The sequence below is a fragment of the Rhodococcus sp. DMU2021 genome (genome assembly GCF_019641445.1).
Lineage (GTDB): Bacteria > Actinomycetota > Actinomycetes > Mycobacteriales > Mycobacteriaceae > Rhodococcus > Rhodococcus pyridinivorans.
In genome coordinates this window covers 112,028-166,581 of record NZ_JAIFKB010000004.1, presented here as the reverse complement: position 1 = coordinate 166,581, position 54,554 = coordinate 112,028, and the positions used below count along the sequence as shown (strand labels likewise).

60 protein-coding genes and 3 pseudogenes (2 of these 63 running past the window's edge) are annotated in these 54,554 nt (G+C 67.5%); 28 read left to right on the top strand and 35 right to left on the bottom strand.

Translation table 11 applies throughout. The annotated features are described in order from the left end of the window. Nucleotides 1–214, bottom strand: the 5' end (the start) of a protein-coding gene (locus tag K3M35_RS09165; RefSeq protein ID WP_006550883.1) for an NAD-dependent epimerase/dehydratase family protein. 734 nt of this gene lie to the left of the window's left edge; the window shows 214 of its 948 coding nt (coding positions 1–214); it begins with the start codon at nt 212–214; its stop codon lies off the left edge, out of view. Nucleotides 215–380: 166 nt separating this feature from the next. On the opposite strand from K3M35_RS09165, the gene K3M35_RS09160 reads away from it, so the two are divergent. Together K3M35_RS09160 and K3M35_RS09155 are read left to right on the top strand one after the other, a co-directional pair. Further along, nucleotides 381–1,049: a TetR/AcrR family transcriptional regulator gene (locus K3M35_RS09160; RefSeq protein ID WP_039584422.1), complete on the top strand. Its 669-nt coding sequence runs from the start codon at nt 381–383 to the stop codon at nt 1,047–1,049. Nucleotides 1,050–1,062: 13 nt separating this feature from the next. After that, the gene (locus K3M35_RS09155) at nt 1,063–1,680 is read left to right on the top strand and encodes a YqgE/AlgH family protein (RefSeq protein ID WP_220666309.1); all 618 of its coding nucleotides are present in this window, start codon (nt 1,063–1,065) and stop codon (nt 1,678–1,680) included. A 25-nt stretch (nt 1,681–1,705) separates the two neighbouring features. Here the strand turns inward: K3M35_RS09155 and K3M35_RS09150 are convergent, their stop codons facing one another. Continuing rightward, nucleotides 1,706–2,659 (bottom strand): DUF1648 domain-containing protein, encoded by a 954-nt coding sequence (locus K3M35_RS09150; protein ID WP_006550880.1) that lies wholly within the window; start codon nt 2,657–2,659, stop codon nt 1,706–1,708. Between the two features lie 5 nt (nt 2,660–2,664). Beyond that, nucleotides 2,665–3,825, bottom strand: a complete 1,161-nt coding sequence (locus K3M35_RS09145; protein WP_037217368.1) for a LuxR family transcriptional regulator — start codon at nt 3,823–3,825, stop codon at nt 2,665–2,667. Nucleotides 3,826–3,926: 101 nt separating this feature from the next. Between K3M35_RS09145 and K3M35_RS09140 the strand changes: the two genes are divergently transcribed. Beyond that, nucleotides 3,927–4,580, top strand: a complete 654-nt coding sequence (locus K3M35_RS09140; protein WP_033098061.1) for a hemerythrin domain-containing protein — start codon at nt 3,927–3,929, stop codon at nt 4,578–4,580. Nucleotides 4,581–4,601: 21 nt separating this feature from the next. Here K3M35_RS09140 and K3M35_RS09135 read toward each other — a convergent pair whose 3' ends face one another. After that, the gene (locus K3M35_RS09135; RefSeq protein WP_016691037.1) at nt 4,602–5,006 is read right to left on the bottom strand and encodes an SdpI family protein; all 405 of its coding nucleotides are present in this window, start codon (nt 5,004–5,006) and stop codon (nt 4,602–4,604) included. A gap of 96 nt (nt 5,007–5,102) precedes the next feature. Here K3M35_RS09135 and leuS point away from each other — a divergent pair, with 96 nt between their 5' ends. Further along, nucleotides 5,103–7,970, top strand: a complete 2,868-nt coding sequence (leuS, locus tag K3M35_RS09130; protein ID WP_064061394.1) for a leucine--tRNA ligase — start codon at nt 5,103–5,105, stop codon at nt 7,968–7,970. A 68-nt stretch (nt 7,971–8,038) separates the two neighbouring features. On the opposite strand, the gene K3M35_RS09125 is transcribed toward leuS, so the two are convergent. The 3 genes from K3M35_RS09125 to K3M35_RS09115 all read right to left on the bottom strand — a co-directional run bounded on the left by K3M35_RS09125 (nt 8,039) and on the right by K3M35_RS09115 (nt 10,271). Further along, nucleotides 8,039–8,698: a hypothetical protein gene (locus K3M35_RS09125; RefSeq protein ID WP_019290499.1), complete on the bottom strand. Its 660-nt coding sequence runs from the start codon at nt 8,696–8,698 to the stop codon at nt 8,039–8,041. Between the two features lie 59 nt (nt 8,699–8,757). After that, nucleotides 8,758–9,378, bottom strand: coding sequence for a CsbD family protein (locus K3M35_RS09120; protein ID WP_220666308.1), 621 nt, complete (start codon nt 9,376–9,378; stop codon nt 8,758–8,760). 65 nt (nt 9,379–9,443) lie between these two features. Further along, nucleotides 9,444–10,271 (bottom strand): alpha/beta hydrolase, encoded by an 828-nt coding sequence (locus K3M35_RS09115; RefSeq protein ID WP_019290501.1) that lies wholly within the window; start codon nt 10,269–10,271, stop codon nt 9,444–9,446. Between the two features lie 144 nt (nt 10,272–10,415). Between K3M35_RS09115 and K3M35_RS09110 the strand changes: the two genes are divergently transcribed. The 3 genes and pseudogenes from K3M35_RS09110 (at nt 10,416) to K3M35_RS09100 (ending at nt 12,683) form a co-directional block, all read left to right on the top strand. Further along, the gene (locus K3M35_RS09110; RefSeq protein WP_006550872.1) at nt 10,416–10,799 is read left to right on the top strand and encodes a nuclear transport factor 2 family protein; all 384 of its coding nucleotides are present in this window, start codon (nt 10,416–10,418) and stop codon (nt 10,797–10,799) included. Further along, nucleotides 10,799–11,679: pseudogene (locus K3M35_RS09105) on the top strand (alpha/beta fold hydrolase). The gene K3M35_RS09110 and the pseudogene K3M35_RS09105 overlap by 1 nt, the downstream one beginning before the upstream one ends. Continuing rightward, nucleotides 11,634–12,683: a DUF6777 domain-containing protein gene (locus K3M35_RS09100; protein WP_217579363.1), complete on the top strand. Its 1,050-nt coding sequence runs from the start codon at nt 11,634–11,636 to the stop codon at nt 12,681–12,683. Before K3M35_RS09105 ends, K3M35_RS09100 begins: the two are co-directional and overlap by 46 nt. 21 nt (nt 12,684–12,704) lie before the next feature. Here K3M35_RS09100 and K3M35_RS09095 read toward each other — a convergent pair whose 3' ends face one another. Both K3M35_RS09095 and K3M35_RS09090 read right to left on the bottom strand, forming a co-directional pair. Further along, nucleotides 12,705–13,376 carry an SDR family oxidoreductase gene (locus K3M35_RS09095; RefSeq protein ID WP_217579364.1) on the bottom strand — a complete coding sequence of 224 codons (672 nt, stop codon included), beginning with the start codon at nt 13,374–13,376 and terminating at the stop codon, nt 12,705–12,707. Nucleotides 13,377–13,386: 10 nt separating this feature from the next. Beyond that, the gene (locus K3M35_RS09090; protein ID WP_006550869.1) at nt 13,387–14,091 is read right to left on the bottom strand and encodes a vancomycin high temperature exclusion protein; all 705 of its coding nucleotides are present in this window, start codon (nt 14,089–14,091) and stop codon (nt 13,387–13,389) included. Nucleotides 14,092–14,131: 40 nt separating this feature from the next. On the opposite strand from K3M35_RS09090, the gene K3M35_RS09085 reads away from it, so the two are divergent. Together K3M35_RS09085 and K3M35_RS09080 are read left to right on the top strand one after the other, a co-directional pair. Continuing rightward, the gene (locus K3M35_RS09085; RefSeq protein ID WP_019290504.1) at nt 14,132–15,142 is read left to right on the top strand and encodes a PHP domain-containing protein; all 1,011 of its coding nucleotides are present in this window, start codon (nt 14,132–14,134) and stop codon (nt 15,140–15,142) included. A 3-nt stretch (nt 15,143–15,145) separates the two neighbouring features. Then, nucleotides 15,146–16,588, top strand: coding sequence for an NAD(P)/FAD-dependent oxidoreductase (locus K3M35_RS09080; protein ID WP_217579365.1), 1,443 nt, complete (start codon nt 15,146–15,148; stop codon nt 16,586–16,588). 4 nt (nt 16,589–16,592) lie between these two features. On the opposite strand, the gene K3M35_RS09075 is transcribed toward K3M35_RS09080, so the two are convergent. Continuing rightward, on the bottom strand, nt 16,593–17,213 hold the full coding sequence (locus K3M35_RS09075; protein ID WP_064060754.1) for a trans-aconitate 2-methyltransferase: 621 nt from the start codon (nt 17,211–17,213) through the stop codon (nt 16,593–16,595). A gap of 86 nt (nt 17,214–17,299) precedes the next feature. On the opposite strand from K3M35_RS09075, the gene K3M35_RS09070 reads away from it, so the two are divergent. Beyond that, on the top strand, nt 17,300–17,590 hold the full coding sequence (locus K3M35_RS09070; protein ID WP_217579366.1) for a putative quinol monooxygenase: 291 nt from the start codon (nt 17,300–17,302) through the stop codon (nt 17,588–17,590). Nucleotides 17,591–17,637: 47 nt separating this feature from the next. Here K3M35_RS09070 and K3M35_RS09065 read toward each other — a convergent pair whose 3' ends face one another. The 3 genes and pseudogenes from K3M35_RS09065 to K3M35_RS09055 all read right to left on the bottom strand — a co-directional run. Next, nucleotides 17,638–18,618, bottom strand: a complete 981-nt coding sequence (locus K3M35_RS09065) for a pirin family protein (protein WP_217580264.1) — start codon at nt 18,616–18,618, stop codon at nt 17,638–17,640. A 59-nt stretch (nt 18,619–18,677) separates the two neighbouring features. Then, complete coding sequence (locus K3M35_RS09060; protein ID WP_217579367.1) at nt 18,678–19,577, bottom strand: spermidine synthase; 900 nt, start codon at nt 19,575–19,577, stop codon at nt 18,678–18,680. A 41-nt stretch (nt 19,578–19,618) separates the two neighbouring features. Further along, nucleotides 19,619–19,813, bottom strand: a pseudogene (locus tag K3M35_RS09055) (MFS transporter); the annotation flags it as partial. A 71-nt stretch (nt 19,814–19,884) separates the two neighbouring features. Here K3M35_RS09055 and K3M35_RS09050 point away from each other — a divergent pair. Both K3M35_RS09050 and K3M35_RS09045 read left to right on the top strand, forming a co-directional pair. Continuing rightward, nucleotides 19,885–20,607 (top strand): annotated as a pseudogene (locus tag K3M35_RS09050) (LLM class flavin-dependent oxidoreductase); the annotation flags it as partial. A 120-nt stretch (nt 20,608–20,727) separates the two neighbouring features. Further along, nucleotides 20,728–22,065, top strand: coding sequence for an amylo-alpha-1,6-glucosidase (locus tag K3M35_RS09045; protein ID WP_064852694.1), 1,338 nt, complete (start codon nt 20,728–20,730; stop codon nt 22,063–22,065). A gap of 49 nt (nt 22,066–22,114) precedes the next feature. Here the strand turns inward: K3M35_RS09045 and K3M35_RS09040 are convergent, their stop codons facing one another. The 4 genes from K3M35_RS09040 to K3M35_RS09025 form a co-directional block, all read right to left on the bottom strand. Beyond that, nucleotides 22,115–24,193, bottom strand: a complete 2,079-nt coding sequence (locus tag K3M35_RS09040; RefSeq protein WP_217579369.1) for a PhoX family phosphatase — start codon at nt 24,191–24,193, stop codon at nt 22,115–22,117. 111 nt (nt 24,194–24,304) lie between these two features. After that, nucleotides 24,305–25,555, bottom strand: coding sequence for an alpha/beta fold hydrolase (locus tag K3M35_RS09035; protein WP_064060749.1), 1,251 nt, complete (start codon nt 25,553–25,555; stop codon nt 24,305–24,307). Between the two features lie 60 nt (nt 25,556–25,615). Next, on the bottom strand, nt 25,616–26,410 hold the full coding sequence (locus tag K3M35_RS09030; RefSeq protein WP_019290512.1) for an LLM class F420-dependent oxidoreductase: 795 nt from the start codon (nt 26,408–26,410) through the stop codon (nt 25,616–25,618). Nucleotides 26,411–26,876: 466 nt separating this feature from the next. Then, a complete protein-coding gene (locus K3M35_RS09025) occupies nt 26,877–27,146 on the bottom strand; it encodes a pirin-like C-terminal cupin domain-containing protein (RefSeq protein ID WP_019290514.1) in 270 nt (89 codons plus the stop codon). 95 nt (nt 27,147–27,241) lie between these two features. Here K3M35_RS09025 and K3M35_RS09020 point away from each other — a divergent pair, with 95 nt between their 5' ends. Further along, the gene (locus tag K3M35_RS09020; protein WP_060652490.1) at nt 27,242–27,490 is read left to right on the top strand and encodes a type II toxin-antitoxin system Phd/YefM family antitoxin; all 249 of its coding nucleotides are present in this window, start codon (nt 27,242–27,244) and stop codon (nt 27,488–27,490) included. Then, complete coding sequence (locus K3M35_RS09015; protein ID WP_024102500.1) at nt 27,487–27,741, top strand: Txe/YoeB family addiction module toxin; 255 nt, start codon at nt 27,487–27,489, stop codon at nt 27,739–27,741. Before K3M35_RS09020 ends, K3M35_RS09015 begins: the two co-directional genes overlap by 4 nt. Here K3M35_RS09015 and K3M35_RS09010 read toward each other — a convergent pair. From K3M35_RS09010 to K3M35_RS09000, 3 genes are all read right to left on the bottom strand, one after another. Then, on the bottom strand, nt 27,735–28,058 hold the full coding sequence (locus K3M35_RS09010) for a hypothetical protein (RefSeq protein ID WP_217579370.1): 324 nt from the start codon (nt 28,056–28,058) through the stop codon (nt 27,735–27,737). The two genes, K3M35_RS09015 and K3M35_RS09010, sit on opposite strands and share 7 nt — an antisense overlap. A gap of 260 nt (nt 28,059–28,318) precedes the next feature. Continuing rightward, a complete protein-coding gene (locus K3M35_RS09005) occupies nt 28,319–28,630 on the bottom strand; it encodes a plasmid pRiA4b ORF-3 family protein (RefSeq protein WP_064060746.1) in 312 nt (103 codons plus the stop codon). Continuing rightward, nucleotides 28,627–29,124 (bottom strand): hypothetical protein, encoded by a 498-nt coding sequence (locus K3M35_RS09000; RefSeq protein WP_064060745.1) that lies wholly within the window; start codon nt 29,122–29,124, stop codon nt 28,627–28,629. The genes K3M35_RS09005 and K3M35_RS09000 overlap by 4 nt, the downstream gene beginning before the upstream one ends. A gap of 156 nt (nt 29,125–29,280) precedes the next feature. On the opposite strand from K3M35_RS09000, the gene K3M35_RS08995 reads away from it, so the two are divergent. Beyond that, nucleotides 29,281–30,237: an ERCC4 domain-containing protein gene (locus tag K3M35_RS08995; protein WP_019290518.1), complete on the top strand. Its 957-nt coding sequence runs from the start codon at nt 29,281–29,283 to the stop codon at nt 30,235–30,237. A gap of 313 nt (nt 30,238–30,550) precedes the next feature. After that, nucleotides 30,551–30,793 carry a transposase gene (locus K3M35_RS26855; RefSeq protein ID WP_081263412.1) on the top strand — a complete coding sequence of 81 codons (243 nt, stop codon included), beginning with the start codon at nt 30,551–30,553 and terminating at the stop codon, nt 30,791–30,793. A 376-nt stretch (nt 30,794–31,169) separates the two neighbouring features. Here K3M35_RS26855 and K3M35_RS08985 read toward each other — a convergent pair whose 3' ends face one another. Beyond that, on the bottom strand, nt 31,170–31,796 hold the full coding sequence (locus K3M35_RS08985; RefSeq protein ID WP_006550849.1) for a TetR/AcrR family transcriptional regulator: 627 nt from the start codon (nt 31,794–31,796) through the stop codon (nt 31,170–31,172). Nucleotides 31,797–31,898: 102 nt separating this feature from the next. On the opposite strand from K3M35_RS08985, the gene K3M35_RS08980 reads away from it, so the two are divergent. After that, nucleotides 31,899–33,068 carry an acyl-CoA dehydrogenase family protein gene (locus K3M35_RS08980; protein WP_019290521.1) on the top strand — a complete coding sequence of 390 codons (1,170 nt, stop codon included), beginning with the start codon at nt 31,899–31,901 and terminating at the stop codon, nt 33,066–33,068. Between the two features lie 10 nt (nt 33,069–33,078). Continuing rightward, nucleotides 33,079–34,215, top strand: a complete 1,137-nt coding sequence (locus tag K3M35_RS08975) for an acyl-CoA dehydrogenase family protein (protein WP_006550847.1) — start codon at nt 33,079–33,081, stop codon at nt 34,213–34,215. Between the two features lie 10 nt (nt 34,216–34,225). On the opposite strand, the gene K3M35_RS08970 is transcribed toward K3M35_RS08975, so the two are convergent. The 12 genes from K3M35_RS08970 to K3M35_RS08915 form a co-directional block, all read right to left on the bottom strand. Then, nucleotides 34,226–34,519 carry a gas vesicle protein K gene (locus K3M35_RS08970; RefSeq protein WP_064060744.1) on the bottom strand — a complete coding sequence of 98 codons (294 nt, stop codon included), beginning with the start codon at nt 34,517–34,519 and terminating at the stop codon, nt 34,226–34,228. Continuing rightward, nucleotides 34,516–34,743, bottom strand: a complete 228-nt coding sequence (locus K3M35_RS08965; RefSeq protein WP_064060743.1) for a gas vesicle protein — start codon at nt 34,741–34,743, stop codon at nt 34,516–34,518. The genes K3M35_RS08970 and K3M35_RS08965 overlap by 4 nt, the downstream gene beginning before the upstream one ends. Then, nucleotides 34,740–35,528, bottom strand: coding sequence for a GvpL/GvpF family gas vesicle protein (locus tag K3M35_RS08960; RefSeq protein WP_006550844.1), 789 nt, complete (start codon nt 35,526–35,528; stop codon nt 34,740–34,742). Before K3M35_RS08960 ends, K3M35_RS08965 begins: the two co-directional genes overlap by 4 nt. Further along, nucleotides 35,521–35,919 carry a gas vesicle protein GvpJ gene (gene gvpJ, locus K3M35_RS08955; protein ID WP_033098478.1) on the bottom strand — a complete coding sequence of 133 codons (399 nt, stop codon included), beginning with the start codon at nt 35,917–35,919 and terminating at the stop codon, nt 35,521–35,523. Before gvpJ (K3M35_RS08955) ends, K3M35_RS08960 begins: the two co-directional genes overlap by 8 nt. Continuing rightward, complete coding sequence (gvpO, locus tag K3M35_RS08950; RefSeq protein ID WP_019290524.1) at nt 35,916–36,212, bottom strand: gas vesicle protein GvpO; 297 nt, start codon at nt 36,210–36,212, stop codon at nt 35,916–35,918. Before gvpO ends, gvpJ (K3M35_RS08955) begins: the two co-directional genes overlap by 4 nt. A 4-nt stretch (nt 36,213–36,216) precedes the next feature. After that, complete coding sequence (locus K3M35_RS08945; protein ID WP_019290525.1) at nt 36,217–36,471, bottom strand: gas vesicle protein GvpG; 255 nt, start codon at nt 36,469–36,471, stop codon at nt 36,217–36,219. 2 nt (nt 36,472–36,473) lie between these two features. Further along, on the bottom strand, nt 36,474–37,286 hold the full coding sequence (locus K3M35_RS08940) for a GvpL/GvpF family gas vesicle protein (RefSeq protein ID WP_033098477.1): 813 nt from the start codon (nt 37,284–37,286) through the stop codon (nt 36,474–36,476). Beyond that, nucleotides 37,286–37,696 carry a gas vesicle protein GvpJ gene (gene gvpJ / locus K3M35_RS08935; protein WP_217579371.1) on the bottom strand — a complete coding sequence of 137 codons (411 nt, stop codon included), beginning with the start codon at nt 37,694–37,696 and terminating at the stop codon, nt 37,286–37,288. The genes K3M35_RS08940 and gvpJ (K3M35_RS08935) overlap by 1 nt, the downstream gene beginning before the upstream one ends. Then, nucleotides 37,693–38,961 (bottom strand): SRPBCC family protein, encoded by a 1,269-nt coding sequence (locus K3M35_RS08930; RefSeq protein WP_217579372.1) that lies wholly within the window; start codon nt 38,959–38,961, stop codon nt 37,693–37,695. The genes gvpJ (K3M35_RS08935) and K3M35_RS08930 overlap by 4 nt, the downstream gene beginning before the upstream one ends. Nucleotides 38,962–38,966: 5 nt before the next feature. Then, nucleotides 38,967–39,662: a hypothetical protein gene (locus tag K3M35_RS08925; RefSeq protein WP_217579373.1), complete on the bottom strand. Its 696-nt coding sequence runs from the start codon at nt 39,660–39,662 to the stop codon at nt 38,967–38,969. 297 nt (nt 39,663–39,959) lie between these two features. Next, on the bottom strand, nt 39,960–40,487 hold the full coding sequence (locus K3M35_RS08920; RefSeq protein ID WP_217579374.1) for a TIGR04338 family metallohydrolase: 528 nt from the start codon (nt 40,485–40,487) through the stop codon (nt 39,960–39,962). Beyond that, complete coding sequence (locus tag K3M35_RS08915; protein ID WP_037217436.1) at nt 40,484–41,293, bottom strand: DUF2786 domain-containing protein; 810 nt, start codon at nt 41,291–41,293, stop codon at nt 40,484–40,486. Before K3M35_RS08915 ends, K3M35_RS08920 begins: the two co-directional genes overlap by 4 nt. 97 nt (nt 41,294–41,390) lie before the next feature. On the opposite strand from K3M35_RS08915, the gene K3M35_RS08910 reads away from it, so the two are divergent. The 7 genes from K3M35_RS08910 (at nt 41,391) to K3M35_RS08880 (ending at nt 49,863) form a co-directional block, all read left to right on the top strand. Further along, nucleotides 41,391–42,845, top strand: coding sequence for a sodium:alanine symporter family protein (locus K3M35_RS08910; protein ID WP_019290531.1), 1,455 nt, complete (start codon nt 41,391–41,393; stop codon nt 42,843–42,845). Between the two features lie 47 nt (nt 42,846–42,892). Further along, nucleotides 42,893–43,966, top strand: coding sequence for an ABC transporter ATP-binding protein (locus K3M35_RS08905; RefSeq protein WP_060652503.1), 1,074 nt, complete (start codon nt 42,893–42,895; stop codon nt 43,964–43,966). Nucleotides 43,967–44,123: 157 nt separating this feature from the next. Further along, complete coding sequence (locus K3M35_RS08900; RefSeq protein WP_006550832.1) at nt 44,124–45,407, top strand: ABC transporter substrate-binding protein; 1,284 nt, start codon at nt 44,124–44,126, stop codon at nt 45,405–45,407. A gap of 17 nt (nt 45,408–45,424) precedes the next feature. After that, nucleotides 45,425–46,498, top strand: a complete 1,074-nt coding sequence (locus K3M35_RS08895) for a carbohydrate ABC transporter permease (RefSeq protein ID WP_019290533.1) — start codon at nt 45,425–45,427, stop codon at nt 46,496–46,498. 83 nt (nt 46,499–46,581) lie between these two features. Then, nucleotides 46,582–47,403 (top strand): carbohydrate ABC transporter permease, encoded by an 822-nt coding sequence (locus tag K3M35_RS08890; RefSeq protein WP_064256104.1) that lies wholly within the window; start codon nt 46,582–46,584, stop codon nt 47,401–47,403. Then, a complete protein-coding gene (locus tag K3M35_RS08885) occupies nt 47,400–47,591 on the top strand; it encodes a hypothetical protein (protein WP_217579376.1) in 192 nt (63 codons plus the stop codon). The genes K3M35_RS08890 and K3M35_RS08885 overlap by 4 nt, the downstream gene beginning before the upstream one ends. 142 nt (nt 47,592–47,733) lie before the next feature. Further along, nucleotides 47,734–49,863, top strand: a complete 2,130-nt coding sequence (locus K3M35_RS08880; RefSeq protein ID WP_217579377.1) for a transglycosylase domain-containing protein — start codon at nt 47,734–47,736, stop codon at nt 49,861–49,863. A 91-nt stretch (nt 49,864–49,954) separates the two neighbouring features. On the opposite strand, the gene K3M35_RS08875 is transcribed toward K3M35_RS08880, so the two are convergent. After that, nucleotides 49,955–50,542, bottom strand: a complete 588-nt coding sequence (locus tag K3M35_RS08875) for a TetR/AcrR family transcriptional regulator (protein WP_024102478.1) — start codon at nt 50,540–50,542, stop codon at nt 49,955–49,957. An 81-nt stretch (nt 50,543–50,623) separates the two neighbouring features. Here K3M35_RS08875 and K3M35_RS08870 point away from each other — a divergent pair, with 81 nt between their 5' ends. Genes K3M35_RS08870 through K3M35_RS08860 form a run of 3 tightly spaced genes read left to right on the top strand, consistent with a single transcriptional unit; the run spans nt 50,624 to nt 53,701 of the window. Then, a complete protein-coding gene (locus K3M35_RS08870; protein WP_006550825.1) occupies nt 50,624–51,856 on the top strand; it encodes an acyl-CoA dehydrogenase family protein in 1,233 nt (410 codons plus the stop codon). 16 nt (nt 51,857–51,872) lie between these two features. Beyond that, nucleotides 51,873–52,946, top strand: a complete 1,074-nt coding sequence (locus K3M35_RS08865) for a phosphotransferase family protein (RefSeq protein ID WP_006550824.1) — start codon at nt 51,873–51,875, stop codon at nt 52,944–52,946. Beyond that, nucleotides 52,943–53,701, top strand: a complete 759-nt coding sequence (locus K3M35_RS08860; RefSeq protein ID WP_217579378.1) for an SDR family oxidoreductase — start codon at nt 52,943–52,945, stop codon at nt 53,699–53,701. Before K3M35_RS08865 ends, K3M35_RS08860 begins: the two co-directional genes overlap by 4 nt. Nucleotides 53,702–53,789: 88 nt before the next feature. On the opposite strand, the gene K3M35_RS08855 is transcribed toward K3M35_RS08860, so the two are convergent. Further along, a protein-coding gene (locus K3M35_RS08855) for an inositol-3-phosphate synthase (RefSeq protein ID WP_006550822.1) crosses the window boundary here: on the bottom strand, nt 53,790–54,554 show its 3' portion. It continues 336 nt past the right edge of the window; only the last 765 of its 1,101 coding nucleotides appear in the window; its start codon lies off the right edge, out of view; it ends in the stop codon at nt 53,790–53,792.

Genomic DNA, 54,554 nt, shown 5'->3' with positions numbered 1-54,554 from the left:
ACACCGCGTCGGCAACAAGTCCGTCTTCGTCGACGAGTGCTGCGGCCGCGGCCTCGGGATCCGTGACGTCGACACGCAGGCGTTCGATGCCCGCGCCTTCCGGTCCACTGCCCGATCGGGTGAGAACGCGCACGCGATGTCCTTGTGCGGCAATCTGTTCGGCGACGGTCCAGCCGACGGGTCCGGCTCCTGCGACCACCTGGAGATGCGACATGATTCCTCGCTTCGGAAAAGTGTGAGCACTGCTCTCTGATGCCGTCGACGATCCTCCGTGCAGCCGTGCTTGTCAAGAGCAGTGCTCTCATTTGTTGACGGTGCTCTCTGTTCGACGGCAGAATGGTCCGGTGACGACACCACGGGCGCGCGCACGCGCACAGACGATGGCCGACATCCTCCGGATCGGCCGCGAGCATCTCGGCACCCACGGAGCGGCGGCGCTGTCGCTGCGTGCCGTCGCCCGAGACCTGGGCGTCGTCTCCTCCGCCGTCTACCGCTACGTCTCGAGCCGCGACGAGCTGCTCACCCTGCTCGTCGTCGACGCCTACGACGAACTCGGCGACAGTGTCGACCGTGCCGTCGACGCAGTCGACCCCTCCGATCACCGCGAACGGTTTCTCGCCCTCGGCCGGGCGGTGCGCTCGTGGGCGCTGGCCGAACCGGCCCGCTACGGGTTGCTGTTCGGCAGTCCGGTGCCCGGTTACGCTGCCCCGGCCGAGCGCACCACCGCACCCGGTATCCGCGTGGTCCTGCGACTGGCCCGGATCGTGGACGAGGCCCACGCCGCGGGTGTATTGGACGACACGGCCGCTGCCCCACCTCCGGAGAGCCTGGGGGAACCGCTGGGCCGGATCCGGGACGAGTTCTCCCTCACGGCCCCGGATTCCGTACTGGCACGCGGTCTCTGGGTGTGGCCGTCGTTGTTCGGGTCCGTGAGCTTCGAGGTCTTCGGGCAGTACGGCCCCGACACTTTTCCGGACCGCGAGGTCCTGTTCGAACATCATCTCGCCCTGTTGGCACAGACCGTCGGGTTCCACCCCACGCGCCGGTGACGGCGGTGACAGAATGGCTGACGTGGCGCAGCATCAGGACGAACCCGAGGACCGCACCGCACCCTCGACACCCAGGGTGCGGGCCGGAAGCCTGCTCGTCTCCGCCACCGATCTCACCGAGCCGACCTTCCGCCGCACCGTCGTCTACATCATCGAGCACACCGATGCAGGCAGCTTCGGTGTCGTCCTGAACCGCATCAGCGACACCTCCGTCGACGCCATGCTGCCGCAATGGTCGTGGCTCGCCGCCGAACCGAAGACCCTGTTCGTAGGCGGTCCCGTCCACCGCAGTTCGGCGCTGTGCCTCGGCACGCTGCGGGTGGGGGCCGACATCACCGACGTCCCCGGCATCCGCCACGTCGACGGCCGAGTGGTGATGATCGACCTCGATGTCGATCCCGGGCACGTCGCCCACTACGTCGAGGGTGTGCGGATCTTCGCGGGATACGCGGGGTGGAGCGCAGGTCAGCTCGACGGCGAACTACGCAACGACGACTGGATGGTGGTCTCGGCACTGCCCACCGATGTGCTCGCCCCCGCGCACCTCGACGTGTGGGCGAGGGTGCTGCGCCGGCAGCCGCTGCCGATGGCGTTGCTCGCGACGCACCCCATCGAGGTCGAGCGCAACTGAGCCCCCCTCGGACGACCGGGACCGGTCAGCGGGCGTCGGCGAGAGTGTTGAGCGCGCCGGCCATCTCCTCGGCCCTCGTTGCGGTCACGGTGAATTCGTGTCCCGAGGCCGTGGTCACCACGACGGCAGGCCCGGTGCGCGTGACCAGGCCGTACCGCTTGCCGCCCTCGGCCCGCAGGCCCCAGCCGCCCCAGTCCTGGAACGGGCGGGTCTCGGTGACCTTCGCCCCGACGATCTCGTCGAGGTCGTATCCGAGCGCGTCGGTGGCCAGATTCGACACCCGGATCCCGTCCGCGTCGACCACCACGGTGTAGCGGAGCAGACCCAGCACGAGCAGAGCGACGGGCGCGATCAAACCCAGCGGCCACCAGCTCTGCGTCGCACCGCACACGACGAGCGCGGGGATCAGGACGAGCAGCGACAGTCCCGCCGTCGTGCCCACACCGGTGCCCACCTGCTCGACGATCGGCAGTTCGGCACGACCGCGCGGCAGCGCCGGATCCGGAGCGGCGGTCGCCGCCTTCCGCTCCCGACCGTCGCGCAGGAGCCGTCCCCCGAACCAGCCCACCGCGATACCCACCCACATGCCGAGCACCGCCGGCCAGCCCTCCAACGCGGCCTGCGTGGCGTCGGTCGTGTCGAGCTGCCCCGCGAGACCGGCCAGGAACAGTGCGGTGATCGTGCCGGTGACCCCGAGACCGATCGCGAGCATGTAGCGACGCATGAGCAGTTGCGCCTGCGCGATCGCGGCGATCGCGCAGCACCCTCCCCCGACGAGCACGATCAGCAGGGCGGCGGTCCACGCCGAGGTCATCGGTGACCCGAACGAATCGGGTGTCGTGCCCGACCAGTGCGTGGCGATCTCCTCGGGCAATCGTGGGATCCACGAGCGGGTGAGCACGAGTACGGCCACGGCACACAGCAACGGAACGGCCAGTCCGAGCAGCGCACCGACGGGGTCGACCTGACGCGTCGTCATGGGGGTCAGCCTAGGGTACGGGCCTCCACCGGCGCCGTCCTCGTTCCGCTCTCGTCGAACCATCCGTCGGGTCGCAGGTCGCCACCGAACCGGGGCATGTACTCGGTACACGCGAGTCGCGAGACGAGGCTGCGCCGGCTGTTCACACCGGTCTTGGTGAAGATGTTCTTCAGGTGGTCCTGCACGGTGTACGGGCTGATGAACAACCGACTCGCGATCTCGTTGCGAGACCGTCCGGCGAGCACTTCGACGAGTACCTCCGATTCGCGTGGCGTCAGACCGTAGGCGGCGGTGACCAGGGCGACGACCTCGGGCAGGCGTGCCCGCTCGAAGGTCATGACGACGCGGCCGGTCTCGTCGAAGATCGCGGCGCGCAGTACGAGCCATTCGCCGTCGAGGGTGCGGACACGCACATCCGCGGGCACGGGTCGTGTTCTACGGACCTGACGGGCGATCACATGCGCCGGTCCGGGGCGCCCCCGAGCGGGACTCTCCCAGCCGAGGCGTTCGAAGAAGATCATCGCTGCGGCAGTGACGGAATCGAATTCGTCGTCCGCCCCGATTACCACCACGGCCGGACCCGAGCATTCGCAGGCGGTGCCCTCGACGACCGTGTTCCGTGTTCGTGCGGATGCGTGCCGGATCAACGTGGTGCGGAATCCGTTCGCGATGTCGTCGAGAACGTCGTCGAGCATCGTGAGTTCGGCGTCGGAGAAACCTCGGCCCGACGCGCGGAGCAGATCACCGACACCCCAGCACCGACGGTCTCCGTCCCGGAAGACCAGCTGCACTTCGTGTCTCATGCCCAGATGCGACACGAGTTCGAGATACCGCCTGTTGCCGTATCCCGGTCCGCGGCCGGAGGGTTCTTCGATCCGCCGCACTCCGGACCGGTGCTGCATGAGCGCGTAGAGGCTGTCCGGATCGAGGTCCGGACCGTACTCGAACTCGATCGACAATCGGAGTACCTCGGCTGGGTCGTCGAGGCCGCGGGTGGTGAAGCCGGTGGGAACCCCGACGGCCGGGTCCACGGGTGCGACACAACCACCGTCGTACGGAATGAAAGCGCCGAGCACATCCATCACGAACTCGCGAAACTGCGCCCCGTCCGCAGCCGCGGATGCTGCGTCGTGGATGCCTGCCCTCAACCGCTGTGCAGAGCGCATATCCCGAAGTATCCCCCTCGAATGTGGGATTGAGAACACCTCACGCGGCGACGAGGCTCCATGGACACGGGGACATTCATACGGAAGTCGAGGTACCCGCCATGACCACCACTCACGCCACGCCGTTGTCCGCCGAGGATCTGGAGGTCGTGCATCTGATCCACTCCGCTCTACGCCGGGACACCGAACGTCTCGCCGACTTCGCGCAGAAGTGGCGGACCGCCGATCCCGGCACGCACGATGCGCTGCTCCTCGGCTGGCACGGATTCAGCACCGAACTGCACACGCACCACTCCGTCGAGGACGTCTACGTCTGGCCGTTCATGCGGCCACGCCTCGCACACGATGCGGGGGCGATGGAGGTGCTCGATGCGATGGAGGCCGAACATTCCGTGATCGACCCGGCGTTGGCGGAGATCGAGGCTGTGCTCGACGACCGGGAGACGGCGACCGAGCGGCTCGGCGGTCTGCTCGACGGTCTCGTCACGTCGCTGGGTGCTCACCTCGCGCACGAGGAACGGGACGCCTTCCCGCTGATCGAACAATCCATCACCAAGGAGGAATGGCACGACATCTCGATGCGGGCGTTCGCGCAACTGGACAAGCGCGAGGTCTCCGAAATGCTGCCCTACCTCTTCGATGGAGCACCGAAGGACCGCGTGGCCGTCGTGCTGAAGAGTCTCCCGGTACCGGTGCGGGTGCTCAACCGGTTCTGGTGGACACCGCGCTACGCACGGGAGCGCCGCTGGGCGTGAGGACTGCCGGTGGGAGGACCGTCAGGCGGTCGGCTCGCACGCCCCGCGCAGGCTGCACGCCCCGCACGAGGTACCGCAGCCGGCTGTCTCCTCCGGCTTCGTCGCCGCAGCGACCCGCGCTGCGACGGATCCGCCGGCTCCGGCGGTGATCAGGGCGGCCACCACGGTGACGACGACTGCGATGATCCCGGCGACGGTGGGCAGCGTCAGCGACGCGACACCACCGAGGGCGAGGAGCACCGCGGACCCGAGCATGCTGGGTGCGGCAACCTTGTTGGCCAGGGCGAACGCCTCGTCGTCACGCAGCGCGTCGGGGGTGCGCACACCGGCCCAGCGGTTGCGCGGGAGCTTGCCGGTCAGTGCCGCGACACCCACCGCGCCGACGACGAGAGCGAGCACGAAGAGCAGGACAGCGACGATGAGCACCCGACCAGGATACGCGGCCGGTGGTGCCACCGGTCTGCGCGGGTGCGGGCACGTTCTACCCTGGTGGGAGCACTCACACGCCCGGCCGAGTAGATAGTGATCACCGTGACCCGTCCCGAACAGACCTCCCAGCACGAACCCGGCAGCACTCCGCAGCATCGGTACACCGCCGAGCTCGCGGGGCGGATCGAGCAGCGCTGGCAGGAGCTCTGGCGCGAGCGCGGCACCTTCCACGCCCCCAATCCGGTGGGCGATCTCGCCGGCGAGGTGCCCTCCGACAAGCTGTTCGTGCAGGACATGTTCCCGTACCCCTCGGGCTCGGGCCTGCACGTGGGGCACCCGCTCGGGTACATCGCCACCGACGTGTATGCGCGCTTCAACCGCATGCAGGGCCGCAACGTGCTGCACACCCTCGGCTACGACGCCTTCGGTCTGCCGGCCGAGCAGTACGCCGTGCAGACGGGCACGCACCCGCGCACGACCACCGAGGCCAACATCGGGAACATGAAGCGGCAGCTCTCCCGGCTCGGTCTCGGGCACGACGAGCGTCGCTCGGTCGCGACGACCGACGTCGACTTCTACCGCTGGACGCAGTGGATCTTCCTGACGATCTACAACGCCTGGTACGACCGCGAGGCCGGCCGGGCGCGTCGCATCTCCGAACTCGAGGCCGAATTCGCCGACGGCACGCGTCGTCTCGAGGACGGACGCGACTGGGCGTCGCTGTCGGAGGGTGAGCGCGCCGACGTCATCGACTCGTACCGCTTGGTCTACCGGTCGGATTCGCTCGTCAACTGGTGCCCGGGTCTGGGCACGGTGCTCGCCAACGAGGAGGTCACGGCCGACGGCCGCTCCGAGCGCGGCAACTTCCCGGTCTTCCGGAAGAACCTGCGCCAGTGGATGATGCGGATCACCGCCTACTCCGACCGCCTGATCGACGATCTCGAGCATCTGGACTGGACCGACAAGGTCAAGTCCATGCAGCGCAACTGGATCGGGCGCTCGCACGGCGCCCAGGTGAAGTTCGCCGTCGCCGACCACGATTCGGCGATCGAGGTGTTCACCACCCGGCCCGACACCCTGTTCGGTGCCAGCTACGTGACCCTCGCTCCCGAGCACGAACTCGTCGACCGGATCGTCGCCGCGTCCTGGCCCGAGGGCGTCGACCAGCGCTGGACCGGTGGCGCCGCCGATCCGGCTGCCGCGGTCGCGGCCTACCGCGCGTCGATCGCCGCGAAGTCCGATCTCGAGCGGCAGGAGTCGAAGGAGAAGACCGGTGTCTTCCTCGGCGCCTACGCCGTGAACCCGGTCAACGGCGAGCGACTGCCGATCTTCATCGCCGACTACGTCCTCACCGGCTACGGTACCGGCGCGATCATGGCCGTTCCCGGCCACGACCAGCGCGACTGGGAGTTCGCGACCGCCTTCGGTCTGCCCATCCGCGAGGTCATCTCCGGCGGCGACGTCACCGCCGAGGCGTACACCGGCGACGGTGTGCTGGTGAACTCCGGCCTGCTCGACGGTCTCGACGTCGCCGAGGCGAAGAAGACGATCGTCGCGAAGCTCGAGGCGGACGGCGCCGGACGCGGCACCATCCAGTACAAGCTGCGCGACTGGCTGTTCGCGCGGCAGCGGTACTGGGGCGAGCCCTTCCCGATCGTCTACGACGAGCAGGGACGCGCCCATGCTCTGCCCGAATCCGCTCTGCCCGTGGAACTTCCCGAGGTGGAGGATTACGCGCCGGTCTCCTTCGATCCGGACGACGCCGATTCCGAACCGTCCCCGCCGCTCGCGAAGGCGGTGGATTGGATGAACGTCGAGCTCGATCTCGGCGACGGCCTGAAGCGCTACACGCGCGACACCAACGTGATGCCGCAGTGGGCCGGCAGCTCGTGGTACCAGCTGCGCTACATCGACCCCACCAACTCGGAAGCCTTCTGTGACAAGGAGAACGAGGCGTACTGGACCGGCCCGCGGCCGGAACTGCACGGCCCGAACGACCCGGGTGGCGTCGATCTCTACGTCGGCGGTGTCGAGCACGCGGTGCTGCACCTGCTGTACGCGCGGTTCTGGCACAAGGTGCTCTTCGACCTCGGGTACGTCACCTCCTCGGAGCCGTACCGTCGCCTGTTCAACCAGGGTTACATCCAGGCCTACGCCTACACCGACTCGCGCGGCGTGTATGTGCCGGCCGAGGAGGTCGTCGAGCGCGACGGCACGTTCTACTGGACCGGCCCGGACGGTGAGCAGGAGGTCGCTCGCGAGTACGGGAAGATGGGCAAGTCGCTCAAGAACTCCGTCAGCCCCGACCAGATCTTCGACGAGTACGGCGCCGACACCCTGCGCGTCTACGAGATGTCGATGGGCCCGCTCGACCAGTCGCGTCCGTGGGCGACCAAGGACGTCGTCGGCGCGCACCGCTTCCTGCAGCGCGTGTGGCGTCTCGTCGTCGAGGAGGAGGGTGGCGCGCTGCGCGTCACCGACGACACCCCCGGCGACGACACGCTGCGGGCGCTCAACAAGACGGTCGCGGGTGTGTCGGACGACTTCACCCACCTGCGCGACAACACGGCGATCGCCAAGCTCATCGAGTACACGAACCACCTGACGAAGCAGTACCCGTCGGGTGCGCCGCGCGGCGCCGTCGAACCGCTCGTGCTCATGCTCGGCCCGGTCGCCCCGCACCTCGCCGAGGAGATGTGGTCGCGTCTCGGACACACCGAATCGCTTGCGCACGGCCCGTTCCCGGTCGCCGACGAGAAGTGGCTCGTCGAGGACAGCGTCGAGTACCCGATCCAGGTCAACGGCAAGGTGCGCAGCCGCATCACCGTCCCGGCCGACGCCGCACCCCACGCGATCGAGGCCGCCGCGCTCGTGGACGAGAAGATCGCCGACCTGCTCGGCGGTGCCGCACCGCGCAAGGTGATCGTGGTTCCCGGAAAGATGGTCAATGTCGTGAAGTAGCAACCGCTTACGACGGACGAGACCCCGGTGCACAGGATGCACCGGGGTCTCGTCGACTACAACCGGGATCAGGGGTGCTTGTGTTCGATCTTCTCGAACTCGGCGACCTCGCCCGCATCGTGCGCGCGCTCCTCCGCTTCCTTCGCCTCGAGTTGCTTGGCGACGGCATCCTTGAGGGAGACCTTGGCGGGCTCGGCGGCCTCCTGCTCGGCCTTGCGGATGCGCTCCTCGTCCTTCTTCTTCGCGGTCTCGGCGGCCTGGCGCTTCGCGGCGGCCTCCTGGTCGGCCTTCGCGGTCTCGGCGGCCTTCTTCTGCTCGGCCTCCTTCTCCGCCTGCTTCGCGCGTTCCTGCGCACGCTCCCGGGCCTGCTCGACTTCGTTCTCGCGGTCGCGTCGCGCGGCTTCCTGCTGGGCAGCGGCACGTTCACGCGTTCGACGGAGTTCGGCGTCTGCCGCGCGCTTCTCGGCTGCGGCCTGCGCGTCGAGTTTCTCCGCGCGCTTCACCGCCTCGGCGCGTTCGGTGGCGAGCGCCCCGCGGGTGGCGATCTCCTGGTCGTCGAGCACGCTGCCGACGATGCCGTCCAGCATGCCCAGCCCCCGCTCGTACATCAGGCGCGGCGGGGCGTCGGTGGGCAGGAACCGCAACTGCTGCTCGATCAATCCCAGCGGGAAGCGGGCGATCTTGTACTGCAGTCGCAGAACGCTCTTGGGCAGAGTGGCGAGGTTCATGGGCGCATCTCCAACTTCGATGGGGGTACAGCTCCGGTAGGGAATGTCGGTGGTGTTCGTCAGCGATCCGGCTCGTCGGTCAGCGTGCGTTCGAGGGCTTCGGCCTTGCGGCGTTCTTCTTCGGCCTGGAGGCGTGCACGTTCGGCGTCGTGGGAGGCTCGTCGGTGGTCCTCGTCGGCGGCCGCGACCTCTGCGGCGGCATCCGTGACCTGCTCGTTCTCCTCGCGACGTGCCTGTTGTTCGGCGGCTGTGGCCTCACGGGCGGCATCGGATCGCCCTCGGACGATGTTCTCCTGATGTTCGAGGTCGGCGGCCTGTTTGCGGACCCGTGCCTCCCGCTCGGCCTGCGACTCGACGGCGTCGGTCCGCTGCTGCACGGCCTCGCGTTCCTGTTGTCCGGCCTCGCGGACGGCGTCGAGCTGTTCGACCGCCTCGTCGCTCTCGGCCTCGGCCATGTGCGAGAGGGTGTCGGCCTTCCTGGTCTGCCGAGCCTGCTCCTGCTCGAGACGGCCTTCGGTGGTGAGGGAGTCGTTGCCGGTCAGAGCGCCGGCGACCTCCGTCGCCTTACCGACCACGGTCTGCTTCGACCCGAGGCGTGCCTTGTCGGCCGGACCGGGGCGAGCCCTGTCGGATGCACCAGGGCGTGCCCTGTCGGATGTGTTGTCTTCGACCACGGTCATCTCCTTCCGTACGGGACACGAAGGGGACGGCCCCCATGGCTTGGGGTAGCCAGACGCGGTCGGCTTCAATCCTCGAGAGTCTCGAGAGGGTGGATGTGCGCGCCGACGAAGTCGACGACATCGCCCAGGACCTCGTCCCGATTCGTCTCGTTGAAGATCTCGTGCCGCGCTTCGGGATAGGTCTTCGACGACGCCCCGCGACCTGCCAGCGACGACCATCCGGTGGCGGTGCCGTCGAGGGGAACCAGTCGATCGTCCTCGCCGTGCAACCACAACACGGGCACGTCGTCGACGGCACCGGCGGCGGTGATCGTGTCGATGCAGGTCTTCAGCGCCTGCACGGTGGTGCGCTTGAACGGGCCGTGCCAGACGAGCGGGTCGGCCACGTAGGCGCGACCCACCTCGGGATCACGGGAGAGGGTGGACGGATCGATGGGGGTATCGGGGATCTCCTCGGCCGTGAGCAGGGCGTCGACGGCCGCCCACCTGCCGAGGACCGGGCCGGACAGGACGACCGCGGCCAGTTCCGAGCCGTATCGCTGCGCGTACCGGGCGGCGATCATGCCACCCATCGAGTGTCCGACGAGCACGACCGGCAGGTCGGGATGCTCGCGTCGCGCCGTGAGATCGAGCAGACGGAAATCGTCGACCACCTTCTCGAAGTCGTCGATCAGGACGCGTTCGCCGTCGCTGAGACCGTGACCGATGTGGTCCACCGCGTAGACGGCGGCGCCGTCGGCGACGAGGTGCGCGGCCACATACTCGTAGCGTCCGCAGTGCTCGCCGTAACCGTGGCACAACAACGCCACGTAGCGCGGGGCCTCGCCGACCCACGTGCGGGCTGCGAGAGCACCGGCGTGTCCGTCGAGGGTGAAGGCGACAGCGTCGATCATCGGGTCTCCGATCGTTCCGGGTGATGGCGATGTCATCGTCCTCCGGCGCGGGGGTCTTCCGAGTGGGAATCGCGAGTGCATCCGCGGATCCGGCCCACTACCGTCGAATTGAAACGTGTTCCCGATTCGAACGAAGGAGACCCCATGGCACCGAGTCGGGACGCGATCCGCACCACCGTCGAGAACTACGTGAAGTCCGTGGCCTCCGGCACCGTCGACGATGTCCTCGCGCTGTACGCACCGGGCGCTACGGTCGAGGATCCGGTCGGCACGCCGGTCCGCGCCACCGAGGCCGAGATCCGCGAGTTCTACGGAGTGGTCGAACCGCTCGCGCAGACCGGTGAGGTGATAACCCTCAAGATCGCGGAGAACAACGCCGCTTTCGTGTTCCGCCTGGTCACGCACCTGGGTGAGCAGGATCTGGTCATGGAGGTCGTCGACGTGATGACCTTCGACGACGACGCGAGGATCACGAGCATGAGGGCGTTCTGGAGCCAGGAGGACATGCAGACCGTCCCCGCCTCCTGATGGACAGCCTCATCGTCGAGGTCGATGGTTTCACGTGGAACATCGACGATCGGGGCGACGGACCCGCGGTCGTCATGTGCCACGGCTTCCCCGGCCTGGGGTATAGCTACCGGCACCAGTTCGCGCCGCTCGTCGACGCCGGATACCGTGCCGTCGCCCCCGACATGCCCGGCTACGGCCGAACCGGCCGGCCCCGGGAGGCCGAGGAGTACACGAACGTCGCGATTTCCAATCGCCTCGTCCGACTGCTCGACGTCCTCGGGATCGACAGCGCGGTCGTCGTCGGTCACGACTTCGGTGCGCCCGTCGCATGGACGACGGCGCTGCGACATCCGGACCGCGTCGCCGGTCCGGCGGATACCGCTATCGCGACGTATGGTCGCATCCGTCCGAGAGACGCGGATATCTCGACGTGCTGCACACCGCTCCCGAGTTGCCGTGGGATTGGCTCACCGACGACGAACTCGCCCATTACGCGTCCGAGTTCGCCCGCACCGGATTCGGCGGAGGTCTGTCCTGGTATCGCGCCTACGACGCGAACTGGGAGGCGTCGCGTCCCTACGAGGGCGCGAAGGTGCAGGTACCGACGCTGTTCGTGGCCGGCGACCGGGATCCCGTCATCACGATGTCGGGGTCGTCGGCGCTCGAACGGATGCGTGCCTTCGTCCCCGATATGCGCGGTGTCCACCTGCTCGAGGGCGCGGGGCATTTCGTGCAGATGGAATGTCGCGACGAGGTGAACAACCTCCTCCTGCGTTTCCTCTCCGGATCCGGATACCGACGAGAACCGCCGAACAACACTTTCACCGGCGATCATCGACCTAGCATGACGGCGTGGCCAGCGACACGGTTCGTGGATTCGGTCTGGCACTCGCCCTGACGGCACTGGTGGCGGGTGCCTGCTCGTCGGGCAGTTCGGTCGAGACGACGACGCCCGTGCAACTGCATGTCGCCACCGCGCAGGACGACCCGTGGACGCCGCGTCTCGTGCCGCCGCAGGTGCCGGTCGCGGTGCCGCCAGCTCCCCCCGAAGTCGTCGAGGAAGGCGGTGATCCGGTCACCGCGACCGCCGGGACCCCGGCCGTTTCCGGTGATCGGCCGGCGCTCTACGGGGGCAGTCTCGACCGGCCCCTGTGCGATCGCGAAGGGCTCATCCGTCATCTGGAGGAGGATCCCGCCAAGGCCGAAGCGTGGCGCGGTGTCCTCGGCGTGCCCGACATCCGCGGCTACACCGACACCCTCACGGCGGTCCTGTTGCGCGCCGACACCCGGGTGACCATGCACGAGTACCGCGACGGTGCGGCGCGGCCCGTGCAGTCGCTGCTCGAACGCGGCACGATCGTCCTCGTCGACGAACTCGGTGTTCCGCGCGTGCGGTGCGTGCGCGGCAATCCGCTGTCCGCGCCGGTGCTCACCGGAAACGACGAACTCGAAGGTCCGAAATGGCCCGGACTGAACGCCGAGCGGATGTTCGTCGTCCAGCCCGCCGCGACTGCCGTGCGGGAGTTGGAGGTCATCGACATCACGACCGGCGCGATGGTCCCCGTGCCGGTCGGTGAGGCCCTGCCGAAAACCATGGCTCCGGCCGCACCGGAGACCACGGAGGAAACCCGCCCGGAGACCGAGGCGCTGCAGGTACCCGTTCCTGCACCGCGGCGCGATCCGGTGCCGAAAGTCGCGGCACCACCACCGCCTCCTCTCCCGGAACCGTCGCCTCCGCCTCCCCCTGCTCCGGAACCGCCGCCACCGCCACCGCCGCCGGCTCCGGAACCCGCTCCGGCACCGGCACCCCCGCCGGCGCCGCGGGCTCCCGCGCCGCCGCCTCCGCAGATCCAGATCCAGATTCCGGGCGCTCCCCCGGTCGTGATCCCCCTGCCGTTCTGAGCCGTCAGCTCTTTCGAGTCGTCAGCGAGGACGCAGAACGACCTCGGTGGGGTGGGCGTCGACCGGCGCCTCGACGACCTGCCGCACCGCACGCGCCACCGCGCCGGGGCTGAGGAACTGCGACGGGTCGTACTCGCGGCCCTCCGACGCGACGATCGCGCGCTGCATGTCCGTGTCGATCCGGCCCGGGTGGATCGAGGTGACCCGCAGCGCGGGTTCCTCCTCGCGCAGCGCGTCGCCGAACGCCCGCAGTGCGAACTTGCTCGCGGCGTAGGCACCCCACCCGGGGCGAACGCGCAGACCCGCCCCCGAGTTGATGAGCACCACGTGGCCGTTCGCGGTCCGCAGGGCCGGTAGCAACACCTGCGTCAGGGCGACGACGGCGACGACGTTCGCCTCGAACGTCTCGCGCCACTGCCGGGGCTCGCTGTCGGCGATCGTGCCCAGTTCGGCGACGCCCGCGTTGTGGACGAGCACGTCGAGCCGATCGATGTCGGCGGCGGCCGCGGCGACGGCGACGTGATCGAGCAGGTCCACGGGCCACGGCGTGGCGTCGGGCAGTTCCTCGAGGATCGCATCGAGCGACTCGCGACGTCGTCCGCCGAGGAGCAGATCGTGGGTGGGAGCGAGTTCCTGGGCGATCGCGGCGCCGAGACCGCGACCCCCTCCGGTGACGAGAGCTGTGGGGCGCATGATCACGAGCCTAGGAAGCAGACGGTGGGGCGGCCACCGCACCGTGCTCGAGACCGGCCAGGATCTCGGCGAGCCGGTCGTCCGGAGGGGTCTCCACCGCCGGGTCGCGCGGGAACCGGAGTTCGAGGAACGCCTTGGGTCGCGACAGCACGTACTCGCGCGCCAGATTCCTCAGCCGCGTGCGCAGTCGCACGTCGTTCGCGGCGCGGACTCCGGCGATGTCGATGCCCGCCCGCCGGCACAACGCCACTGCGCGCGGAAGGTGGAAGGCCTGGGTCGTGATCAGCGCCTGCCGCACGCCGTAGGTGGCCACCGCACGCCGGGCGGTGTCGTAGGTGTCGAGACCGTACGGGTCGGCGACGATCCGTTCCCGGTTCACACCCTGCTCGACGAGATACGCGATCATCGCCTCGATCTCGTCGCCCGAGGTTCCGGCCCCGTCGCCCGAGACGAGCACGGCTTGCACCCGTCCCCGTGCCATCAACGCGACCGCGACGTCGAGGCGGCTGCGGAGCACCCGCATCGGACGGCCCTCGTGCACCCGCGCGCCCGGCACGATCACCACCGGGGCGGGCGGCGCGCCGTCCACCTCGTACATGAGGTCCTTCGCTTCGGACGCCACGCGGGCGGAGACGAGTGTCAGCGCGGACACCGCACCGACGACCAGTGCGGAGACCGCACCGAGGGGGGACGACGACCGGACGGATTCGAGCATGCGTCCCAGATTACGGACGCCCGGCGGCCACAATGGAGGGGTGGACCCCGTCGACGCACTCCGCGAAGTCGCCTTCTGGCTCGAACGCGAACACGCCGACACCTACCGTGTGCAGGCCTATCGACGCGCGGCGGAGGTGCTCGCCGAGGTGAGCGACCACAAGCGGGAGGTTCTGCGGAAGACCGACTCGTGGACCGATCTACCGGGCGTCGGAAAGAAGACCGCGACGGTCGTCCGGGAGTCGTTCGACAAAGTGCCCGCCTATCTCGAGCAGTTACGCGAGGAGGCCGACCCGATCGGGCGCGGCGGCCGCGACCTGCTCGAGTCCCTGCGCGGCGACCTGCACACCCACTCGAACTGGTCCGACGGCGGCAGCCCGATCGACGAGATGCACCGCGTCGCGTCGACGATGATCGGGCACGAGTACTTCGCCCTCACCGACCACTCCCCTCGCCTGAAGGTCGCGAACGGGCTCACCGCGGAGCGGTTGCGCTCGCAGCTCGCCGTCGTCGCGGAGATCAACGAGAACGACAGTGGTTCAAGGATTCTCACGGGTATCGAGGTCGATATCCTCGACGACGGGTCGCTCGACCAGGACGAGGGGCTGCTCGCCGAACTCGACGTCGTCGTCGCGAGCGTGCACTCGAACTTGCGGGCCGACCGGTCGGCGATGACGAAACGCATGCTGCGTGCGGCGGCGAATCCCCACGTCGACGTCCTCGGGCACTGCACCGGCCGGCTCGTCGCCGGGGGGCGCGGAAACCGTCCCGAGTCGAAGTTCGACGCCGAGAAGGTCTTCGCCGCATGTCGCGACCACGACACCGCCGTCGAGATCAACTGCCGGCCCGAACGCCGCGACCCGCCGTCGCGTCTCATCGACCTCGCGCTCGAGACGGGCTGCCTGTTCTCCATCGACACCGATGCGCACGCACCCGGGCAGCTCGACTGGCTCGGGTACGGTTGCGAACGTGCCGTCGAGCGGGGTGTCGAACCCGAACAGGTGATCAACACCTGGGAGATCGACGACCTGCTGGCGTGGGCCGACAGGTAGGAGATGCGCGTGGAACACGTCGACGTACTGATCGTGGGAGCCGGATTGTCCGGCATCGATGCCGGTTACCGGTTGCAGACACAGTGCCCGGATCTCGGGTACGCCATCCTCGAGAGTCGCGACGCGATCGGTGGTACGTGGGATCTGTTCCGCTATCCGGGGATCCGATCGGACAGCGACATGTACACGCTCGGCTTCCCGTTCCGCCCGTGGCGGGGCGAGAAGTCCATCGCCGACGGCCCCGACATCCTGCAGTACATCCGCGACACCGCCGCCGAATTCGGCATCGACCGACGGATCCGATTCAGCCACAGGGTGATCGATGCATCCTGGTCGTCGGAGGACGCCCGGTGGACGGTGCGTGCCTCGACCGGGCACGGAACCGTCGAGATGTCCTGTTCCTTCCTCTATCTCTGCAGCGGCTACTACAGCTACGAGTCGGGTTACCTCCCCGACATCCCCGGTCTGCAGGACTTCGCGGGTACGGTCGTGCATCCGCAGTTCTGGCCCGAGAACCTCGAATACGAGGGGAAGAGGATCGTGGTGATCGGCAGTGGCGCCACGGCCGTCACGCTCGTGCCCGCCCTGGCGGAGAAGGCCGAGCACGTGACGATGCTGCAGCGCTCCCCCACCTACGTGATGTCGCTGCCCGCGCGCGACCCGATCGCGACGCGGATTCGACGCCTGTTGCCGGACAGGGTGGCCCACCGCGCAGTGCGGACGAAGAACGTCGTAGCCAATCTCGGCTTCTACCAGTTCTGCCAGCGGTTCCCCTCGGCCGCGAAACGCATGTTGCGCACCCTCACCGAACGTCGCCTACGCGGCAGGATCCCGGTCGATCCCCACTTCTCACCGCGCTACGACCCGTGGGATCAGCGACTGTGCGTGGTCCCCGACTCCGACCTGTTCCGCACCCTGCGCGCCGGGAAGGCCGAGATCGTCACCGACCGGATCGACACCGTCACCGAGAAGAGTGTCCGCCTCGAGTCCGGCCGCGAACTCGAGGCCGAGATCCTGATCCCCGCGACGGGTCTGCAACTGGTGCCTGCGGGCGGAATCGAGTTCGTCGTCGACGGGGAGAAGATCGACCTCTCGGCCCGGTTCATCTACCGTGGCATGATGCTCGACGGCCTGCCCAATGCCGCGATGTGTCTCGGCTACACCAACGCGTCGTGGACCCTGCGTGCCGATCTCGCGTCCCTCTACGTGTGCCGGTTGCTGCGGTACATGCGACGCAACGGTTACCGTTCGGCGGTTCCGAGGTATTCGGGCGACGGGCGTACCCGCCCGCTGCTCGGTCTCGACGCCGGGTACATCCACCGCGCGGAAGGTGCTCTGCCCAAGCAGGGTTCGCGCAGCCCGTGGTTGATGCGGCAGAACTATCTCCTCGACCTGCCCACCATGCGGCTCGGGCGTGTCGACGAATCGATGCAGTTCACGCCCTGACCCGTCAGCGTCGGCGCGCCGCCAGGTGGACGTCGGGGAAGCGATGGTCGGCGTCGGGGCGGCCGACCGTCCGCCACACCTCGTCGAATCCGGCGTCGGACAACGCCGCGGCGAGACGATCCGGGTGCCACCGCCACGCCGGCGCCACCGCGTGATCGAACTCGACCACCTCACCCGGCGCGTCGGTGGTCTGCCCCGCGATGAGCACCACGCCGCCGGACGGAATCCGCTCCGTCCAGCCGTCGAGGATCCCGGGGATCTCGGACGGCGGAACGTGGATGAGGCTGAACCGCGCGATGATCGCGCTCGGAACCACGTCGCGGAGCTCATCGGACCCGAGTCGCGCGTCGTCCCGCACGAATCGCAGGGCGGGGTAGGCGCCCCGCGCGATGCGCAGCATCTCGGTGCTGGGATCGAGGCCGATCACGTCGAGTCCGCGGTCGGCGAGATCCGCGGCCACGTATCCGGGCCCGCAGCCCACGTCCAGCACGACACCCTGCACCTGGCTCTGGCACACCATCTCGGAGAAGGCGGCGACGGTGTGGCGTTCGAGCGGAGTCAGGTACGGATCGGGAAACAGCTCGACGTACAGATCCGCGAGGGCGTCGTATCCGGGCTGGGTCACTCCGGCATGGTACGACGGGCCGCGATGAGTTCGACCCCGTTCGCAGGTCCTATCCACGACGAGGCAGTGACCACGGGAGGGAATTCATGATCATCGTCGCAGGACATCTCACCGTCGACGCCGACAGGCGTGAGTTCTATCTGGCGACCTGCAGGTCCGTCGTCGAGGCCGCCCGTAGAGCGCCGGGCTGCCTCGACTTCGCTGTCACCGCCGACCTGATCGAGCCCGACCGCGTCTGCATCTACGAACGGTGGGAGTCACAGGCACACCTCGACGACTTCCGCGGCAGCGGACCCGACGACGATCAGGCCCGGGAGATCCGGTCGATAAAGGTCTCCGAGTACCTCGTCCCGGATGTGCAGCCGTCGAACGAGTAGTTCTCGTCGCAGATCCCGCCGGAAATCGACAGGATCTGCGCACGCCGTCAGCGTTGCTCGAGCTTCTCGTCGGGATACCGCGCGAACCGGCCGGCGTCACGTTCGTGCACGGGACCGTCGCTGTCCCAGGGCCATCCGCCGAATCCGGTGCGGCGGTAGTCCTCGAACGCCTGGCGGACACCCGCCTCGTCGTTGAGCACGAACGGGCCGTACGAGACGACGGGTTCGCCGATCGGGCGACCCTGCAGCATCAGGATCTGCGTGCCCTCGTCGCCGCCGGTGAGGTGCACCGGCACCGACGCGTCGACGACGGCCCCGTGCCCGGACTCGATCGTCCGGTCACCGATCCGCACGGGGGAACCGTTGTACACGTACAGGACCCGTTGCGTCTGCTCACCGCGCGCGGCCGGCAGTTCCCAGCGCGCACCGGACGACAGGTCGATGTTCCAGATCGCCACGTCGGTGCCGGGTCGGGACGCCCACGAATTCGGCGGGGGCGGCGGCGGAGTCACGTCGTCGAGCTCACCGGCGATGACGCGGACGGAGACGGTGCGTCTGTCCTCGTCCGAGACGGTCACGGTGGGGGTGTCCTCGTTCCACAGCATCGAGAAGTGCGGATCGACGGTCTTCGACTCGGCGGGCAGGTTCAGCCAGATCTGGAACAACTCGAGCGGATTGTCCGAATCCTTGTTCAGCAGAGGGAACATCTCGCTGTGGACGACCCCGTTGCCGGCGGTGAGCCACTGCGTGTCGCCCTCACCGAAACGCGCCGCCGCGCCCACCGAATCGGAGTGGTCGACGAAACCCGAGCGCACGAAGGTCACCGTCTCGAAGCCGCGGTGCGGGTGGCCGGGGAATCCTGGGACGGTGGTGCCGTGGTACATGCTCCAGCCCGCCGGGTTGCCGAAGTCCTGGCCGATCGGGCGGCCGTCGAGCGACGCGTCGGGTCCGAGCTCGTCGTTGCCCGCCGGATACGCGTCGACGTGGTGTGCGACGAACAGGAAGGGATCGATCGTCTGCCAGGGCATACCGAGCCGGAAGACCTGGAGTACCGGAGTAGGGGCTGCTGACGTCATGACCCGTGCAACTACGTGCCCGTGCTCTTTGTTCCGGGCGGTGTGGTGGCCTCGCTGTCGTCGAGCACGCGCGCCCCGGCGGCGAACTTCTCGACCTGGTCACCCAGCCGGATCTGCGCGGGGACGGCTCCGCCGAGCAGGTCGCGGGCCAGGGCCGGGGAGTCACCGAGCGGCAGGTCGCTGCCGGCGATGACGACGTTGCCGTAGCGGCGTCCCTTGAGCATCGCGGGGTCGGCGATGATCACGGTGTGCTCGAAGACCTCACCGATCGTCGCGGCCTCACGTTTCGCGACGGTCAGGTCGCGGAAGTCGCCGCAGTTGACGACGTAGACACCGCCGGGCGCGAGCACGCGTCGGGCGTGCTGTGTGAACTGGAGGGTGGTGAGTGCGACGGGAGTGCGGTTGTAGGCGAAGACATCCCGCACGATCACGTCGCGGCTCGCGTCGGAGAGCGAGGTGAGGACCTGACGGGCCTCCCCCACCCGGATACGCAGCAACGGAGCGCGGGGCAGATCGAACCAGTGGCGGACGAGTTCGGCGAGGCGACCGTCGATCTCGACGACGACCTGCCGAGCGTCGGGGTAGACCGCGGCGAAGTAGCGCGCCATCGTGCACGCACCCCCACCGAGGTGCAGCACGCGCAATCTCGAGTCGTGTTCGAACCTGCTCTCGACGAGCATCGCGATCCACCGCATGTACTCGAACTCGAGCAGGGCCGGGTCGCTCAGGTCGATGTGCGAGCTGGGCACCCCGTTGATCTCGAGGACCCATCCGTCGGCGAGATAGCGGTCCTTGACGAGCTCGCACGTACCCGTGTCGATGTCGTACAACCCCTCGGCCGGGCCGCCCGGTGCACCCGTCTTCTCCTTGCGCGGCGACGATGCGGCGCGGCCACCTCGTTGCCTGCTCATACGACGAGCCTAGTACCGGCTCGTTTGCCTCGGATCAGAGGCATCGTGCCGACGAACGAACTCTGGTCGGGGAAGAACAGCTGGTTGAACACCAGGCTCGCAGCCGTCGCGTAGAGGAAGAAGTCGTACCACTCCACCGTGGTGCCGAGCAGGCTCGCCGCGACCACGGTGCGTAGTCTCCTGCGACGATCGAGATCGGACTCGGGTGCGGAACTGGGCTGTGACAGCGTGGTCACGGACTCGATTCCCGGTGGTGGACAGCGTGCAACCCGGCGACGCCAACCACGTCCGACACATTCACACACGGGCGGGCAACGGCCCGGTCGACTTCCAGGCCGAATACATCCAGGTCGAGAACGCCCAGCTCCAGCGCATCCCCGATCCGGTGCCGCCGCTCTTCTTCGGCGGGTCCTCTCCCGCCGCCGGCACCGTCGCATCGCAGTTCTGCGACACCTATCTCACGTGGGGCGAGCCGCCGGCCGCCGTCGCCGACAAGATCGCGTGGATCCGCGGCCTTGCCGACATCCAGGGACGCACCCTCGACTACGGCATCCGCCTGCACGTCATCAGCCGGGACACCTCCGACGAGGCCTGGGCCGAGGCCGACCGCCTGCTCTCCGCGCTCGACCCCGCGACCATCGAGAAGGCCCAGCAGAGCCTGGCCCGCTCCGGTTCCGAGGGGCAGCGCCGGATGGTCGAGCTGCACGGCGGCGGCAGCGCTTACGACACGAGCAAGGACGCCCGCAGCCTCGAGGTCTCCCCCAACCTGTGGGCGGGCGTCGGACTCGTCCGTGGTGGCGCGGGCACCGCGCTCGTGGGTTCCCACGAGGAGGTCGCCGACCGCATCGCCGAGTACGCCGAGATCGGACTCGACCACTTCGTGTTGTCGGGCTACCCGCATCTCGAGGAGGCCTACCGCTTCGGTGAGGGCGTGCGTCCGATCCTCGAGCGTCGCGGCCTGCTCGCCCCGGCCTCCCACCGCCCGGGCGACCTGTCGGGCTCGACGGCCTTCCTGCCCTCCGCGCACTGACCATCCCCTGACACATCGATACAGCACAGCTCGACACAGCGCCGGCGCGAAATGTGTCGGCGCTGTTACAGCTGCGGCCCTCGTCGTGCGGATCCGTCCGCAGCACAGAGAATGGGGGCCATGCCGGACCGAGGATTCACCTCCACACAGCTCGCCGCACGCGCGGCGTACCTGCTGCGTGGGAACGACCTGGGCGCCATGACGAGTGCCGCTCCCAAGCTTTATCCACACATGTGGAGTTGGGATGCGGCGTTCGTCGCCGTGGGGCTCGCGCCGCTCAGTGTCGAACGGGCGGTGGTCGAACTCGACACCCTGCTCTCGGCGCAGTGGAAGAACGGGATGATCCCACACATCGTCTTCGCCAACGGTGTCGACGGCTACTTCCCGGGCCCGGCGCGCTGGGCGGTCTCCGAACTGGCCGCGCACGCACCGGCGCAGGTGCAGACCTCGGGTATCACACAGCCTCCCGTGCACGCCATCGCCGTACAGCGCATCCTCGAGCATTCACGACGGCACGGCCGCTCGACACGTGCTGTCGCCGAGGAGTTCCTGGATCGCCGGTGGGCGGATCTCGTGCGGTGGCACCGCTGGCTCGCGCACGCACGCGATCTCGACGGCAACGGCCGCATCGCGCTGTACCACGGGTGGGAGTCGGGCATGGACAACTCCCCGCGCTGGGATACGGCGTACGCCAACGTTATCGCCGGTCCGGTGCCGCCCTTCCATCGCGAGGATCTCGAGCACGTCGCCGACGCCACCCAGCGACCCACCGACCGTGAATACGCGCGTTATCTGTGGTTGCTCGAGGAGATGAAGACGGCGCGTTACGAGGACAGCGTGCTCGCGAAGGCCATGAGCTTCGCGGTCGAGGACGTCTTCGTCAGCGCGGTGTTCTCGCTGTCGTGCGAGGTGCTTGCAACCATCGGTGAGGAGCATTCCCGTCCCAACGCGGATGTGCGCGAGCTGTATCAGTGGGCCGAGCGGTTCCGGAAGGGCGTGATCACCACGACCGACTCCCGCACGGGCGCGGCGAAGGATTTCGATCTACGCAGCGGGAAGTGGGTCGCCACCGACACTCTCGCGATGTTCGCGCCACTGCTGTGCGGCGGTCTCGACCGGCAGGCCGAGAGGGCGCTGCTGCGCACCTTCGAAGGGCCGAAGTTCTGCGGGCATCCGGATCTTCGCTATGCGGTACCGCCGTCGACGTCCCCTGTCTCGGGCGACTTCCGTCCCCGCGAGTACTGGCGCGGACCGGTGTGGCCCGTGATGACGTGGTTGTTCTCGTGGGCGTTCGCCCGTCGTGGTTGGGCCGAACGGGCCAACGTGCTTCGCGCGGAAGGACTCCGGCAGGTGAGCGACGGCACCTTCGCCGAGTACTACGAACCGTTCACCGGCGACCCGCTCGGCAGCATGCAGCAGTCGTGGACCGCCGCAGCGGTATTGGACTGGCTCGGATGACCCGTGCGTGGTTCCGGGAGCGAGCGCGACCGGAACCACGCACGAGGTGTCAGACCCCGATACGTCCGCCGTCGGACTTCCACGCCGCGACCACGGCGGGACGCGGCTGGGAGTCGCCTCCGTCGGGCCAGTGCGAGGCCGGCGACGCCCACGACGCGTCGTCGGTCTCCCCGGGATGCTGGACGCACACCACGACCCGGCCGTCCTGCACGATCGGCCCGCACGTCTCGGCGCCGATCGGCACGGTGAGGAACTGCTTCGTCTCACCGCGGCGCGGTCCGTCGAGGACGACGCTGAACAATCCGTCGTTGGAGCCGAGTGCGTTGCCGTCGGTCGAGATCCACAGGTTGCCGTACGAATCGAAGGCCAGGTTGTCCGGGCACGAGATCGGACTGACCTGCGACTTGTCGAAGCCGCCGAAGTAAGTGTCGGCCTCGTTCGGGTCGCCGCACACGAGTAGCAGCGTCCACGTGAAGGACGTACCCGCGTGGTCGTCGTCGATCTCGAGGACCTGACCGTTCTTGTTGTTCTCGCGCGGATTCGCCTCGTCGGCCGGCGCGGCGCCGTCGACGCCGCGCTTGGTGTTGTTGGTGAGTGCGACGTAGACCTTGCCGGTGACCGGATTCGGTTCGAAGTCCTCGGGGCGATCCATCTTCGTCGCGCCCACCCGGTCGCCGGCGAGGCGGGTGAACACCGCGACCTCTTCGGCGCTCATGCCGTCGACCAGCGACTCGGCGCTGCCGTCCTCGTTCGCGCGCAGCAGCGGGATCCACTCGCCGCTGCCGCGGAACTCGCCGGCCTCGGGAAGTGTTCCGGATCCGTCGATCTCGTCCGGATGGTCACCGCTGAGCTTCGCGACGTAGAGCGTGCCTGCGTCGAGCAGGGTCATGTTGTGCCGCATCGCAGCTCGCGAGTTTCCGGGCTGCATCTTCCGCGACGAGACGAACTTGTACATGTAGTCGAAGCGTTCGTCGTCACCGCTGTACGACACGACGGTGCCGTCGTCGGTGATGTGGACGGTGGCCGCCTCGTGCTTGAACCGTCCCAGTGCGGTGTGCTTGACGGGCACCGAATTCGGATCCCACGGATCGATCTCGACGATCCACCCGAACCGGTTGACCTCGTTGGGTTCCGCGGCGATGTCGAAGCGCCGGTCGAATCGTTCCCACTTCCGTTCGGTTTCCGCGCCCTCGAGTCCGTACCGGGCGAGACGTTCGGCAACGACCGGGTCGGTGACGCTCTCGGCGTTGGCGAAGTACTGGTTGAAGTTCTCCTCGCCCGACAGCACGGTGCCCCACGGGGTGAGCCCGCCGGCGCAGTTGTTGAACGTCCCCGCGACCCGCGTGCCCGTCGGGTCGGCGGTGGTCTTCAGCAGGCCGCTGCCCGCGGCCGGTCCGGTGAGAAGGAACTCGGTTGTTCCGGTGATACGACGGTTGTATTCGCCGAATTCCGGTGTCAGGCGCCCGGTCCCGGGCTCGCCCTTCACCTGGACGACGGACAGCCCGTGACCGGCGATGCCGATGCGTACCTGTTCCTCGGTCGGGTCGTCCGCGTCGTAGTCGGCGAACATGAAGGGCTCGGTGGTGTATTCGTGATTGACGACGAGCAGGTAGGTGTCGGGTCGGCCGTCCACCGGGAGCAGACCGGCGAAGTCGTTGTTGAACCCGAACTGCTTCTCCTGTGCGGTCGCCGTCTGGTTGCCGATGTCGAAGGCCGGTGCATCGGGCAGCACCGGATCCCCCCACCGGATGACGACGTCGTTCTCGTACCCTTCCGGAACCGTCACCGCGTCATCGGTGTTCGGTGCGACCGCCGTGAAGTTCGTGCCGTCGGGCACCGGCCCGAGATCGCCTGCCGCCCCAGCGTCACTACCGGCGGCGGCAGTGGAATCGTCCGCACAGGCCGTCAGAACGCCACCGGCGCCGACGGCGAGCACGGCCATGGCCCCGCCCCGCAGGACCCCGCGACGCGAGACGGCCGCGCGCACGATGTCGCCGAAGTATTCACTGCGGGAGGTGTTCGGGACGGCGTGCGAACAGGCATCCCCGCACTTGTACTTGCACGTGATGTTCGAGCGCGACGATATGCCGTCGTGCGTGACGAACAAGGGCAGGACTCTACGGGCCACAACGTTCTCCTCGTAAATCGGTTCGACGCCGGAACCGTAGGAGCGTCAGGCGAGTCGGACGGAACGAGAAGGTGAACACCCGATGAGCATTCGGCGGCCGTGAGACGGCGGTCACAGAATGGGCCGAGGTCCGCCCGGGGCGATGCGGTCGGGATCCACGATCGGCCGGGCACCGGGACGGTCGTCATCGAAGAACGCGCCATCCGGCGACTCCTCCTCGTCGTCCTCGACCTCGCCGGGCCTGCCGTCGACGAAGGGCACCACCCGGTTCGTGATCGCGGTGTTGTATTCCGCGGGAGCCTGGATCGGATTGGCGTGTCCGGTGCGGTCGAGTTTCGACACCAGCAGCGTGCCGTCGACACCGCCGGACTGGTCGATCAGGATCCGGTGACTGTACTCGACGTCGACGACGTTGTCGTTCACGGCGTTCCGTGGCCGGAGGAACGCTATGGCGGGACGGATCTTGTCGTCGCGTTCGTCGGCGAGTGCCCTCAGGTTGTCGATTGCACCGGAGGCGACGATCGCCCGGAACTGCGATTCGATCAGTCCGTTGCTCGCGGCGTCGGTCGAGAAGATCTTGTCGTTGAGCACCTCGACCGCGACGTCGTGCAACTCTTCGGTGTCGATACGGCGGTACCACCGGTCCGAGGGGAGCACGAAACGGTCCATGCGGGCGACGACCTCGACGAGCATGCGCATGCTGCGGCTCTCCCGTGCGCCGGGCAGCCAGCCGATCCAGCGCAACAGGTCCTCACCGGCGTCGCGCGCGTCGGCCCGCACGGCGTGCAGGTCGAGCGGCGTGCAGTCCAGGATCACGCCGGTCACCTCGAGATCGGTGTCCTGATACAGGTGCTGGGCGACCTCGAGGGCGATGATCCCACCCATGCTGTGCCCGGTGAGCACGATGTTCTCGATCCCGGACCACGCGGCACGCTCGTGGATCAGGCGGCTGACGACGGCGGTGTCGAGACCGCTGTTGTCGTACTCGACCGCCCACACCTGCCCGAGTTCGCTCAGTGCGGGCAGTGCCGTGGCGGTCTCGGTCGCGTCGAGGTTGCCCAGGCCCACCAGGTCGACGACCGCCGTGTCGCGGTCCTCCCGCGTCGCCGCGTCGTGGATCGGATGTAGCTGTGGCTGCGTGAGAGCGAGTCGCTCACGGACCGGCGCGACGTCCCATGCCCAGTACTGGGTGAACAGGGCGACGAGCGGGAGCGCCGCGACGGCGGTGCGCGCGAGGGCTCGTCGAAGCCGGCCGAACCGTACCCAGTGATGACCGGCGCGGGTATCGCGGAGACGTCGCCGCCGCCGACCGTCGTCCCAGTCGTCGGCGGTGCAGGGCGGTAGCCATGGTGCGTTCGACATGCACCACCGATGCTACCGACGTACTGTGCTCGGCTCAGGGTCCGTCGGCACGGGCCGGGATCAGCTCAGCCCCGTCAGCGGGGGTGCGGAGTTGTCGTCTCGCCACGCGATGGCTTCGCGCAGTTCGGTGAGGTCGTAGTCGGGACCACCGACACCCACCGTGAACTGCGTGATCCCGAGCTCCACATAGGACGGGGCCGCGTCGGCGCCGGGCCACGAGGTGGACCGTTCGATGTCCTCGGGTCGACGACCGGCCTCGGCGCAGCGCTGCGCGAGGATCTCGGATCTCTCGGCGTGGGTCTCCATCTCGCCGAAGCTGTGCCAGATGTCCGCGTACTTCGCGACCATCGGAAGCGTCTTCTTCGGGCCGCCGCCACCGATGAGGATGGGAATGTGCCGGGTGGGCTGCGGGTTCAGCTTGCCGAGGCGATTCACGATGCGGGGCATGTACTCGGCGAGCAGGTCGAGGCGGGAGCCCTTGGTGCCGAACTCGTAGCCGTACTCGTCGTAATCTCGTTCGAACCAGCCCGAGCCGATGCCGAGGATGAGACGACCGCCGCTGATGTGGTCGACGGTGCGGGCCATGTCGGCGAGCAGGTCGGGGTTGCGGTAGCCGCCACCGGTGACCAGTGCGCCGATCTCCACGCGCTCGGTCTGCTCCGCCCAGGCGCCGAGCATCGTCCAGCACTCGAAGTGGGCGCCGTCGGGGTTGCCGTAGAGCGGGTAGAAGTGGTCCCAGTTGAACACGATGTCGGCGCCTGCGTCCTCGGCGCGGAGCACGGTGTCGCGGATGACGCCGTAATCGGGTTGCTGCTGGGGCTGTAGTTGGAGTCCGATGCGAATGGGGCGCGTCATGGAGTCCAGGTTAAGAGAGTGTGTCTCATGTGGACGGCTTCTTGAAGCAAGTGAGTGCAGCACCGAGATGGAGGAACCCGACGAAATGTTCCCCGCCGGGCTCGATAGTGATCGGCGGACGAGGGGAACGCGCACGACGATGACCTCCAGCTCGGGCGCAGCCGGACGGCGGGCCGGGTCCGGGGCCATGTCGGCAGTTTCCCGCGCGTCCTTCTCCAGAGTCGCTGCGGTCTCGGCGAACTGGTCGAGCGCGGGATTCACGCCGACGAGTGTGAATCGCGTCCGATCACGGTGACGTCGCCACCCCACAGGTCGCCGAGGATTCGGACGAGGAACGCGGTGCTGTGATCCCAGCCGTCGCGCGGGGCGCGGGCGCCGTAAGAGCCGCCGCGGGTGATGAGTAGAACGACGGGCTTACCGTCGAGGAATCGATCGCTGGCGGCGCCACCGGCAATGACAAGGTCGATCAGAGGTACTGCAGTCGGGACCGGCGGGGGATGTCGCCGAATTTACCGGCGTGAAAGTCCTCGAATGCATTGGTGATTTCCACCTTGGTGTTCATGACGAACGGTCCGCCGAGCACCACGGGTTCGCCGATCGGCGGTCCGCTGAAGGTAAGGATTCGTGCGGGGGTGTCGCCGTCGGTGGTGTCGATGTCGATGGTGGACGAGCCAGCGTGCGTGCACCCGGAGCGCAGCGCCGGCAGATGGACGAGCAGAGGGAACGAAAGCCGCACCTCGCACCTTTTGGTACCGAATGCCGTACCGAAGTGGTACCGTTTAATGTACCGGTTCAAGAGCTGGGCCGAGAGACTTCGGAGAAGGAGTACCTATGGCTGCTATCACTGCTACCGAAGCGAGAAAGAACTTCTTTCCGCTGGTCGAACAGGTCAACAAGGACCACACCCCTGTGGAAATCGTATCCAAGCGGGGCAATGCCGTCCTGATGTCGAAGGATGACTACGACGCCATGCTCGAGACCTCGTACCTGATGCAGTCTCCGGCCAACGCCCGACGACTGCTCGCCAGCATGCAGAGAGCTCGCGGAGGTGAATACACCGAAAGGGAACTCATCGAGTGAACATCACCTTCACCGACGAAGCCTGGGACGACTACCAGTTCTGGATCTCGACCGACAGAAAGCAGCTCAAGCGTGTCAACGAGCTGATCAGGGATTGCCAACGAGACCCGTACTCGGGGATCGGCAAACCCGAACGGCTCAGACATGCCCTGTCAGGACTGTGGTCTCGACGTATCGACAAAGAACACCGCCTGGTCTACGAGGTCATCGACGGTGCCCTGGTTATCATCGCCGCCCGCTACCACTACTGACCCGATCCACGGTCCGACGACCGAATCCGGGCAGGATTATCACTTCTGACTGAGCAACCGCAGACACATCCTTGCCGATGGTCGGTGTTGCCCACCGCCAGTACCGGCGAGCCGCACGCAGCGCGGATCGTCCACCCGTGCGGAGCAGTGATTTCGACGGCCAGGTCATCGCCGTGGCCGGTGCAGCGCGCGGTGATTTCGTCCGGTCGAGGTGTGGTGATCTCGGTGTCCGAGTGCGTATCTCCCCAGCCGAGCGCGATGCTGCCCAAATCGGTGCTGGTGCCGGTGACGACGCGGCCACTGAACGAGGTGGACACTGCCGCAGCGTCGCGCGGCTGGTCGCCGCATCCGGTCAACGCGACAAGTCCGCTCGCGAGGGCCGCCCCCGCGAGCGCCGCGCGACGCATCTGGTCGACCTGCTCACCGACGGCGTCGGCTTCGACGTCGGGGACCTCCGCCTCGATCGGCGTGGCATCCTCATCATCGAACCGACGCGTCGCTCGCGCGAGCTTCTCGCCTGGGTGAGCCGTGAGGTGTGTACGCCGACGAGTCCGGCGGCCCGACGAGTCATCCGGTTCTACCGGAACAACCGCCGCAACCGTCCGTTCGGCACGTTGAGGTCGAACGCTTTCGGATCGACACGTTCCCCGGGTTCCAAACCAAGCCAGTCGCGTATGTCCTCGTGCTTGTCTGCGGTCGGATCATTGACTGTCTCGACGAGGTGCTCCCAACCCCACGATCCCCCCGAGTCCTCGGCGGGTGCCATGCCACGCCCGGTCGTGCATACCGCGCGTGGAGCGTCCGGTTCGATATCACCGATCACCTCGACGACGATCTCGTGGATCCACCTGTCACCGAAGTCGTACTCGTAGGTCAGCTTCGAACTCACCTTCGGAAGTGCTGATCCCAGATCGTCTGCCTGTCATCGTCGAGGTCGATGTACTCGTCCACCGTCTCGATACAGTCCTCGAAGTCGGCATCCGAGCCCGTCCACAACCCCGACTCGCCGAGGAACAGGAGATATACCGCCACCTCACCGGCGATCAGAAGCCGGTCTTGTTCACCGCCCGGCACCACCTCGAGCAGATGGTCGATGTCCGATGTGCGCCACGCGGTCGCCGAGAACCGGATCGTGTCCTGAGCGAGTAAGTCCACTGCCTGCCCGACACCGACGACGTGCGCCGCGGCCATCTCCACCCCGGTGCTTATGCCGCTGTCGAGCAGCCACGCATGGAATATGGGTATGAGCCGCTGGTACTCGTCGACCGCGGTTCGGCGAGAGCGATCTGCGAGCGAGACCACCGTCCCCTGGTTCTTCTGCGCTCGCTTCTTGGCTTTCGCGGCGCGCTTCTGCCCGGCCGAACCTCTGCTCTTGTCGGACATGTGGCAGGACCTTTCATCGACGACCGGTTTCTGTCGCGCCCACCCGATGCATTCCTGCCTCGCACACGCGTGTCCGGCAGGCTTGTCGGCAGGCGATCGGTATCGGACACTGCTCGGTATGTATCGCCGAGCGAAAGGCCGCCGAACTTCGTGGACATGGTGATCGCCCGCAACCCGGACCCGGAATCACGGCTGCCGTTCCTACTGCGCCTGCCCCTGTCGGACGGACTGGTGTTTCGCACCTCCGACACCTGGCCGCGTACCAAAGCCCTGTTCTGCTATCCCGTTCCGGCCGACGAGTGGCCTGAGGACCCCGAGATCGTCGAGCAGGTTCGGTTGCGTTCGTGTGTGCGTCGCGGCGCCGCGATCGACGTGGTCCTGGACCGGGGACGGGAGAACCGGTCGCAGATCGTGTTCACCCAAGCTCGGGGGCGCGATGCCGTGTTCTGGCAATCCCCGCGCACTCGGAAGCAGGCACGTCCGAATGTGCGCACCCCCACCGCCCGAGCCGCCGGCATCGCCGAACTGACGATCGTCGTCGATTCCCACGAGCGTTACCCCTACAAATTCCCCGGGCAGCAGGTCGACACCGTCCGCCGTGCGCTGGCGTGCGGAGACTACGGTCTGCTCGTCGACGACCGGTTGGTCGCCTCGGTCGAACGCAAGTCGTTGGCCGACCTGGTAGGCAGCCTGACCAGCGGGAGGCTGCGTTTCGCGATGGCCGAGCTCGCTGCCCTGCCCCGCGCCGCAGTGGTGGTCGAAGACCGTTACTCGGCGGTGTTCAAGTTCGAACGGGTCCGGCCGGCGATGATCGCGGACGGTCTCGCCGAGCTGCAGGTCCGCTACCCCGGTGTGCCGATCGTGTTCTGCGAGACTCGTCAGCTCGCCGAGGAGTGGACCTACCGCTATCTCGCCGCCGCGCACGAGTGGACCGGCGTCGAGGACGCGGCGTGTGACCGCATCACACCGCAGCACAAGGACGCTCCCACCGCGGAACCGTCCACCGCCGACGTACGCGCGTGGGCCCGCGGCGAGGGCATGAAGGTCCCCGATCGTGGCCGGCTCCGTCCCCAGGTGTGGGCGGCCTGGCGCAACGCTCACGCCTCGGGGTGAGGCTGAACGCCGCAGCAGCCGATGCCACGTCCTGCCGTTTCGTGCGGAAGGCGCGGCGACTGCCACGCGCGCTCGATAGACCGCGCCCCATCCAGCGGTTCGACGCCACGCCGTGCTGAGCACGGCGATCACGTCATCGTCGAGCATGATTACTGAATCGTCCCTGATCTCATCGAGGGTGAGCCAGACATCCCGGAAGGATCACCCCAGACTCATCATGGCGAACTACAAATACCCTCAGGAACTGGCGTGAGCGAGCGACCCGACTCGCCGTCGAAGCCCGCCGTGACCCCGACACACGCACCGGCGCGCCATCAACCGGATCGCCGAGCAGACCGGCGTCCACAAGGAAGCCCTGCGGACCTGGGTGCGCAAAGCCGAAGACGACGAGCTCCCGACCGAGCCGGTCGATGCCGAAGCGCGCATCCGCCGTCCGGAGAAAGAGAACCGCGAACTACGGCAGTTGATGGAGATACTTCGCTCTGCCACAGTGTTTTTCGCGAAGGCGGAGTTCGTCCCCCGCAAGTGCGAGGTGGCCCCACGCCGACTGAAGTAATCGCCTGTGTTCATCGACGAACACAAACACCGCTGGGGGATCGAACCGATCTGTCGCGTTCTGTCGGAGAACACCGGCCGGGAAGACGTCGAAGCGGCCACCGTGCAATGGGTGCATTGGTTCGATACCGAACGGGTCCACGGCATACTCGACTACCGCACCCCGACCGAGATCGAGACCGCCTACTACGCACAACCACCGGCCGCACCTGCGGCCTGAGGACTGAACACACGCTCAGCCTCAACAAAACTCGGGACTTGACGATCCAGTGGAACAACCCGACCCGAGTGGTCGGACGATCAGCCACGTCAGCAGAGCGATCGTTACCGCACAACCATATTCACAGCAACGCGCTCAGCTGATCGGTGCATTCGGGCTAAGGAAACATCTCGTATCGTCGCCCGAGTTCCCGCAGGAAGGACTCGAGAACGAGGTCGAAGCTCTCGGCATCGATCTCGGCGGCGTACTCGCGAAGCCGATGCGCCTGCGACAGATGCGGATACCGCTCGTTGTAGGTGTCGATGTGATCGTCGAATCCGCCCGCGAACGAGGTGATCGCGGAACCGATGACGATGTACTTGATCGAGGCTCCGATCATCGTCGCGAAGCGGGGCGGCCAGCCGGCGCGGGTGAGGCCGCCGTGGATGGCGTCGGACGCCTGGAGGGAGACGGGCCGGGTGCCGGGACTCGAGGCGAGGAAGGGCACCATATTCGGGTGCGCGGCGAGCGCGTCGCGGTAGGTGCGAGCCCAGCGTCGGAGCGCTTCCTGCCAGTCGTCCTCGGCGAACCCGCTGACGTCGACCGATTCACCGATGGCGTCGGCGATGTCGTCGAGCAGTTCTTCCTTGGTGGCGTAGTGGCTGTACAGCGACGGGGCGCGAACACCCAGTTCGGCGGCGATCCGACGCATCGAGACGGCGTCGAGGCCGTGCTCGTCGACGAGTCGTAGCGTGACGTCGCGGATGAGCTCACGGCTGAGCAGAGGCGTGCGCGGGCGCGCCATCCATCGTCCTCCTTCCGGCCCGACCTGGACGAGCTAACAATGTAAGGTTAGTTTGGAATCGCGAGAAGCGCTACGGCGCCGGCATCCCTGGAAGGTCCCTCCATGAACCTGAAGCTCACCGAGGAGGAGCGTGCGTTCCGCGACGAACTGCGCACCTTCTTCACCACCGAGATCCCCGCCGAAGTGCGTGCGAAGACCGCCTCCGGCACTCCGCTGGGCAAGGACGACTACGTCGCCGTCCAGCGCATCCTGCATTCGCGCGGCCTCGCCGTTCCCAACTGGCCCGTCGAATGGGGCGGTCAGGACTGGACGCCGATGCAGCGCAACATCTGGCTCAGCGAGCTGCAGCTCGCGTCGGTGCCCGACCCGCTGCCGTTCAACGCGTCCATGATCGGGCCGGTCATCGCACAGTTCGGCTCGCAGGAGATGAAGGAACGCTTCCTCCCCGCCACCGCCAACCTCGACATCTGGTGGTGCCAGGGCTTCTCCGAGCCCGAGGCCGGCTCCGACCTCGCGTCCCTCAAGACCCGCGCCGTCCGCGACGGTGACGACTACATCGTCAACGGTCAGAAGACGTGGACGACGCTCGCGCAGCACGCCGACTGGATCTTCTGCCTCGTCCGCACCGATCCGAACGCGAAGAAGCAGGCCGGCATCTCGATGCTGCTCTTCCCGATGGACACCCCGGGCGTCACCCTCCGTCCGATCAAACTGATCGACGGCGGCTACGAGGTCAACGAGGTCTTCTTCGAAGACGTGCGCGTTCCCGCCGAGAACCTCGTCGGCGAGGAGAACACCGGCTGGACGCAGGCGAAGTTCCTGCTCGGCAACGAGCGCACCGGCATCGCCCGGGTCGGCGCCACCAAGGTCAAGCTCGCGCGGGCGAAGTCCCTCGCGGCCGAGACCCGCTACGGCAGCGGCTCGCTGCTCGACGACCCGATCTTCGCGGCACGACTGGCCGAACTCGAGAACGAGCTGCTCGCTCTCGAGCTCACCCAGCTACGCGTCGTCGCCGGCTCGGCCGACGGCAAGCCCAACCCGGCATCGTCGCTGCTCAAGATGCGCGGCTCCGAGTTGCAGCAGGCCGCGACCGAACTGCTCGTCGACATCGCCGGCCCCGATTCGCTGCCCGCCGGCGAGGCCGGTATCGACTCGCCCGACTGGGCGCAGCTGACGATGCCGACCTACCTCAACAACCGCAAGGTCACCATCTACGGCGGGTCGAACGAGGTTCAGCGTTCGATCATCGCTTCCTCGATTCTCGGACTGTGAGGCCCCGGACATGAATTTCGAACTCGACACCGAACAGGACATGCTCCGCGCGACCGTCCGCGACCTGCTCTCCGGCGCGTACGACGTCGAGTCGCGCAACCGGGTGGCCGAAGGTGACCTGGGCTGGAACCGCGACGTATGGAAGCAACTCGGCGAACTCGGCGTGCTCGGCCTGCCCTTCGCGGAGGAGCACGGCGGCATGGGAGCCGGACCGGTGGAGGTCATGGCCGTCATGACCGAGATCGGCCGCGCGCTCGCACCCGAGCCCGTGCTCGACTGCGTTTACCTGCCCGGCCGGCTCGTCGCCGAGGTCGGCACCGACGCGCAGCGCTCCGACATCCTGCCGCAACTGTCCGAGGGCACCGTGCTCCTCGCGTTCGCGCACGACGAGCCGGGCAGCCGCTGGCCGCACACCGAGGTGGCCACCACCGCGGCGCGCGACGGCGACTCCTGGACCGTCTCCGGTCGCAAGAATCCTGTGCTGCACGGTGATTGCGCCGACACCTTCATCGTCTCCGCGAAGCTCCCGGAGGGTGGCGTCGGACTGTTCGTCGTCGACGCATCGGCGGACGGTCTGGTCCGCACGCCGTACCGCACCCACGACGAGCGTCGCGGTGCGCAACTCGTGCTCGACGATGTTGCGGCGACCCCGCTCGGTGAGGCGGCCGACGCGTCCGCCGCCATCACCGCGGCGCAGGTGCACGCGCAGGCGGCACTGTGCGCCGAGGCGGTCGGTGCCCTCGACTCCTCGGTGCAGCTGACCACGAGCTACCTCAAGCAGCGCAAGCAGTTCGGTGTGCCGCTGTCGATGTTCCAGGCGCTCACCCACCGTGCGGCCGACATGTACGTGCTGTACGAGCTGGCGTCGAGCATGAGCCTGTACGCGACCATGGCCCTCGCCGACGGCATCGTCGACCCGACCATCGCCTCGCGCGCCAAGCTGCAGGTCGGCCGGTCCGCTCGGAAGATCGGCCAGGAGTCCGTGCAGATGCACGGCGGCATCGGTGTCACGGCCGAGCACTCCATCGGCCACTACCTGAGCCGCCTGACCGCGATCGAGCACACCCTCGGCACCATGGACGATCACCTGCGGGTGCTCGCCGGCGGTGTGAAGGACTACGAGCTCGTGGAGATCGCCGGAATGTGACCGATCGGGCTCACTCCTGGGGCAGCAGTGTCCCCAGCGGACCGAGATCGATGTTGAGATCCTCGGGGGTGAGCCCGAAATGGTCGCGCAGTTCGCCCATGCGCTGCTCGAGCAGCATCAGTGTCGTGCCGAGCCGTTCGATCTGCTCGTCGCTGAGATCCCCTGCATCCATGCGGTGCAGGGCCTGACGCTCCATCACCTGCCGGAGCAGTTCGACGAGCGTGAGCACCAGCGTCACCAGACCCCGCTCCACGGATTCGGGATCGGCGTCGATACGCGACGGGAAGTTCACCGGCTCGCTCACGAACCCTCCCGGGCCCCACGGGGAACGGGGACGTCGACCCCGGGCAGCGACAGGGTACTGACCGACGAGATCAACGCGCGTAACGAGATCCGCACCAGATCGATATTCGCGATCGACAGTGTGATGTCGCCGGTGATGACCACGCCGCCCGACAGCACCCGATCCAGCAGATCGATCAGAGCGATCCGCCGTTCCTCGTCCACCGATCCGTCGGCGTATCTCACGGCGAGATCCGTTCTGCTCCAGCGAACGAGTAGGGCGGCCACGGGCCGCTCGTCTCGAGCCTGATCCCCGGATTCAGGGACCCGAGTTCCTCCACCTCGGAATAGAATTCGTCCGCCCTGTCGTCGTCGACGAGATATGTCCCGTTGAGCAGCATCCACTCCTGGCTGCCGCTCAGTGCCGGATCGGTCGGCGCGCTCCGGCGACCCGCGGCCGACACACGCAGCAACCGATCGTGGATATCGGCGGCGCGTTCGGCCGCATCGCGTTCGATGCTCTCCTGCGCCGCCAGTTGCGCGCGGCGACGCAGCAGATAGGCCGTGCCCCTGCCGGAACCCGCACCCTCCGCATGCGCTTCCGCGGCGGCCGCGGTCAGCGCCTTGCGATCGGCGAACGCCTTGACCCCCCATTCGGTACGACCGGTCACGAGGGCGAGCGCAGACGCGAACTGCTCCCGGTGCTCGGTGAGCAGGGCCCGGACCCGTTCGTCGTCGAGGCAGACGGTCGCGAGTCGAAGGGGTACCACGGAGACGTGCCGTGCCAATCCGGCGACGACCGAATCATGGGCGCGGGCAACTCTTTCCAGCCAGTCCAGGTCCTCGAGATTGCGAGCCAGTGCGGCCTCGCCGAAATCGTCCAGGGGCACCGTTCCGACGACGGCGGTCAGTCCGCCCTCCTGCACCGTGCGGACCTGCTCGCCGGCGACGCCGGAGGCGCCCTCGGTCTCGTGGCCGACGAGCGTCCCGTCGGTCACGGCGTACATCCAGGTCCCGGTCGTGTCAGTCACGGTTCTCCTCGTCCACGATCTCCGCCGGTTCCGACTCCAGTTCCTCCGCTCGGGCCTCGAGTGCGGCCAACCGTTCGCGAAGCTGCCGGTTCTCCAATTCGAGTTCCACCCGGCTCGAATCGACCTCGGGTGCGCGAGCCTTGCTCGTCAACCACGGATCGCTCTCCCACCAGTCGATCCCGACGGCCTTGGCCGTCTCGAGCGATGCGATGACGAGGCGGAGCTTGATCGTGAGCAGTTCGATGTCGAGCAGATTCACCTGGATGTCGCCGGCGATGACCAACCCCTTGTCCAGGACACGTTCGAGGATGTCGCCGAGATTGGTCGACCGTCCTCCACCCCCGTAGGGCTGCGGCGACGACATGCCGCCTCCCCCACCGACCACCGTCATGACCCGGTCCTTGCGCCGATGTCGCTGCTGCCGCGTCCGTAACGCCGGGTCCGCCGGTACGCGAGCAGATCACCGTCCAGATCGACCTCCACCTCGTAGAGCGCGAGCATGTCGGCCGACGACGGAATCCGCCTGTCTTCCACGACCTCCACCTCGACGACCCATCCGTCCTCGGTGGGTTCGACGGAGGTGACCCCCTGAGCTTCCTTCGAGGTCAGTTCCTTCAGATGTGTGAGGGCCGCCGATGCGGCCTCGGCCGCCGAGATCGCGGGCGGGCCGGTGTCCTGCGCCACGGGATCACTCCTTTCCCCCGGCGGGGCCGGAGCCGCCCCGGGAGATCATGCGGTTCAGCACGGCCTGCTGCGCCTCGTCCTTCTCCTCGGGGGTCAGCTCACCCGCCTCCGCCGCTTCCTCGATCTGCTCGAGTTCGCGCCGCACGTTGGCGGGATCGTGCAGTTGCTGTTCGACCTGCTCCTGGATGATCTCTCCGAGCCACATCACTCCCCTGACGGGAGCGAGGGGCAGCGTGAGCAGGGAGGTCAGCAGACCCATCGTCAACCTCCTTCGCCGGGGTCGGATTTCGCCACGAAGTCGTAGGCCGCCATCGGGCCGAGCAACGAGATCTCGACCCGGTCCTCCCATTCCCGACCCAGTTCCTGCAGGGCCTGTTCGAGTTCGTCCTGCCGCTCGAGTTCGACGAGGACGGCGATGTGCACGGCATCCTGCTCGTGCGTGGGTTGCCGCTCGTTGACCATCGGGTCGAGCGACGACAGGGCCTCGACCGTGCGGCGCGTGTCCTCGTTCCGTTTGGCCTCGATCGCCGCGTTGATGATTTCCCCGAGCGCCATTCGCGCCTCGCGGGTCGCGTCCTCGGACTGCCCACGGATCTGCTCCCGCAACTGCGCCGCCTCGGAGTTCTCCTCGAGGATCTCCTGCAGGATCGCCCTCTCGTCGTACCGTCCCTTCACGACGAACTGTGCGAGACCGTCGAGTTGGTCGAGGGCCGAGGCGAGTTCGTCCTCGTTCCCCTCGAGCAATTCCGCGGCCACCGCGTCCCGGTCGGTGAGGACGGCACCGAATCTCAGCGGGAGCACGGGGGCGACCGTCACGGTCCCGTCGAGCAACGCGGCGTGCGCCTCGAGATCGTCCGGTGTGCCGAGAGCGCGATCGGTCGGGATCTCGCTCACCAGTGCAGCGATGCGACCGGACTTGACCACCGACACCTCGGCCGGCGGATTGCCCACCCCTTCCGCATGCTCCTCCGGTTCCACATCCGACGGGACGATGCCGTAGACGTAGACCGCAGTGGTCGTGGCGGTTTCGTCGCTGTCGCCCTGCTCGGGTCGTTCGGTCTGTTCGGTGGACATCAGTCCTCACCCCTGCGTGATCGTCGAGCGGGCTGCCGCTGCTCCTGGACGTCCCCGAGGAACTCGCTGACTTTCTCCCCCGCAGCCTCGAGCGCGCCCTTCGTCTTGTGCTTGGAACCGCCGGAGGTGATGTCGCCGACGAGATCCGGAAGGCCCTTCGGCTCGTTGTCGGAGATCTCGAGCCGGTTCACCGCTTCCGCGAAACGCAGATAGGTGTCGACACTGGCCACGACGACGCGGGCGTCGATGGTGAGCAGTTCGATACCGACGAGTGAGACACGCACGAACGCGTCGATGACGAGGCCTTTGTCGAGGATGGTGTCGATGATGTCGGCGAGGCCGGACGAGTTGGGACGGGCCATACCGCCCCCGCCGCCTCCACCGCCGCCCCCTGCAGGTTGGATGGTCATGACCGGGATCCTCTCGAGCGGGACGAGCGCGTACCGGTGCTCTTCGTCGCCCGGGTCCGCTTGGCGGGCGCACGTTTCCGAGGCGGTTCGGGCTCTTCCTCTTCGTCGTCGGGTTCTTCGTCGGAGGACTCGTCCTCCTCGGGATACTCGTCCTCGAGATCCTCCTCGTCCTCGGCCGACTCCTCGTCGCCTTCGTCCTCGGACGGCTCACTCTCCTCGAAATCCTCGTCCTCGTCGCGGATCTCGTCTTCGTCACCGGAGGCGTCGGTCTCCCACTCCTCGCCGTTCTCGCCGGTGTCCTCCTGCTCCTGCTCCTCTTCCTCCCGGCGCGCGGTCTCGTCGTCCTTGACGACCTCGCTGTCGCGGATTTCGCCGTGCCAGCCGACGACGTCGTCGGGATGCAACACGGCTTCGGTCATGACGTGGCGCCGGAAGTGCTTCAGTTCCAGGCGTGACCGGCGACCCACCGCCCGCCACAGATTCGCGGTGCGCTCGAACAGGCCCCGGGGGTGGTACTCGAGCACCAGGAGTATCCGGGTGAGATCCGGTGTGAGTTCATGGAAGGTCACCGCGCCGTCGATGTAACCTTTTCCTCCCTTGGAACGCCACACGATCCGTTCGAACGGCACCTGTTCGAGGATCGTGGACTCCCAGTTCCGACGCGACCAGAAAACCTTGCCCGTCCAATGGAGTTTCTCGTCCTGGACCTGCTCGACCTGTTCGACCTTCTTCATGAACTTCGGCCAGTCGGCGAATTGCGTCCACAGGTCGTAGGCCAGATCGACCGGCACCCCCACGTCGATGCTCTCGACGATGTTGGTGAGCTTGATCTTCTTGTTGCCGCCGCCGCCCCCCTTGCCCCCGCCGGTGACGGCCTCCTTGACGTCCTCGAACTTGTCCTTCGCCGTGTTCTTCAGATTCTCGAACCCCGAGCTCGCCGCCGCCTTCAGCGGCGACTCGCCCTGAGCGAGCTTGTCGACGCCGGTGAGCGCACTGGCCAGATTTCCGCCTTTGCCCTCGGAGTAATCCTGTAATCGTCCCGCTGTGCCGGTGACCCTGTCCGACAGGCTCGACAACGCATTCTGCGCGACGGTTCCTGCGAGGCCCTGCAACGACTGCTGCAGACCGCCGGTCAGTCCGCCCGTGGCCTTCCCCGCCGTGTCCGAGGCGGTGCGGCCCGCCTTACCGGCGGTATCGGTCGCGGTCTTCCCGGCCTTGCCCACCGCGTCGGCGACTTCGCCCGATACATCGCTCAACCTGGCCATCGCTCTCACCGCTTCGTTCGACGTACGGGCGCACGACCGGAGGAGGAGGACGACGCAGTGCTACGCGCTGCGCGCTTGCGCGGCTTCGGCGGTGCCTCCTCCGAGTCGTCCGGATCTTCGCTGTCGGCCGTCTTCTTGCTGCGGGACGTCCGCGGACGGGATGTGGCGCGGGCTGCACGGCGCCGCGGTGCGGGACGCTCGGGTTCCGGCTCCTCTTCGTCGCCCGAATCCTCCTCGCCCGAATCCTCTTCGTCGGAACCCTCTTCGTCCGTCTCGTCGTAATCCGGCTCCTCGTCCCGATTCCGGCTGCCGCGACGCCTGCTGCCGCGACTTTCCTCCTCGTCGCGTGATTCGTCGTATTCGTCCTCGTATTCGGCATCCTCGGGTTCCTCCGATCGCCCGCCACCGCTCGCACGGGACTGCAGACGTTCGTTGAGGGCGTCGATCCGGTTGCTGGCCGCGGTCACGGCAGCGGCACGAGCCGCATGCATGAGTTCTCCGCGAACGGATTCGGTGATCTTGCTGATCTCGGGAGACGAGCCGAGCATCGAGGCGCTGCGCTGCAGGAGTTCCTGCGGATTGCTGGGCAGTTTGCCGGTCATTCCGGCACCGGCGAGCATCATGGCCACCCGCATCTTCTTGGTACGGCCGAGGAAATATCCGATGCCCACACCGAGGGCGACTCGTGCTCCGGGTTTCATCACCGTTCTCCTTCGTATGCCGCGCGTCGTGTGGCGTGCTCGGAAGGGGCCGGGGAGGTCTCGGTACGGTACGCAGCCGATGCGCGTCTTTGTGTGATGCAAACCACAGTACGTCACTCGAGGCCTTGATTCGCGTGCTTCGTCGGCATGCGGATTCCGGAGTGAACGACGGGCTCGAAAAGTACCAATCAGTATGTTGTGCAACAGGATACGAGGCTTGCTACAGATCTCGACCGGCCGTCCGCGGGCATGCCAAAGAAAGGTTCTCGAGCCGGTAAGGATTCCGGAAACCGGAGGCTATCGCCGCGGATGCACCGGGGTGGCGATCCCTGTCGCCTGCAAAGCGAATGCTGCTTCCGGACCGATGATTTCGCCGACGAGTGCGAGGAAGCGGTCGACGAAGGCCGGCCCGTGGGCCCCCTCGGTGGCGTCGTCGGGATCCTGCGGATCGAGATGGTGCGCGAGTTCGTGCAACACCACCATCTCGCGGAACGCCCACGCGGTGTTCACCCGGTGCTCGGGAAGAGCGATCGTCGCGCAGTCGCGTTCGTAGTGTGCGGCCGCGTTGCCCGCACGGGCCCGCACGCGCACCGGCACGGCGGCGCGCTCCCACCGGGTGCGTACCCAGTCGAGGGCGAGCAGGGCGTCGATGTAGTCCTGGACCGAGGCGATGGAGGCGAACCGTCTCTCCACCGGGAGCGTGACGTGGGAACCGGCGACCTCGACGGTCCGCAGACCGCGCTCGTCGGCGCGGTCGAGCATCTTCCGTACGATGGACTCCGCTTCGTACACAGCGGTTCTGCGGGTGTCGCGCACCTTGGTCACCGTTCCAGCCTCCTCGGAGCCGACGGCAGTTCGGGTGCCGTTCCCAGCCGGGCCGCGCGTCCGGCGCGGTCGCCCGCGCGCCGGGCATCGGCCGAGCGCGCCGACGGGGCCCGGTTTCCCCGCCAACTGCCCCGTGCCTGCGACGTACTGCGGTAGAAGTCCTGCAGTTCCAGACTCTTCCCACGCAACACCAACGCCGTACCGGGCGAAGATGTTTCCACCTCGCGTTCGATCTCCTGCTTCGCCTCGGCCAGCCGGGCGCCGATGCGGGCGGCAAACGCCGACTGGAAGTTCAGCCGGGCCGTCACCGCGGCAACGGGCTTGCGCACGCGTGTGCGCACACGGCGGCCACCGCGTTCCTCGACGACGGTGCGCACCGTGGTCTCGTTCCGGTAGGTGCCCTCGCGCAGATATGCGTCGGACGCCCGCACCATCTGCACGAGCAGGGAGGAGTACAGCGCCTCGCACACGTCGATGTCGTCGGCGAAGCCGTAGGCGTAGATGACGGTGGAGTTCGCGGTGATGTCGCACTGCACGTCGTTGGCCCCGGCGATCGCGATGAACAACTGGGCGTAGGTGCGCAGTCCCTTCTTGCCCGTCTCGCCGATGGTGATCAGTCGCTGCACGGGAGTCGCGCGGCGTTCCTTCGCCGCCGTGTGACTGCGCGCGACCGCCAGATCGATCGAGGAGGACGTCGCGAGCCGCTGCGCCGCGGCGAGGAAGGCGTCGGCCTCGTGAGGGTTGTCGGTGGACTCCGCCTGGCGGAGCAACCCGCCGATACGACTCAACATCTTGTCCGAACTCACCCAGCGAGCGTAGAGCTTGGCACCGACTCCGCCCACGAGACCGGGAACACGCACGAAGCTCCTGCGAAACCACCCGCGACCCACCAAGATCGTGCAGATGGACACTGCGGTCGATTTCGTCACCGATATCAACGACACGTTCTGGTATGCGGTGATCGCACTGCTCATCGGTTCGGGCCTGTACTACACGATCCGGTCCCGGTTCATCCAGATCCGGCTCCTGCCCGACATGCTGCGTTCCATCGTGGAGAAACCCGAGAGACAACCCAACGGAGAACCCGGCCTGTCCGCCTTCCGGGCCTTCTCCGTCTCGGCGGCCTCTCGCGTGGGAACGGGCAACGTCGCCGGTGTCGCGATCGCGATCAGCCTCGGTGGTCCCGGCGCGGTGTTCTGGATGTGGGCGATGGCCCTGGTCGGTGCAGCGACCGCTTTCCTCGAGTCCACGCTCGCCCAGCTGTACAAGGTGCGCGACGAGGACGGCAGCTTCCGCGGTGGCCCCGCCTACTACATGCAGTACGGGCTGCGGAAACGCTGGATGGGCATGATCTTTGCGGTCATCATCACGATCACCTACGGATTCGTGTTCAACGCGGTGCAGACCAACTCGATCGTCGACGCCGTCTCGAGTTCCGTCGGCGAGAAGACCATGGCACTCCAGGTGATCGTGGGGCTGGCCGTCGCCCTCATCGTCGGCGCGGTGATCTTCGGCGGAATCCGCCGCATCTCCGGCGTCTCCCAGATCGTCGTGCCGGTCCTGGCGTTCGTCTACCTGGTCATCGGCATCATCGTCGTGGTCCTCAACATCGGCGAGGTTCCGACCATGTTCCGCCTCATCGTCGAGAACGCCTTCGGTCTCGAGGAGGTCATCGGTGGTGGCTTCGGCGCTGCCTTCATGAACGGCATCCGCCGAGGTCTCTTCTCGAACGAGGCCGGCATGGGCTCGGCGCCCAACGCCGGCGCCGCCGCCGCGGTTTCCCACCCGGTCAAGCAGGGCCTGGTCCAGAGCCTCGGCGTCTACTTCGACACCCTGCTGGTCTGCTCGATCACGGCTTTCATCATCCTGCTGTCGGAACCCGAATTCGGCAGCGGTCTCGAGGGCGCCGCTCTGACGCAGAACGCGCTCGCGCTGCAACTCGGTGACTGGACGGTGCACTTCCTCGCCGTGCTGATCTTCTTCCTCGCGTTCACCTCGGTGATCGGCAACTATTACTACAGCGAATCCAACATGGAGTTCCTCACCGGATCGCGCCGCATTCTGCCCTACCTGCGCTCGGCGGTCGTGCTGTGCGTCTTCCTCGGGGCCATCGGCTCGCTGCCGCTGGTGTGGGCGCTGGCCGACCTCGCCATGGGAATCATGGCCACCGTCAACCTCATCGCCCTGATCCCGCTGTCGGGTATCGCCTACGCGTTGTTCCATCACTACAGCGCGCAACGCAAGCAGGGTCGCGACCCCGTCTTCCGCGCCGGTGACGTCCCGGGCCTCCGCGGAATCCAGGTGTGGAACGACGACGACGTCACGCCGGTCGAGAGCCGATCGAGCGACGCACGGTAGATTCCCCTACCGCACGAGCGTGTACCGCTTCGGAAAGGATCTTCGAGATGGCGTCGGTGACCTTCGACAAGGCCACGTGCCTGTTCCCCGGCTCGAGTACGCCTGCGGTCGACGCGCTCGACCTCGAGATCGAGGACGGCGAGTTCCTCGTCCTGGTCGGACCGTCGGGCTGCGGCAAGTCGACCTCGCTGCGCATGCTCGCAGGTCTCGAGGAGGTGCACAGCGGACGCATCCTCATCGGCGACCAGGACGTCACCGGGCAGGATCCGAAGGAACGCGACATCGCGATGGTGTTCCAGAACTACGCCCTCTACCCGCACATGTCGGTCGCGGAGAACATGGGCTTCGCGCTGAAACTGGCCAAGACACCCAAGAACGAGATCCGCGAACGGGTCGTCGAGGTCGCGAAGATGCTCGACCTCGAGCAGTTCCTCGACCGCAAGCCCAAGGCGCTGTCCGGCGGTCAGCGTCAGCGCGTCGCGATGGGGCGCGCCATCGTCCGCCAGCCGCAGGTCTTCCTCATGGACGAGCCGCTGTCGAACCTCGACGCCAAACTCCGCGTGCAGACCCGCACGCAGATCGCACAGCTGCAGCGCCGCCTCGGCACCACCACCGTCTACGTCACCCACGACCAGGTCGAGGCCATGACGATGGGCGACCGCGTCGCTGTGCTCGAGAAGGGCATCCTGCAGCAGTGCGCGTCGCCGCGCGTGCTCTACAACAAGCCCGCGAACGTCTTCGTCGCCGGTTTCATGGGCTCGCCCGCGATGAACCTGTTCCGCCTCCCGGTCTTCGACCGCGGCGCGATGATCGGCGACACCCACGTACCGGTGCCGCGCGACGTGGTCGGCCAGGTCACCGAGAAGGAGGTCGTGCTCGGGATCCGGCCCGAACACCTCGAGATCTCGAACGAGGGTCTGGCCATGGATGTCGACGTGGTCGAGGAGCTCGGCTCGGAGGCCTACGTCTACGGCCGGGCCGACGTCGGCGGGATCGTCCAGCAGATCGTCGCCCGCAGCGACTGGCGCAACCCTCCGCAGAAGGGCGACCGGCTGTACCTGCGCTTCGACCCCGAGCACGTGCACGTCTTCGGAACGTCCGACGGGAAGCGGATCGGCTGATCACCGCTCCGGGATCGGTCTGCGGAGTCGACACTCGACCGATTCAGGATGGGCGGAATGCCGACTTTTACCGGTGCTGCGTGCCACAGTAGTGGCCGGTGTCGGTGCAGCTGGGTCACCGACGTGTGTTCTACGACCTCGAAATGGGGAGTTGTTGATGGTTCTGAATACGAAGGCGATGCGGAGGGCTGCGATCGCCGCTACGGCCGCGACCGCGCTCGTTCTCGCGGGCTGCTCGTCGGACAACGGTGGCGACGACACCTCGACCGGCGGCGAGGATACCGCTGCTTCCGGTGAGGGCCGCGGCCCGATCACGATCGTCGAGGGGCAGGATCCCCTGAACGCGGCGCTCGAGAGCATCATCGCCGACTGGAACGCCGAGCATCCCGACGAGCAGGTGACGTTCAAGCCGCTGGCCAAGGAGGCCAACGACCAGTACGACGACATCGCCCAGCGGATGCAGGCCCGCAGCGACGAATACGACCTCATCGCCGTGGACGTCACCAACACGGCGGAGTTCGCCGCGAACGGCTGGCTGCTCCCCCTCGAGGACGACCTGGCGATCGACACCGAGGGCCTGCTGCCCGCGACCGTCGAGTCGGGTACCTACAACGGCACCCTGTACGCCGCCCCGAAGAACACCAACGGCGCGTTCCTCTACTACCGCACCGACCTCGTCGACGAGGCCCCCGCGACCTGGGACGACCTGAAGGCCGAGTGCCCGAAGGCCGAGGAGGCGGGTATCGCCTGCTACATCGGTCAGTTCAAGAACTACGAGGGCCTGACGGTCAACGTCACCGAGATCGTCAACGCCTTCGGTGGCTCCTTCGTCGCCGAGGACGGCCTGACCCCGGCCGTCGACGACAAGACAGCCGAGGGCCTGCAGTTCATCGTCGACAACTTCGAGGACGGCATCATCCCGGCCGCCGCGCAGACCTACACCGAGGGCGAGTCGCAGACCGCCTTCGGCAATGGTGAGGCACTGTTCCTGCGCACGTGGCCCGGCTTCTACACCGACGGTGAGACCTCATCGGTCGCCGGCAACTACGGCATCGCCGTCCTGCCCGGCGTCGACGGCCCCGGCGTCTCGACGCTCGGCGGTTACAACGTCGGCATCAGCGCGTTCTCGGATGCTCCCGCCACCGCGCGCGACTTCCTCGAGTTCATGCAGACCCGCCAGGCGCAGATGTACTACGCAGAAGCGGGCGGCGCCCCGGTTCTCGCCGAGGTCTACGACGACGCCTCGATCCTCGAGCAGTACCCCTACTTCTCGACGCTGAAGGAGGCCCTCGAGGCCGCCAAGCCGCGTCCGGCGTCGCCGTACTACTCGGCCGTGTCGAAGGCGATCGCCGACAACGCCTACGCTGCGATCCGTGGCGAGAAGACCGTCCAGCAGGCGCTGGACGACACCCGGGCCGGCATCGAGACCGCCGGCAACTGATGCTCTAGGAGCAGTACATGGCTGACCCGCAGGTCGACACTCCCGCGGATCCGCCACACGCCCCCGCGGTCGGGACCGTCCCCGGTCCCGACCGCGGACGTGTCGGCGGACGTCACCGCGTGCCCGCACCTCCCGTCACGGCGGTGAAGAAGCGGCGCAAGATCCCGGTGTGGATGTTCGTCGCCCCGTCGATGCTCGTCCTGGCCGTGATCATCCTGTACCCGCTCGGACGAGCGGTGTGGATGTCGCTGCACGGTGACTCGAAGCGACTCGACCCCGAGACGGGCCGATTCGTCACCGGGGGTTTCGTGGGGATCGAGAACTATACGCGCTGGATCACCCAGACCTGCAACACCGCCACCGGTTCGATTCCGTGCCCTCCGGGCACCCTCGGCTCCCAGTTCTGGCAGTCGATCTTCAACACCTTCTTCTTCACCGTCGTCACGGTCTCGCTCGAGACGGTGATCGGTTTCGCGATGGCGATCGTGATGGCCAAGTCGTTCCGGGGTCGCGGCCTGCTGCGCGCCTCGGTGCTGGTGCCGTGGGCGATCCCCACCGCCGTCACCGCCAAGCTGTGGTTCTTCATCTTCGCCAACGACGGTGCCGCCAACAAACTGCTCGGCACCGACTACCTGTGGACCGCCGATCCGTGGCCCGCGCGCTTCGCGATCATCGTCGCCGACGTGTGGAAGACGGCACCGTTCATGGCGCTGCTCATCCTCGCCGGCCTGCAGATGATCCCGCAGGACGTCTACGAGGCCGCGAAGGTCGACGGTGCGAACGCCTGGCAGCGGTTCAAGATGATCACGCTGCCGCTGGTCAAGCCCGCCCTCATGGTGGCGATCCTCTTCCGCACCATGGACGCGCTGCGCATGTACGACCTGCCCGCGATCATGATGGGGTCCAATCCGGCGACGTCCACGATCTCGGTGCTCGTCGTCGACCAGATGCGTCAGGGTTCGAACTCCGCGTCCGCCCTGTCGACGATCACCTTCCTGCTCATCTTCGCCGTCGCCTTCGTGCTGGTGCGGTTCCTCGGCGCCAACGCGGTGAGTACGCAGGAGAAGCAGCGTAAGGGGGAGGTCGTATGACCGTCACCACCGAGATTCCTCGGAGCCGGCCGGAGCCGGAGCCCACGCCGGTGCAGACCCGCAAGGTGCCGTTCAAGCGCAGGATGAGCACGGTCGGCACCTATCTGGGTGTCGCGCTGATCGTCATGTGGGGCCTGGCCCCCTGCTATTGGATGATCGTCACGGCCCTGCGCGACCCGTCGGAGACGTTCAGCACGACCCTGTGGCCGTCGAACCCGACACTGCAGAACTTCGCCGACGCGCTCGACCCCGACGCCAAGGTCAACTTCTCGCGGGCGCTGCTCAACAGCGTCATCATCGCCGGCGCCACCACGGCGGTCGCGCTGCTGCTCGGCGTGTTCACCGCCTACGCCCTGTCGCGCTTCGAGTTCCGCGGTAAGTACTTCGTCACCGGCATCATCCTCGGCGCGTCGATGTTTCCGGTCGTCGCGCTCGTGACGCCGCTGTTCCAGCTGTTCACCGACATCGGCTGGATCGGCAAGTACCAGGCGCTGATCATCCCGAACATCTCGTTCGTGCTGCCGCTGACCGTCTACACGCTCACCTCGTTCTTCTCCGAACTGCCGTGGGAGCTCGAGGAGGCCGCCCGCATGGACGGCGCGACGCGCGGGCAGGCGTTCCGCCTGGTCATGCTGCCGCTCGCGGCACCTGCGCTGTTCACCACGGCGATCCTCGCCTTCATCGCGACCGTCAACGAGTACCTGCTGATGTCGCAGCTGTCGAGCGAGAGCACGGCCCCGGTGACGGTGGCGATGGCACGGTTCACCGGCACCGACCCGTACGTCACCCCGTACGCGTCGATCATGGCCGGCGGCACGCTCGTCATGGTGCCGCTCGTGGTGATGGTGCTGCTCTTCCAGCGACGCATCATCTCGGGTCTGACCGCGGGTGGCGTCAAGTCGTGAGGAAGGTTCCGCGCCGGAACCGACTCGAGATGCTGCTCGGCCTGCTCACGGTGTTCACGGTGATGGCCGTGATCTCCGCGGTCGCCGAGCTGACGTCGCCGCAACCCGGCATCGTGCCGTCCCTCGTGCTGCTCGCATTCGTCGTGATGTGGGGGTTCGCGCTCCGCGCGTGGCGCCGATCGGGCTGACCCTGTCGTGACGATGGCCCCGCCGTGACGTGAGAAGAAGCACCGTACCGGTGTTCCGGAGGCGTCTCGTGGTCGTTTCCGTACCATACGGTGGGCGGGAGACCCTCCCGTCCGGATTTTCGGTACCGAGAAAGTGGAACGAGTGACGAGCCCGACAAGGTCGACATCCTCGCGCGCCGCCGCGGCCGCAGCGAAGAAGCGCAGGGGACGCATCGTTCGCTACGCCGTACTCGTCGCGTTCGTTCTCGCCGTGCTCGTCCCGCTCGGGATCTTCGCCACCGCCTACTACTCGGCGGAGGTGCCGACCCCGGCGGACATGAAGACGAACCAGCTCGCGCGGGTCTACGCATCCGACGACGCCACCGAGATCACCCGGGTGGTCCCGCCGGAGGGCAACCGTGTCGAGGTCGGGATCGCGCAGATCCCCGAGCACGTCCGCAACGCCGTGCTGTCGGCGGAGGACCGCAACTTCTACAGCAACCCGGGCTTCTCGATCACCGGTTTCGCACGCGCAGCCCGCGACAACGTCATGGGCAAGGACACCGCCGGCGGCGGTTCCACGATCACGCAGCAGTACGTCAAGAACGTGCTCGTCGGCTCCGATCGCACGCTCGAACGCAAGATGCGCGAACTCGTCATCTCCACCAAGATGGCGCGGCAGTGGTCGAAGGACGAGATCCTCGAGGCGTACCTCAACACCATCTACTTCGGTCGCGGCGCCTACGGCATCGGCGCGGCGTCCCAGGCGTACTTCGGCAAGCCCGTCGAGGAACTGTCGGTCTCCGAGGGCGCCGTCCTGGCCGGGGTGATCCAGACACCGTCGTCGCTCGACCCCGAGTACAACCTGCCTGCCATCGAGGAGCGCTGGAACTACGTGCTCGACGGCATGGTCGAGATGAAGGTCCTCGACCCGGCCGAGCGGCCGGACCAGGTGTTCCCCCCGACGGTGCCGTCGGACACCCTCGTGCTGGCCACCGAGGCGACCGGACCGGAAGGTCACATCCGTACCCAGGTGCTGCGTGAGCTGTCCGCGGCGGGGATCAGCGAACAGGCCCTCAACACCGAAGGTCTGCGCATCACTACCACCATCGACCTGAAGACCCAGCAGGCGGCGATCGACGCCGCTCGGTCCACGCTGTCCGGCGAACCCGGGGAACTGCGCACCGCCGTGGTCTCGATCGATCCCCGCTCCGGTGCCGTGCGCGCCTACTACGGCGGTGAGGACGGTGCCGGTTTCGACTTCGCACAGGCCCCCGTCCAGACGGGTTCGGCGTTCAAGGTGTTCGGCCTGCTCGCCGCCCTCGACGACGGGATCGGCCTCAACGCGCGTTTCGACAGCTCCCCGCTCACGGTGGGCAATATCCGCATCGGCAACGTCGAGGGTGAGTCGTGCGGACGTTGCACGATCGCCGAGGCGCTCAAGCGGTCGCTGAACACGAGCTTCTACCGGCTCATGATGTCCATGTCGAACGGCCCGCAGAAGATCGCCGACGCCGCGCATGCGGCGGGGATCCCGCTGACGATCCCCGGGGTCGAGGGGCAGACGCTGAGCGAGAACGGCGGTCCGCCGGAGGGCGGCATCGTCCTCGGCCAGTACCAGGCACGGGTCATCGACATGGCTTCCGCCTACGCGACGATCGCCGCGTCCGGTGTCTTCCACGAGCCGTACTTCGTGCAGAAGGTCGTCACGGCCGACGGTGTCGTGCTCCTCGATCGTCCGCCGTCACCCGGCGAGCAGCGCTTCGACGCCGCGGTCGCCGACAACGCAACCCAGGCCATGATGCCGATCGCCGCATACTCGCGCGGGCACGCGCTCGCCGGTGGCCGGCCGTCGGCGTCGAAGACCGGCACCACGCAGCTCGGCGACACCGGGTTGAACAAGGACGCCTGGATGGTCGGGTACACGCCGTCGCTGTCGACGGCCGTGTGGATGGGCACCCCCGACGCCGGGGCGATCACCAACAGCTGGGGCGGGTCGATCTACGGTTCCGGACTGCCGTCGGACATCTGGAAGAGAACGATGGACGGCGCCCTCGAAGGCACGCCAGTCGAGAGCTTCCCGTGGCCGGCGTCGATCGGTGGTCAGGCGGGTGTCCCGAAGGACGCCGGCATCGAGGCCACCACCGCTCCCCCGGCGCCGACCTTCCAGCTGCCCGACCTGTCGAACCTGCCGCCGATCACGATTCCCGCGCCCCCGGTCGATCTGCCTGTCCCCGTGCCTTCGCAGATCGAGGTGTTCCCCGGCGTGACGATCCAGATCCCCGGCTTGTAGATCCGCACTCCACCCATCGAGGGGAGGTCGTGTGCGTGTTCCCGTCCGGGAACGCACACAACCTCCCCTTCGTCGTCGAGGCGGTTCGGGTCTACGGCCCGGCCAGCACCGTCGGCAGCAGCGCGGCCGAACAGTCGACGACCTCGTCGACGCTCGGTGTGCCTTCGCGGAACCGGTCGATGGCCAGCGACTCCACGAACGCCCACCACGCCCGCAGCCGCATGCGGGTGACGGGGGTGTCATCGCAGCCCAGCGCCGCGACGACCCGCTCGACCATGGTGTCGCGCATCGAGTCGTGGATGTCGCGGATCTGAGGGTCGGAGCCGACGCCGCTGTGGAAGAACGTCTGGTAGTTGTCGCCGTGGCGGTCGATGAACGACACGAACGGGTGCAGCACCGCCCGGAGGGGATCCTGCTCGTCCGGATCGGGATCCGCCGCGCGGAGCAACCGGCGTGATGCGGCGCCGACGACGGCGACGTAGAAGTCCTGCTTCGTGGGGAAGTAGCGGAACAGCAGGCCGCGGGAGATGCCGGCGATCTCGGCGACGCGGTCGATCGACAGGGCGTGGATCGGGCGCGTCGACAGCTCCTGCAGCCCGATCGCCACGAGTTGCCGGCGACGTTCCTCGGGTGGCAGGCGACGCCGTCCTTTGGACGCCTCTTGTCGCGGGGTGCTCACACCGATAGCCTAACTGAGCATCGCTCAGTTACGACCGCCCGACCGGGCAGATTCCCGGTCGAACTCGACGGAAGGCACCCGATGGATTTCGCACAGTCCGAGCGCAGTCGCGACTATCTCGAACGCCTCCGAGCGTTCATCGTCGCCGAGGTCACGCCCGTCGAACAGCGACTGCGGGCCGAGCGACGCACCCCGGGCGAGGGACGACGCGACATCGACGCCGCCGAGAGGTGGGCCGTCTCCCCCGAATTCCGCGAGCTGCAGCGCAAGGCCCGCGCCGAGGGCCTGTGGAACCTCTTCCTGCCCGACGCCGAACTCGGTGCCGGACTGTCGAACATCGAATACGCCCCGCTCGCCGAGGAGATGGGCCGCTCGCAGTTCGCCTCCGCGGTGTTCAACTGCGACGCCCCCGACACCGGCAACATGGAGGTCCTCTACCATTACGGCAGCGAGGCGCAGAAGGAACAGTGGCTGCGCCCGCTCCTCGACGGTGAGATCCGTTCGGCCTTCTGTATGACCGAACCCGAGGTCGCGTCGTCGGACGCGACGAACATGGCCGCGACCGCCGTGGTCGAGGGCGACGAGATCGTGCTCAACGGCCGTAAGTGGTGGAGCACCGGCGTCGGCCATCCCGACTGCAAGGTGCTCATCTTCATGGGCCTGACCGATCCGGAAGCCCACAAGTACCAGCGACATTCGATGGTCCTCGTGCCCTTCGACACCCCCGGCGTGAAGGTCGAACGCATGCTCCCGACGATGGGCTTCTTCGACGAGCCCGGCGGCCACGGCGAGGTGTCGTTCACCGACGTGCGACTGCCGCTCGATGCCGTCATCGCCGGTCCCGGACGAGGATTCGAGATCGCCCAGGGCCGGCTCGGTCCCGGCCGCATCCACCACTGCATGCGCCTCGTCGGGCTGGCCGAGCACACCCTCGAACTCGCGTGTCGCCGCGGCCTCGAGCGCACCGCCTTCGGCAAGCCGATCATCAACCTCGGTGGCAACCGCGAACGCATCGCCGACGCCCGTATCGCGATCAACCAACTGCGGCTGCTCGTCCTGCACGCGGCCTGGCTGCTCGACACGCAGGGACTCGCCGGAGCGCGCTCGGCGGTCTCGGAGATCAAGGTCGTCGCACCGCGCGTCACCCAGCAGATCGTCGACTTCGCCATCCAGATCCACGGTGGTGGCGGGCTTTCCGACGACTTCCCCCTCGCCGGTGCGTGGACGGCGGCGCGAGCACTGCGTCTCGCCGACGGACCCGACGAGGTGCACCAGGGGCTCGTCGCCCGGTTCGAACTCGGCAAGTACGCGTGAGAGGGAGATTTCGACGATGACCACACTTCCCGACAACGCCCGCACCGTTCGCGAGGAGGACGCCTTCGACGTCGACGCGGTCGCGGCCTGGCTCGCCGAGCACGCCGGCATCACCGGAGTGCCGGAGGTCCGCCAGTTCTCCGGCGGCGCATCCAACCTGACCTACCTGCTGCGCTATCCGGATCGCGATCTCGTGCTGCGCCGGCCGCCGGCCGGGGCGAAGCCGTCGTCCGGTCACGACATGGCACGCGAGTACCGCATCCAGTCGATGCTCGCACCGGTCTACCCCTACGTGCCCACCATGATCGGCCTGTGCACCGATCACAGCGTGCTCGGCAGCGACTTCTACGTCATGGACCGCGTTCCCGGAACCATCCTGCGGACGAATCCGCCCACGCAACTCGACCTCTCCGAAGCGGATACCCGCACCCTGTGCCTGCGCATCGTCGATCTGCTCGTCGAACTGCACGGCATCGATCCGGAGTCCGCAGGACTGTCCGAACTGGGTCGCGGATCCGGTTACGTCGCACGGCAGGTCGCGGGCTGGACGTCGCGCTACGCCAAGGCCCGCACCGACAACGTCCCCGACTTCGCCCGTGTCACCGAGTGGTTGGCGGCTCGGCAGCCGCAGGACGTCGCGCAGACCGTGATCCACGGCGACTTCCGGCTCGACAACATCGTCCTCGACGAGAACGATCCGCTGAATCCGGTCGCGGTCCTCGACTGGGAGCTGGCCACCATCGGCGACCCCCTGATGGACCTCGGCTCGTCGCTCGCCTACTGGGTCCAGGCGGACGACGACGACATGCTGCTGCTGACGAAGCGACAGCCGTCCGATCTCCCCGGCATGCTCACTCGTCAGGAGATCGTCGAATACTATTCCGAGCGAACCGGACTGCCGGTGGACGGTTGGGGATTCTACGAGGTGTTCGGACTGTTCCGCCTCGCCGTGATCGCCCAGCAGATCTACTACCGCTATCACCACGGCCACACCTCCAATCCTGCCTTCAAGGACTTCTGGATCGTGGTCGGCTATCTCGAATCCCGTTGCAGTGCATTGATCGATCGATACGAGAAGGAGAGCCGATGAGCCGCCCGCAGCGACGGAACATCCTCATCACCGGTGCGAGTTCCGGCCTCGGTGCCGGAATGGCGCGTGAATTCGGCGCGCGAGGAAGGAATCTCGCGCTCGCCGCTCGGCGCGTCGAACGGCTCGAGGAGCTGCGGGACGAACTGCTCGCCGCGTACCCGGGCATCACCGTGAGCGTGCGCGCTCTCGATGTGAACAAGCACGACGACGTGTTCACCGTCTTCCGCGAGTTCGACGAGGAGCTCGGTGGTCTCGATCGGGTGATCGTCAACGCCGGCCTCGGCAAGGGACAACCGCTCGGTACCGGCTACTTCCGCGCGAACGCCCAGACGGCGAACACCAACTTCCTCGGTGCACTGGCGCAGAGCGAAGCGGCCCTCGAGCTCATGCGGCCCCGTGGGCGCGGGCACGTCGTCCTCATCTCGTCCATGAGCGCGGTGCGGGGCATGCCGCGCAACCTGACGACCTACGCCGCGTCGAAGGCCGCCGTCGCCTCGCTCGGTGAGGGGATGCGGGCCGACCTCGCCGACACCGACATCTCGGTGAGCACGATCTTCCCGGGATACATCCGGTCGGAGATCAACGAGAAGGTGAAGAAGGTCCCGTTCATCGTCGACACCGAAACAGGTTGTCGCGCACTGGCGGCTGCGATCGAGAAGGAACCGGCCAAGGCGTACGTGCCGGGCTGGCCGTGGATTCCGCTCGGCTACGCGATGAAGGTGCTGCCGCTGTCGGTGATCCGGAAGATGGCGTAGGCGGGTCCGGAACCCACAGCGGCAACGGCGAAGGCCGCATCCCACGTGAGGGATGCGGCCTTCGCCGGAAATACTGCCGGAGAACGACTTACGCGTCGGCTCCGATGATGAACGCCTCGAGCTGGGCACGAGCGGAATCGTCGGCCATCTGGACCGGCGGGGACTTCATCAGGTATGCCGAAGCCGGGAGGATCGGGCCGCCGATGCCGCGGTCCTTGGCGATCTTCGCCGCGCGGATGGCGTCGATGATGATGCCGGCCGAGTTCGGGGAGTCCCAGACCTCGAGCTTGTACTCGAGGTTCAGCGGGGCGTCACCGAAGGCGCGACCCTCCAGGCGGACGTATGCCCACTTGCGGTCGTCGAGCCACTGCACGTAGTCGGAGGGGCCGATGTGCACGTCGCGGTCGTGGACCTTGCCGGCGAGGGGGCCGTTGAGGTTCGACGTGACGGCCTGGGTCTTGGAGACCTTCTTCGACTCCAGACGCTCGCGCTCGAGCATGTTCTTGAAGTCCATGTTGCCGCCGACGTTGAGCTGGTACGTGCGGTCGAGCACGACACCGCGGTCCTCGAACAGCTTTGCCATCACGCGGTGGGTGATGGTGGCGCCGACCTGCGATTTGATGTCGTCGCCGACGATCGGGACACCGGCGTCGGTGAACTTCTGCGCCCACTCGGGGTCGGAGGCGATGAACACGGGGAGAGCGTTGACGAAGGCGACGCCCGCGTCGATGGCGCACTGCGCGTAGAACTTGTCGGCCTCTTCGGAACCCACGGGGAGGTAGGAGACGAGAACGTCGACCTGGGCGTCCTTGAGCGCCTGAACCACGTCGACGGGCTCGGTGTCGGACAGCTC

What these genes read in the sequence shown, in the direction of transcription:
- K3M35_RS08925 (WP_217579373.1), bottom strand. Translation starts at nt 39,662, where the DNA reads ATGAAACCCGGAGCACGAGTCGCCCTCGGTGTGGGCATCGGATATTTC.
- K3M35_RS09060 (WP_217579367.1), bottom strand. Translation starts at nt 19,577, where the DNA reads ATGAGCAGGCAACGAGGTGGCCGCGCCGCATCGTCGCCGCGCAAGGAG.
- K3M35_RS09065 (WP_217580264.1), bottom strand. Translation starts at nt 18,618, where the DNA reads ATGCCCTGGCAGACGATCGATCCCTTCCTGTTCGTCGCACACCACGTC.
- K3M35_RS09070 (WP_217579366.1), top strand. Translation starts at nt 17,300, where the DNA reads ATGATCATCGTCGCAGGACATCTCACCGTCGACGCCGACAGGCGTGAG.
- K3M35_RS08860 (WP_217579378.1), top strand. Translation starts at nt 52,943, where the DNA reads ATGAGCCGCCCGCAGCGACGGAACATCCTCATCACCGGTGCGAGTTCC.
- K3M35_RS09095 (WP_217579364.1), bottom strand. Translation starts at nt 13,376, where the DNA reads ATGCGCCCCACAGCTCTCGTCACCGGAGGGGGTCGCGGTCTCGGCGCC.
- K3M35_RS08930 (WP_217579372.1), bottom strand. Translation starts at nt 38,961, where the DNA reads ATGGCCAGGTTGAGCGATGTATCGGGCGAAGTCGCCGACGCGGTGGGC.
- K3M35_RS08940 (WP_033098477.1), bottom strand. Translation starts at nt 37,286, where the DNA reads ATGTCCACCGAACAGACCGAACGACCCGAGCAGGGCGACAGCGACGAA.
- K3M35_RS08985 (WP_006550849.1), bottom strand. Translation starts at nt 31,796, where the DNA reads ATGGCGCGCCCGCGCACGCCTCTGCTCAGCCGTGAGCTCATCCGCGAC.
- K3M35_RS09155 (WP_220666309.1), top strand. Translation starts at nt 1,063, where the DNA reads ATGGCTGACGTGGCGCAGCATCAGGACGAACCCGAGGACCGCACCGCA.
- K3M35_RS08900 (WP_006550832.1), top strand. Translation starts at nt 44,124, where the DNA reads ATGGTTCTGAATACGAAGGCGATGCGGAGGGCTGCGATCGCCGCTACG.
- K3M35_RS08945 (WP_019290525.1), bottom strand. Translation starts at nt 36,471, where the DNA reads ATGGGTCTGCTGACCTCCCTGCTCACGCTGCCCCTCGCTCCCGTCAGG.
- gvpJ (WP_033098478.1), bottom strand. Translation starts at nt 35,919, where the DNA reads ATGACGGTGGTCGGTGGGGGAGGCGGCATGTCGTCGCCGCAGCCCTAC.
- K3M35_RS09145 (WP_037217368.1), bottom strand. Translation starts at nt 3,825, where the DNA reads ATGCGCTCTGCACAGCGGTTGAGGGCAGGCATCCACGACGCAGCATCC.
- K3M35_RS08975 (WP_006550847.1), top strand. Translation starts at nt 33,079, where the DNA reads ATGAATTTCGAACTCGACACCGAACAGGACATGCTCCGCGCGACCGTC.
- K3M35_RS08870 (WP_006550825.1), top strand. Translation starts at nt 50,624, where the DNA reads ATGGATTTCGCACAGTCCGAGCGCAGTCGCGACTATCTCGAACGCCTC.
- K3M35_RS09000 (WP_064060745.1), bottom strand. Translation starts at nt 29,124, where the DNA reads ATGTCCGACAAGAGCAGAGGTTCGGCCGGGCAGAAGCGCGCCGCGAAA.
- K3M35_RS09020 (WP_060652490.1), top strand. Translation starts at nt 27,242, where the DNA reads ATGGCTGCTATCACTGCTACCGAAGCGAGAAAGAACTTCTTTCCGCTG.
- K3M35_RS09080 (WP_217579365.1), top strand. Translation starts at nt 15,146, where the DNA reads ATGCGCGTGGAACACGTCGACGTACTGATCGTGGGAGCCGGATTGTCC.
- K3M35_RS09090 (WP_006550869.1), bottom strand. Translation starts at nt 14,091, where the DNA reads ATGCTCGAATCCGTCCGGTCGTCGTCCCCCCTCGGTGCGGTCTCCGCA.
- gvpJ (WP_217579371.1), bottom strand. Translation starts at nt 37,696, where the DNA reads ATGACCATCCAACCTGCAGGGGGCGGCGGTGGAGGCGGCGGGGGCGGT.
- K3M35_RS09120 (WP_220666308.1), bottom strand. Translation starts at nt 9,378, where the DNA reads ATGACCGTGGTCGAAGACAACACATCCGACAGGGCACGCCCTGGTGCA.
- K3M35_RS09125 (WP_019290499.1), bottom strand. Translation starts at nt 8,698, where the DNA reads ATGAACCTCGCCACTCTGCCCAAGAGCGTTCTGCGACTGCAGTACAAG.
- K3M35_RS08910 (WP_019290531.1), top strand. Translation starts at nt 41,391, where the DNA reads ATGGACACTGCGGTCGATTTCGTCACCGATATCAACGACACGTTCTGG.
- K3M35_RS09140 (WP_033098061.1), top strand. Translation starts at nt 3,927, where the DNA reads ATGACCACCACTCACGCCACGCCGTTGTCCGCCGAGGATCTGGAGGTC.
- K3M35_RS08905 (WP_060652503.1), top strand. Translation starts at nt 42,893, where the DNA reads ATGGCGTCGGTGACCTTCGACAAGGCCACGTGCCTGTTCCCCGGCTCG.
- K3M35_RS09160 (WP_039584422.1), top strand. Translation starts at nt 381, where the DNA reads ATGGCCGACATCCTCCGGATCGGCCGCGAGCATCTCGGCACCCACGGA.
- K3M35_RS08890 (WP_064256104.1), top strand. Translation starts at nt 46,582, where the DNA reads ATGAGCACGGTCGGCACCTATCTGGGTGTCGCGCTGATCGTCATGTGG.
- K3M35_RS09110 (WP_006550872.1), top strand. Translation starts at nt 10,416, where the DNA reads ATGGCACCGAGTCGGGACGCGATCCGCACCACCGTCGAGAACTACGTG.
- K3M35_RS09150 (WP_006550880.1), bottom strand. Translation starts at nt 2,659, where the DNA reads ATGACGACGCGTCAGGTCGACCCCGTCGGTGCGCTGCTCGGACTGGCC.
- K3M35_RS09045 (WP_064852694.1), top strand. Translation starts at nt 20,728, where the DNA reads ATGCCGGACCGAGGATTCACCTCCACACAGCTCGCCGCACGCGCGGCG.
- K3M35_RS08995 (WP_019290518.1), top strand. Translation starts at nt 29,281, where the DNA reads ATGGTGATCGCCCGCAACCCGGACCCGGAATCACGGCTGCCGTTCCTA.
- K3M35_RS09035 (WP_064060749.1), bottom strand. Translation starts at nt 25,555, where the DNA reads ATGTCGAACGCACCATGGCTACCGCCCTGCACCGCCGACGACTGGGAC.
- K3M35_RS08895 (WP_019290533.1), top strand. Translation starts at nt 45,425, where the DNA reads ATGGCTGACCCGCAGGTCGACACTCCCGCGGATCCGCCACACGCCCCC.
- K3M35_RS09030 (WP_019290512.1), bottom strand. Translation starts at nt 26,410, where the DNA reads ATGACGCGCCCCATTCGCATCGGACTCCAACTACAGCCCCAGCAGCAA.
- K3M35_RS08865 (WP_006550824.1), top strand. Translation starts at nt 51,873, where the DNA reads ATGACCACACTTCCCGACAACGCCCGCACCGTTCGCGAGGAGGACGCC.
- K3M35_RS08980 (WP_019290521.1), top strand. Translation starts at nt 31,899, where the DNA reads ATGAACCTGAAGCTCACCGAGGAGGAGCGTGCGTTCCGCGACGAACTG.
- K3M35_RS09115 (WP_019290501.1), bottom strand. Translation starts at nt 10,271, where the DNA reads ATGATCGACGCTGTCGCCTTCACCCTCGACGGACACGCCGGTGCTCTC.